Origin of the sequence: Burkholderia sp. Bp9143, assembly GCF_003853645.1 — a bacterium.
Classification (GTDB): domain Bacteria; phylum Pseudomonadota; class Gammaproteobacteria; order Burkholderiales; family Burkholderiaceae; genus Burkholderia.
The window spans coordinates 1-57,671 of sequence record NZ_QTPO01000005.1; the positions used below are offsets into that span (position 1 = coordinate 1).

48 protein-coding genes, 3 pseudogenes and 1 riboswitch (1 of these 52 running past the window's edge) are annotated in these 57,671 nt (G+C 66.2%); of the genes and pseudogenes, 10 read left to right on the forward strand and 41 right to left on the reverse strand.

What is annotated here, in order from left to right:
* Positions 1 to 288 (reverse strand): annotated as a pseudogene (locus DIE23_RS04740) (RNA-guided endonuclease TnpB family protein); the annotation flags it as partial.
* Between the two features lie 122 nt (positions 289 to 410).
* Between DIE23_RS04740 and DIE23_RS04745 the strand changes: the two are divergent.
* Positions 411 to 608: pseudogene (locus DIE23_RS04745) on the forward strand (MFS transporter); the annotation flags it as partial.
* Between the two features lie 160 nt (positions 609 to 768).
* Here the strand turns inward: DIE23_RS04745 and DIE23_RS04750 are convergent.
* From DIE23_RS04750 to DIE23_RS04795, 10 genes are all read right to left on the reverse strand, one after another.
* Positions 769 to 1,935 carry a glycosyltransferase family 4 protein gene (locus DIE23_RS04750; RefSeq protein ID WP_124611050.1) on the reverse strand — a complete coding sequence of 389 codons (1,167 nt, stop codon included), beginning with the start codon at positions 1,933 to 1,935 and terminating at the stop codon, positions 769 to 771.
* Positions 1,935 to 3,119 carry a glycosyltransferase family 4 protein gene (locus DIE23_RS04755; RefSeq protein WP_124611051.1) on the reverse strand — a complete coding sequence of 395 codons (1,185 nt, stop codon included), beginning with the start codon at positions 3,117 to 3,119 and terminating at the stop codon, positions 1,935 to 1,937. Before DIE23_RS04755 ends, DIE23_RS04750 begins: the two co-directional genes overlap by 1 nt.
* On the reverse strand, positions 3,116 to 4,582 hold the full coding sequence (locus DIE23_RS04760) for an O-antigen ligase (protein WP_124611052.1): 1,467 nt from the start codon (positions 4,580 to 4,582) through the stop codon (positions 3,116 to 3,118). The genes DIE23_RS04755 and DIE23_RS04760 overlap by 4 nt, the downstream gene beginning before the upstream one ends.
* Before the next feature lie 10 nt (positions 4,583 to 4,592).
* The gene (locus DIE23_RS04765) at positions 4,593 to 5,729 is read right to left on the reverse strand and encodes a glycosyltransferase family 4 protein (protein WP_124611053.1); all 1,137 of its coding nucleotides are present in this window, start codon (positions 5,727 to 5,729) and stop codon (positions 4,593 to 4,595) included.
* Between the two features lie 43 nt (positions 5,730 to 5,772).
* Positions 5,773 to 6,732, reverse strand: coding sequence for a glycosyltransferase family 2 protein (locus tag DIE23_RS04770; protein WP_124611054.1), 960 nt, complete (start codon positions 6,730 to 6,732; stop codon positions 5,773 to 5,775).
* A gap of 64 nt (positions 6,733 to 6,796) precedes the next feature.
* A complete protein-coding gene (locus DIE23_RS04775; RefSeq protein WP_124611055.1) occupies positions 6,797 to 9,022 on the reverse strand; it encodes a polysaccharide biosynthesis tyrosine autokinase in 2,226 nt (741 codons plus the stop codon).
* A gap of 50 nt (positions 9,023 to 9,072) precedes the next feature.
* Positions 9,073 to 10,251, reverse strand: a complete 1,179-nt coding sequence (locus tag DIE23_RS04780) for a polysaccharide biosynthesis/export family protein (RefSeq protein ID WP_124611056.1) — start codon at positions 10,249 to 10,251, stop codon at positions 9,073 to 9,075.
* Entirely contained in the window at positions 10,245 to 10,688 is a 444-nt protein-coding gene (locus DIE23_RS04785) for a low molecular weight protein-tyrosine-phosphatase (RefSeq protein ID WP_124611057.1), read from the reverse strand. Before DIE23_RS04785 ends, DIE23_RS04780 begins: the two co-directional genes overlap by 7 nt.
* 40 nt (positions 10,689 to 10,728) lie before the next feature.
* The gene (locus DIE23_RS04790; protein WP_124611058.1) at positions 10,729 to 12,141 is read right to left on the reverse strand and encodes a UDP-glucose/GDP-mannose dehydrogenase family protein; all 1,413 of its coding nucleotides are present in this window, start codon (positions 12,139 to 12,141) and stop codon (positions 10,729 to 10,731) included.
* Between the two features lie 69 nt (positions 12,142 to 12,210).
* Positions 12,211 to 13,584, reverse strand: coding sequence for an undecaprenyl-phosphate glucose phosphotransferase (locus DIE23_RS04795; RefSeq protein WP_124611059.1), 1,374 nt, complete (start codon positions 13,582 to 13,584; stop codon positions 12,211 to 12,213).
* Positions 13,585 to 14,011: 427 nt separating this feature from the next.
* Here DIE23_RS04795 and DIE23_RS04800 point away from each other — a divergent pair, with 427 nt between their 5' ends.
* The gene (locus DIE23_RS04800) at positions 14,012 to 15,538 is read left to right on the forward strand and encodes a mannose-1-phosphate guanylyltransferase/mannose-6-phosphate isomerase (protein ID WP_124611060.1); all 1,527 of its coding nucleotides are present in this window, start codon (positions 14,012 to 14,014) and stop codon (positions 15,536 to 15,538) included.
* A 123-nt stretch (positions 15,539 to 15,661) separates the two neighbouring features.
* Here DIE23_RS04800 and DIE23_RS04805 read toward each other — a convergent pair whose 3' ends face one another.
* From DIE23_RS04805 to DIE23_RS04840, 8 genes are all read right to left on the reverse strand, one after another.
* Positions 15,662 to 16,603 (reverse strand): transposase, encoded by a 942-nt coding sequence (locus DIE23_RS04805; RefSeq protein ID WP_124611061.1) that lies wholly within the window; start codon positions 16,601 to 16,603, stop codon positions 15,662 to 15,664.
* Between the two features lie 720 nt (positions 16,604 to 17,323).
* A complete protein-coding gene (locus tag DIE23_RS04810; protein WP_124611062.1) occupies positions 17,324 to 17,905 on the reverse strand; it encodes a DUF3501 family protein in 582 nt (193 codons plus the stop codon).
* A 44-nt stretch (positions 17,906 to 17,949) separates the two neighbouring features.
* A complete protein-coding gene (locus DIE23_RS04815) occupies positions 17,950 to 19,287 on the reverse strand; it encodes a heterodisulfide reductase-related iron-sulfur binding cluster (RefSeq protein WP_124611063.1) in 1,338 nt (445 codons plus the stop codon).
* A gap of 123 nt (positions 19,288 to 19,410) precedes the next feature.
* Positions 19,411 to 19,833 (reverse strand): rubrerythrin family protein, encoded by a 423-nt coding sequence (locus DIE23_RS04820; RefSeq protein ID WP_014900079.1) that lies wholly within the window; start codon positions 19,831 to 19,833, stop codon positions 19,411 to 19,413.
* A gap of 296 nt (positions 19,834 to 20,129) precedes the next feature.
* Positions 20,130 to 21,398, reverse strand: coding sequence for an RNA polymerase sigma factor (locus tag DIE23_RS04825; protein WP_124611064.1), 1,269 nt, complete (start codon positions 21,396 to 21,398; stop codon positions 20,130 to 20,132).
* A complete protein-coding gene (locus DIE23_RS04830; protein ID WP_124495675.1) occupies positions 21,395 to 21,811 on the reverse strand; it encodes a VOC family protein in 417 nt (138 codons plus the stop codon). The genes DIE23_RS04825 and DIE23_RS04830 overlap by 4 nt, the downstream gene beginning before the upstream one ends.
* Positions 21,812 to 21,849: 38 nt before the next feature.
* Complete coding sequence (locus DIE23_RS04835; RefSeq protein WP_124611065.1) at positions 21,850 to 22,272, reverse strand: YciI family protein; 423 nt, start codon at positions 22,270 to 22,272, stop codon at positions 21,850 to 21,852.
* A 123-nt stretch (positions 22,273 to 22,395) separates the two neighbouring features.
* Positions 22,396 to 22,749, reverse strand: a complete 354-nt coding sequence (locus tag DIE23_RS04840; RefSeq protein WP_124611066.1) for a YciI family protein — start codon at positions 22,747 to 22,749, stop codon at positions 22,396 to 22,398.
* 208 nt (positions 22,750 to 22,957) lie between these two features.
* Here DIE23_RS04840 and DIE23_RS04845 point away from each other — a divergent pair, with 208 nt between their 5' ends.
* The 4 genes from DIE23_RS04845 to DIE23_RS04860 all read left to right on the forward strand — a co-directional run bounded on the left by DIE23_RS04845 (position 22,958) and on the right by DIE23_RS04860 (position 27,414).
* Entirely contained in the window at positions 22,958 to 24,760 is a 1,803-nt protein-coding gene (locus tag DIE23_RS04845; RefSeq protein WP_124611067.1) for an ExeM/NucH family extracellular endonuclease, read from the forward strand.
* A gap of 336 nt (positions 24,761 to 25,096) precedes the next feature.
* Positions 25,097 to 25,483, forward strand: coding sequence for a YqjD family protein (locus DIE23_RS04850; RefSeq protein WP_124611068.1), 387 nt, complete (start codon positions 25,097 to 25,099; stop codon positions 25,481 to 25,483).
* A gap of 63 nt (positions 25,484 to 25,546) precedes the next feature.
* Positions 25,547 to 26,131 carry a YSC84-related protein gene (locus tag DIE23_RS04855; protein WP_124611069.1) on the forward strand — a complete coding sequence of 195 codons (585 nt, stop codon included), beginning with the start codon at positions 25,547 to 25,549 and terminating at the stop codon, positions 26,129 to 26,131.
* Positions 26,132 to 26,361: 230 nt separating this feature from the next.
* Positions 26,362 to 27,414 (forward strand): AI-2E family transporter, encoded by a 1,053-nt coding sequence (locus DIE23_RS04860; protein WP_124611070.1) that lies wholly within the window; start codon positions 26,362 to 26,364, stop codon positions 27,412 to 27,414.
* Positions 27,415 to 27,423: 9 nt separating this feature from the next.
* On the opposite strand, the pseudogene DIE23_RS40685 reads toward DIE23_RS04860, so the two are convergent.
* The 19 genes and pseudogenes from DIE23_RS40685 to DIE23_RS04960 all read right to left on the reverse strand — a co-directional run.
* Positions 27,424 to 27,621 (reverse strand): annotated as a pseudogene (locus tag DIE23_RS40685) (thioesterase); the annotation flags it as partial.
* A gap of 52 nt (positions 27,622 to 27,673) precedes the next feature.
* Positions 27,674 to 28,690: an NADP-dependent oxidoreductase gene (locus DIE23_RS04870; RefSeq protein ID WP_124611071.1), complete on the reverse strand. Its 1,017-nt coding sequence runs from the start codon at positions 28,688 to 28,690 to the stop codon at positions 27,674 to 27,676.
* Positions 28,691 to 28,727: 37 nt separating this feature from the next.
* Positions 28,728 to 29,516, reverse strand: coding sequence for an SDR family oxidoreductase (locus DIE23_RS04875; RefSeq protein WP_124611072.1), 789 nt, complete (start codon positions 29,514 to 29,516; stop codon positions 28,728 to 28,730).
* A 422-nt stretch (positions 29,517 to 29,938) separates the two neighbouring features.
* Complete coding sequence (locus DIE23_RS04885; protein WP_124611074.1) at positions 29,939 to 30,526, reverse strand: phosphatase PAP2 family protein; 588 nt, start codon at positions 30,524 to 30,526, stop codon at positions 29,939 to 29,941.
* 80 nt (positions 30,527 to 30,606) lie between these two features.
* Positions 30,607 to 31,923, reverse strand: a complete 1,317-nt coding sequence (locus DIE23_RS04890) for an Nramp family divalent metal transporter (RefSeq protein WP_124611075.1) — start codon at positions 31,921 to 31,923, stop codon at positions 30,607 to 30,609.
* 84 nt (positions 31,924 to 32,007) lie between these two features.
* Entirely contained in the window at positions 32,008 to 32,775 is a 768-nt protein-coding gene (locus tag DIE23_RS04895) for a WecB/TagA/CpsF family glycosyltransferase (protein WP_124611076.1), read from the reverse strand.
* The gene (locus tag DIE23_RS04900; protein WP_124611077.1) at positions 32,772 to 33,983 is read right to left on the reverse strand and encodes an aspartate-semialdehyde dehydrogenase; all 1,212 of its coding nucleotides are present in this window, start codon (positions 33,981 to 33,983) and stop codon (positions 32,772 to 32,774) included. Before DIE23_RS04900 ends, DIE23_RS04895 begins: the two co-directional genes overlap by 4 nt.
* A complete protein-coding gene (locus DIE23_RS04905; protein ID WP_124611078.1) occupies positions 33,980 to 34,786 on the reverse strand; it encodes a heparin lyase I family protein in 807 nt (268 codons plus the stop codon). Before DIE23_RS04905 ends, DIE23_RS04900 begins: the two co-directional genes overlap by 4 nt.
* Position 34,787: 1 nt before the next feature.
* Positions 34,788 to 35,915 (reverse strand): glycosyltransferase family 4 protein, encoded by a 1,128-nt coding sequence (locus DIE23_RS04910; protein WP_124611079.1) that lies wholly within the window; start codon positions 35,913 to 35,915, stop codon positions 34,788 to 34,790.
* Complete coding sequence (locus tag DIE23_RS04915; protein ID WP_124611080.1) at positions 35,912 to 37,222, reverse strand: O-antigen ligase family protein; 1,311 nt, start codon at positions 37,220 to 37,222, stop codon at positions 35,912 to 35,914. The genes DIE23_RS04910 and DIE23_RS04915 overlap by 4 nt, the downstream gene beginning before the upstream one ends.
* Positions 37,215 to 38,033, reverse strand: coding sequence for a glycosyltransferase family 25 protein (locus tag DIE23_RS04920; protein WP_124611081.1), 819 nt, complete (start codon positions 38,031 to 38,033; stop codon positions 37,215 to 37,217). Before DIE23_RS04920 ends, DIE23_RS04915 begins: the two co-directional genes overlap by 8 nt.
* Positions 38,030 to 39,370, reverse strand: coding sequence for an oligosaccharide flippase family protein (locus DIE23_RS04925; RefSeq protein WP_124611082.1), 1,341 nt, complete (start codon positions 39,368 to 39,370; stop codon positions 38,030 to 38,032). Before DIE23_RS04925 ends, DIE23_RS04920 begins: the two co-directional genes overlap by 4 nt.
* Before the next feature lie 4 nt (positions 39,371 to 39,374).
* Positions 39,375 to 40,631 carry a UDP-N-acetyl-D-mannosamine dehydrogenase gene (gene wecC, locus DIE23_RS04930; RefSeq protein ID WP_124611083.1) on the reverse strand — a complete coding sequence of 419 codons (1,257 nt, stop codon included), beginning with the start codon at positions 40,629 to 40,631 and terminating at the stop codon, positions 39,375 to 39,377.
* Between the two features lie 30 nt (positions 40,632 to 40,661).
* The gene (wecB, locus tag DIE23_RS04935; RefSeq protein WP_124611084.1) at positions 40,662 to 41,840 is read right to left on the reverse strand and encodes a non-hydrolyzing UDP-N-acetylglucosamine 2-epimerase; all 1,179 of its coding nucleotides are present in this window, start codon (positions 41,838 to 41,840) and stop codon (positions 40,662 to 40,664) included.
* Between the two features lie 19 nt (positions 41,841 to 41,859).
* Positions 41,860 to 44,112 carry a polysaccharide biosynthesis tyrosine autokinase gene (locus DIE23_RS04940; RefSeq protein WP_124611085.1) on the reverse strand — a complete coding sequence of 751 codons (2,253 nt, stop codon included), beginning with the start codon at positions 44,110 to 44,112 and terminating at the stop codon, positions 41,860 to 41,862.
* A 40-nt stretch (positions 44,113 to 44,152) separates the two neighbouring features.
* Entirely contained in the window at positions 44,153 to 44,602 is a 450-nt protein-coding gene (locus tag DIE23_RS04945; protein WP_124611086.1) for a low molecular weight protein-tyrosine-phosphatase, read from the reverse strand.
* Positions 44,599 to 45,645, reverse strand: coding sequence for a polysaccharide biosynthesis/export family protein (locus DIE23_RS04950; protein ID WP_124611217.1), 1,047 nt, complete (start codon positions 45,643 to 45,645; stop codon positions 44,599 to 44,601). The genes DIE23_RS04945 and DIE23_RS04950 overlap by 4 nt, the downstream gene beginning before the upstream one ends.
* Before the next feature lie 222 nt (positions 45,646 to 45,867).
* Positions 45,868 to 47,283, reverse strand: coding sequence for an undecaprenyl-phosphate glucose phosphotransferase (locus tag DIE23_RS04955; RefSeq protein ID WP_124611087.1), 1,416 nt, complete (start codon positions 47,281 to 47,283; stop codon positions 45,868 to 45,870).
* A gap of 604 nt (positions 47,284 to 47,887) precedes the next feature.
* Entirely contained in the window at positions 47,888 to 48,997 is a 1,110-nt protein-coding gene (locus DIE23_RS04960; RefSeq protein ID WP_260435973.1) for a helix-turn-helix domain-containing protein, read from the reverse strand.
* Between the two features lie 521 nt (positions 48,998 to 49,518).
* On the opposite strand from DIE23_RS04960, the gene DIE23_RS04965 reads away from it, so the two are divergent.
* Both DIE23_RS04965 and DIE23_RS04970 read left to right on the forward strand, forming a co-directional pair.
* Positions 49,519 to 50,439: a LysR family transcriptional regulator gene (locus tag DIE23_RS04965; RefSeq protein WP_124611219.1), complete on the forward strand. Its 921-nt coding sequence runs from the start codon at positions 49,519 to 49,521 to the stop codon at positions 50,437 to 50,439.
* Between the two features lie 118 nt (positions 50,440 to 50,557).
* On the forward strand, positions 50,558 to 50,959 hold the full coding sequence (locus DIE23_RS04970; RefSeq protein WP_059466564.1) for an OsmC family protein: 402 nt from the start codon (positions 50,558 to 50,560) through the stop codon (positions 50,957 to 50,959).
* Between the two features lie 100 nt (positions 50,960 to 51,059).
* Here DIE23_RS04970 and DIE23_RS04975 read toward each other — a convergent pair whose 3' ends face one another.
* Complete coding sequence (locus DIE23_RS04975) at positions 51,060 to 51,941, reverse strand: Dyp-type peroxidase (protein WP_124611088.1); 882 nt, start codon at positions 51,939 to 51,941, stop codon at positions 51,060 to 51,062.
* A 485-nt stretch (positions 51,942 to 52,426) separates the two neighbouring features.
* Between DIE23_RS04975 and DIE23_RS04985 the strand changes: the two genes are divergently transcribed.
* On the forward strand, positions 52,427 to 54,289 hold the full coding sequence (locus DIE23_RS04985) for an ABC transporter ATP-binding protein (RefSeq protein WP_124611089.1): 1,863 nt from the start codon (positions 52,427 to 52,429) through the stop codon (positions 54,287 to 54,289).
* A 211-nt stretch (positions 54,290 to 54,500) separates the two neighbouring features.
* Complete coding sequence (locus DIE23_RS04990; protein WP_124611090.1) at positions 54,501 to 55,214, forward strand: riboflavin synthase subunit alpha; 714 nt, start codon at positions 54,501 to 54,503, stop codon at positions 55,212 to 55,214.
* A gap of 94 nt (positions 55,215 to 55,308) precedes the next feature.
* Here DIE23_RS04990 and DIE23_RS04995 read toward each other — a convergent pair whose 3' ends face one another.
* Positions 55,309 to 56,550, reverse strand: a complete 1,242-nt coding sequence (locus DIE23_RS04995; RefSeq protein WP_124611091.1) for a voltage-gated chloride channel family protein — start codon at positions 56,548 to 56,550, stop codon at positions 55,309 to 55,311.
* Positions 56,551 to 56,629: 79 nt separating this feature from the next.
* Positions 56,630 to 56,733, reverse strand: a riboswitch (Fluoride riboswitch).
* 60 nt (positions 56,734 to 56,793) lie between these two features.
* Positions 56,794 to 57,671 carry the 3' portion of a chemotaxis response regulator protein-glutamate methylesterase gene (locus DIE23_RS05000; RefSeq protein ID WP_124611092.1) on the reverse strand. It continues 142 nt past the right edge of the window, so 878 of the gene's 1,020 nt are visible here — the last part of the coding sequence; its start codon lies off the right edge, out of view; the stop codon is at positions 56,794 to 56,796.

A 57,671-nucleotide genomic window follows, 5' to 3' on the forward strand; every position in this document is an offset into this window, starting at 1 on the left:
GCCCAGCGATTTCCTGCCGCGATAGCGCAGGTAGGGCAGACGGTTCCGACTGCGCGACTTCGCGTATTGCTCGCACGTCGCGTTGATCGTGCCGGAGTGGATACCGAGCGCCTTGCTGCTCCCCGTCGTCAGCACGTTCAGATCGAATCCCGTCGGCCATTTCTTCCTCCACTTGAGCGCGTGCTTCTGCGTGTCATTGCAGAAGTTCCAGACGTAGTTCACCGCGCGGCTCTGCTTGTTGAGCAGTCCGTTGAGCGACTTCACGCGGTAGCGGTAGACAAGGTTCATGCCGGTGATCCTAACCCGTGGAAGAAGCTACCTGTCAACAGCATTATTTTCCTTCCCGCCATGCGCTCCGCAGGAAGTCCCCTTGAGGGAAATGACGTGGTTCCTCGGGGCAATTCGTGCGGATCCTCGGTGCGCGGCCCGATGCGCATGCCCGCCTCGTCGGCTGCTACATGCTGTTCTATTCGGTCGGCAGCGGGCTCGGCGCGATCGCGTCGACGATGATGTATGCGCACGCCGGATGGATCGGCGTCTGCGGGCTCGGCGCGGCGGTCAGCGTGGCCGCGTTCGTCGTGTGGGTCGTGACGCTCGGGCGTGCATGACTCGGATTGAAAACGACGCGCGAATCACGGCGATCATCCGGGCAGCAAACGGCAAAAAGCCGGCTCGCCCGAATCGGGCGACCGGCATGGGCGGCCGGCCTGCGAACCGGACGCGCATGCGCGCGCCGGCTCGAGTGTCGCGGCGACGTGCCGCGCTCGCTTACCCCGCCGCCTGGATCGCCTCTTCGTACACGCCGGCGACGCGTCGCGCGATCACCGCGTTGTCGAAATGGTCGCGCGCGTAGCGCTTGCACGCGGCCTCGTCCGGCAGGGCGATCGCGCCCGACAGCGCGCCGCCGAGCCCTTCCGCGATCGCATTCGCGCCGGTCGACGGCAGCACGAGATCGTTGGACAGCCCGGCGACCGCCTCCGGCAGCCCGCCGACCGGCGTGACCAGCACCGGCGTGCCGGACGCAAGCGATTCGACCGTGATCAGCCCGAAGCCCTCGAGCGCGACCGTCGGCACGACACTGACCGTCGCCGCGCAGTACAGCGCCGCGAGATGGTTGTCGGGCACGAAACCGAGCAGCTTCACGTTGTCCTGCAGCCCGGCCTCGTCGATGCGCTGCTGCAGCTCCTCGCCGATCTTGCCCTTGCCGGCGATCAGCAGCAGCACGTCCGGGTGACGGTGCTTGACGAGCCCGATCGCGTCGATCAGGTCCTCCAGCCCCATGCGCCGCACGAGCCGGCGCACGGCCAGCACGATCGGCCGGTCCTGCGGCAATTGCAGCTTGTGCCGCGCCTCGCCCGGCGTGAGCGGCGTGTCGAACTGCGCGGTATCGACGCAGCCCGGAATCACGCGCACGCGCGACGGGTCGATGCCGTAGCGGTTCGTCAGGATCTGGCCGAACGCCTGCGACAGCACGATCAGGCGCGACGAGCGCGTATACACCGCCTGTTCGAGATAGCGCTTCGCGCGCTGCCCGAGCGACGCGGCGCCCTCGACCTGGCTTTCGTCGGCCCACGGCCCCTGGAAGTGCGACACCTGCGGAATCCCGCGCGTCACGTCGAGGCCCGGGAACGTGTACAGCGCGAAGTGCGACGAAATCACGTCCGGCCGCTCGCTGCGGATCTCGTCGCGCAGCGCACGGCGCGCGGCGAGCATCCGGCGCGCGAGCGGCTGCGACGCGGGCCCGAAGCCCTGGATCGCACCGCCCGTGTCGTCGGCGACCTTCGGAGAGCCGGCGACGAGCCCGCGCACCTCGACGCCCGCACCGGGCAGCGCGCCGACGAGCGAGTAGTACATCCGGTCGAGGCCGCCCGCGCGTTCGGGGAACCAGTGCATGCCGATTTGCAACGATTTGATCGGCCGGGAAGATTGGGACATCAGGACTGCTCCTGCGTGACTGCATGCTCGACCCGCTCGAATGCGGACGGCTGCGTGGGTTGGCCGATGCGCCGGTAAAGCGCGACGTACTGGGCGCCCATATGGGCCCAGCCGAAACGGGTCATCAGTTCGCGGGCCGCGTCGCCCATCGCGCGACAGGTGTCGCGCGACGCCGCGAGCGAGCCGATCGCCTGCGCGAGCGCAGCGGGATCGTCCGGGTCTTCCAGCACGATCCCGCAGTCGCGCGTGATGATTTCCGCGCCGCCGGCGGTGCGCGCGGTGACGACCGGCAGCCCGGCCGCCATCGCTTCCAGCAGCGACAGGCTCATCGCTTCGTAGCGCGACGGAAACACGTACGCGTCGACCGAGCGCATCAGCGTCGGCATGTTCTTCACGAGCCCGAGGAAATGCACGCGCGACGCGATGCCGAGCGCGCGCGCCTCGTCCGGATACGGGCTGCCGGGCAGATAGCCGGCCACCGCGAGATGGACGTTCGCCGGCAGTTTCGTCAGCGCCTTCAGCACGGTGCCGAGGTTCTTGCGCGGCGTGCGCAGGTCGCCGACGAACAGCAGCAGGAACGCGTCGTCCGGCAGCTTGAACGCCGCGCGATCGGCCTGCGCACCCGCGAACGCGCTGCCGTCGACGCCGTTGTAGATCACGCTGATCTTGCGGCTGTCGATGCCGAGCCCGGCGATCTCGTCGGCCACCTTCTGCGACACGGCCGTGATCGCGCGCGAACGCCGGTACGCCCAGCGCTCGAGCGAGGTGTTCACGCGCGTATAGACGTACTGGTAGGCCGACCACAGCCCCTTCGTCGGCCCGAACGGGTAGTACGGGCTCTTGAACCAGCCGCCGTGCACGAAGTGCGCGGTATTCACGTCGGCCTTGATCCACGAGATGAAGCCGTTCACGTGCAGCACGTCGTATTCGCCGCGATGCGCGCGCAGCCAGGCCGCGCTCTTGAGTGCGAACACCTGCTGCTTGACGAGATTCGACGGCCAGAAACCGCCGACCTTGATCGGCACCCAGCGCACGCGCGGGTCGGCCAGCAGCTCGGGCGCGACATGCGACGCGACCAGCGTGACCTCGTAGTTTTCGGCCAGCGCCGCGCGCGCGATTTCGTAATTGACGCGGCCCTGCCCGTCGTTATGTCGCACGACGTGCGTGACGATCGCGATTCTCAATGGTCGCCTCCCCGTGAACGCGCGGCGGCCAGTTGGCGCTGCGCCTTCTGCCAGTGCGCCGCGGATAGAATTGAAAAAATGGCCGTGAACAGCAGCAGGCCGCCCGTGCCGATCAGCGAGTTCGTGAATACGAGCATCGCGAATACCGACAGGCACAGGCTCAGGCATGCGCCGACGAACTTGTCCTTGCGCAATTTGAACGCCGCGCGCAACGTGCGGGCGAGCAGCATCACGACACCCGACAGGTACAGCAGCGTGCCGGGCCAGCCGAGCACGAACGGCACGTTCATCACGCCGCTGTCGAAGCTGCCGTACTTGCCGAGCTCGCCGCTGTCGCTCGACAGCTTGGTGGACGCGCCGGTCGCGCCCATCCCTTCGCCGGCGACGTCGGTGAACGCCGTTTGCGCGAAGGTCGCGTAGAACTTGTTGCGGTCGTCGTAGCTGCGGTCGTCCTTCAGGTTCGTGATCGACTGCAGACGCTGTCCGAGCCGGTCGGCCACCGGCCCGACGGTCAGGAGCGGCACGCAGAGCCCGACCAGCACGACACCGCTGATCAGGATCCGCATCCGCACGCGGTTGCTCGACTGCACGAGCTGGATCGCGAGCGCGATCACCCAGCCGCCCCAGGTCGAGCGCACGAGACACAGCGCGAACGACACGAAACCGGCGGCGCCCGCGAACCAGCGGACCTTCTGCGGTGCCGCGAACACGAACACCAGCGCGCCCATGATCGCGAACGCGAACGGCCCCGACGAGTTCATCGTGCTGAATACCCGCACGCCGTACGGCACCGGCTCGCCCTGCGAACCCATGTCCGAGCCGATCATCCACAGCACGTCCCACTGTGGCATCACGAAGTACTGCACGACCCCGTACACGCCCATCACGAGCATGCCCCACATGAACGTGGACAGCAGCACGTCGCGGTACTCGGGATAGTCGCGCGAGTTGACCATGATGTGAAAGCCGATCAGCACCGGGTACACCCAGTTCGCGAGGTCGTACGTCGCGGCCATCACGCCGCTCGACACGATCCCGACCAGATACGCATACGTCAGCCCGAACAGCATCAGCAGCACGGGAATCCCGCGCCGCTGGGCGAGCACGCGGTAATGCCTGAGCAGCCCGAACCCGGCGATCATCGTCACCGCGAGCGGCGCGACCTGGATCAGGCTCGTCGGCGTGAACGCGCCCTTCGACCAGTCGGCGAGACGCCGCACTTCGGGGCTCAGGAACCACACCCACCACATGAAGCCGACGTAGCGCGCCGGGCTCTTGAAATACAGCCAGATGCCGACCGCGATGGCCAGCACCGGAAACGCGAGCGTCAGCACCTTGCCCTGGTGAATGGCGATCAGCGCGGCGGTGAACGTCCACAGCCCGGCCTGCCCGACCCAGTGCTTCGGTTCGGGTAACCGGCGGCGGTTGCGCGACGGTGCGCGTTCGGCGGCAATCGTACTCATCGATCCGCTCTCACCGCGACGACGGGCGCGAATCCGCGAGCGGCATCGCGAGACCGGCGGCCGCCGGCGTGCGACGCCGGCGCAGCATGTCGCCCGTGATCCGCACGTGCTGTTCGGCGAACGCCTGCGTGGTCAGGTCGCGCTCGCGCAGGCATGCGGCCGCGGCGCGCGCGCACTCGAGCGCGGCGACCGGATCGGCCACGAAGCGATCGGCGGCCTGGCGCATCGCCTGTGCGTCGAACGCCGGCACGTAGGCGGCCGTGTCATGCGGGAAGTAGTCGCTGAGCCCGCCGACGTCGGACACGATCATCGGCTTGCCGACCGCCGCCGCCTCGAGCATCACGGTGATGCCCGACGCGTGGAAGTTCGGTCGCAGCGGCACGACGATCACGTCGGCCCATGCGTACAACTCGTGCTGCTTCGCGAGGCCCGATGCCGAGCCGATCTTCACGTTCGGCGCATGCCACTCGCGCGGCACGCGGCGGCGCGTCGCGAGCCGCACGTCGTAGCGCTCGTCGCCGCCAAACGCGGCGAGGAACGTGCGCCAGTCACGGTCGCGGTCGTTGCCGATCGCGGCGATCCGCAGCGGCCGGTTCGGCTGCCATTGCCGCGGTTCGGTCGGCGGGAAATCCTGCGTGTTCAGCCCGTAGTAGACGAACTCGGCTTCGCGCCCGAGATAGCGGCGGCACAGCTCGGCGTTGTCGCGGGCGAGCGTCGTCAGCGCGTCGGCGCGCGCGAGCAGCTTGCGGTACAGCCAGCGGCGCGGGCCGCCGAACGTGGTCCACTTGTCGAACAGCCAGACGCTCTGCGCGAGCAGCAGCGGGCGCTTGCCCCGTGCGCCGGCGAGCTTCAGGATCAGTGCGGCGGCAAGATGCTCCTGCTCCGTGTGCGTCCAGATCACGTCGGTGGCCAGCAGCGCGGCGCGATTGCGCCACGCGTGCATGACGTCGAAGCCGAGCGTCGCCTTCAGCGCACGGCGTGCGAGGCTCGCGACACGGTTCTCGCGCCGGTCCTGCGAATAGGTCAGCCGGAACTCGTCGGATTCCGCGTGGTGATAGCCGTACAGGCAGCCGATGTTCTCGCCTTTCCGGTAGGTACGCGGATCGGCGCCGTAAAACAGGTGGACGTGAACTTTCGTGGCAGTCATGCAAGCCCTCCGGGGGTAGCTGTGCGCGATGCGCGCAGCCCGTTCAAGACGTCACCGGCGGCATCGCCGCACGATGGGGGGCAAGGTTCGCGCGGCGCGCATCGCGTGCGCCGCGGCGCACCGCGCGCCAGTGCTCGCGCACGCGGTCGCGCCGCGCGGTATGCAGCGAGAGCAGCACGTGCGCGAAGCCCGGATAGACGCGCGTGCCGACCAGCGTCCACCACCACCACGCGATCTCGCGCCGCATCAGCGGCAGATGCTCGCGCAGGATCAGGTGCAGGTTGTACGCGCCGTTGCTGATCGCATTCAGCGACGCGGCATCGCGCCGGTCGTCGTCGAAACGTTCGGCCGGAAAATGATCGACCGCGATCGCCGGGTCGTAGACGAGCTTCCAGCCTTCGCGCTGCACGTGCATGCTGAAACCCATGTCGTTGTGCACCTGCGCGCCGGCGCCGCGCAGTCGCGTATCGAAGCGCAGTCGCTCGATCGCGGCGCGGCGGTAGCTCATGTTCGCGCCTTTCAGCATGTCGACTTCGCGCGCGCCGCCGACGCCAAGGTGATGGTTGCCGATGATCTTGCCGGACAGCGTGAGCTGGCCGACGAGCTCGCGCGATTCGTCGAGCACGCGGCCCTTCTCGTGCACCCAGTCGCGGCCGCCGACCGCACCGACGCGCGGATCGGCCAGGAACACGGCTTCGACGCGCGCGAGCCAGTCGGCGTGCGGCGCCGCGTCGTCGTCGGTGATCGCGACGATGTCACCGGTCGCCGAGTCGAGCCCCTTGTTCAGCGCGGCGACCTGCCCCGGCACGTCGACGGGCACGATCCGCAGTGGCAGCATGCCGCCGACCGACGGATCGGCAAGGCGCTCGTGCGTGGCATCGTCCTCCGGGCGCGCGACGACGATCACCTCGTCGGGCAGCCGCTGCTGCCGCTGCAGCGCCAGCAGGCAGCGCGCGAGGTCGGCGGGACGCCGGTAGGTCGGAACGAGCACGGAAATTTTCATCGGGGGGGGTCTCCAGTCGGCCGGGGCGGTGCCGCTCGCACCGGCCCGGTGTCGTGAAATGCGATCAAGCGCTCAGGTATTCGTGGACGGCCGCATAGCCGCGGCCGTAGCCGCGCGCCTTCGGCGGCACGCCGTTGAAGATCCCGCCTTCCAGATCGACGCCCGCGGTACGCAGGCGCTTGATCGCGTCGGTGATCTCGCCTTCCGTATGCATGCCCGAGCGCAGCACCAGGAAGGTCGCGCCGGCCATGCGGCCGATGATGGTCGCGTCGGTCACCGCCAGTACCGGCGGCGAGTCGATCAGCACGACGTCGTAGCGCTTGCCGAGCCCTTCGAGGTATTGCGGCAGGCGCGTCGACATCAGCAGTTCCGACGGGTTCGGCGGGCGCGTACCGGCCGAGATGAACGACAGGCCCTGGACCGGCGTCTCGCGGATCGCCTCCTCGAGCGGCGACTGATCGCTCAGCAGCTCGGACAGGCCCGGCTGCGCGGTGAGGCCGAAGTAGCGGTCGAGCATCCCGCGGCGCATGTCGGCGTCGATCAGCAGCACGCGCTTGCCCGAATGCGCGAGCAGCACCGCGAGGTTGACCGTCAGGAAGCTCTTGCCGATGCCCGGCGTCGGGCCGGTCAGCACGACCACGCGGTTCTTCGCGTCCATCATCGCGAACTGCATCGCGGTGCGCAGGCTGCGCATGCTTTCGACGCTCAAGTCCTTCGGACGCAGGCTCGCGAGGATCGGCCGCGCGCGGCCGCCGCCCTTCTCGGCCATGGCGTCGAGCTTCACCTGCTCGGCGCTTTGCGGCACCAGCCCGTACAGCGGCAGGTTGAACGTGCGCTCGACGCGGTCCGGATCCTCGATGCCCTGGAACAGGTTGCGGCGCAGGAACACGATGCCGGTGCCGAGGATCAGCCCGAGGAACACCGCCGCCGACAGGATCAGCACCTTCTTCGGCTTGACCGGATCGCCCGGGCGCAGCGCCGAATCGAGGAGGTGGATGTTGCCGCCCGTGCCGGCCTTCTGCACCGACAGTTCCTGCACGCGGTTCAGCAGCAGCACGTAGATGTCCTCGGCGACCTTCGCGTCACGCTGGAGCTGGACGGCCTTCACTTCGGTCGCCGGCAGGCTGCGGAAGCGGTTGCTGAACTTGTCCTTCTCGCCCTGCAGCTCCGCGAGCTGCTGCTTCGCGGCGATCACCATCGGGTGCGAATCGGTGAAGCGCTGCGCGAGCGACGCGAGCTGCAGGCGCTGGGCGGCGATCTGCTGCTCGTACTGCACGCTGCCCTCGAGGTAGACCTTCGCCTCGTCGCTCGCGTTGATCGAGCCGGACGTGCGCTGATACTGCGTCAGCGCGGCTTCCGCGCGCTCGAGGTCGGACTTCAGGCGCGGTTCCTCGCCCTTCAGGAAGTCGAGCATCTTGGTCGCCTCGGCCTGCTTCGCGATCACGTGCTGGTTCAGGTACGACTGCGCGAGCGCGTTCGCGATCGCGGCGGTCTGGTCCGGGTCCTTGCCTTCGAGCGAGATCTGCACGACGCCCGTCTGCTTGCCCTGCTCGGTCACCTGGATGCCGGACTGGAAGCCGGCGATCGCGTCGAGATCGTTGTAGCGGACCACCGTGAATTGCGTGCCCGGACGCGCGACGAGCTTCTGCACGAGCAGCGTCACGCCGCCTGCCTGCTCCGATTCGCCGACACGGCCCGACAGAAGACGGTTGCCGTTCTGGTCGACCAGCGTGTAGGTGCCGTTCGGGCCAGCCGTCAGCGTCAGCTTCTTGCCTTCGAGCGCGGGCACGACGTTGATCGTGTCGATGTCGGCGATTTCGCCGCCCCACGCGTACGACCGCAGGCCGAACCAGGCGCGCGACGGCTCGCCCGGCGTCGCGACGCGCGCGGCCAGGCTGCCAAGCACCGGCAGCGCCTTCGGCACGACCGAGAAGTTCAGCTTGAACTGCTCGACGACCGGTGCGACGACGCCGCGGCTCTTGATGATCTCGATTTCCGCATCGGTCGGCGCCTGCTGCGGACCGCTGTTGATCATCGCGCCCGTCTGCGTCTGCGTGAGCGCCTGCGACGTGTTGTCGTTGCCCTCGACCCGCACGTGCACGTCGGCCTGATAGACCGGCTTCGCGACGTAGCAATAGAGGCCGGCGAACGCGATGACGGTCACCGCGATGCCGAACAGCAGCCAGATGTCGTCCATGAGCACCTGGAGCAGCTGGCCGAGGACGACGTCCTCTTCCTCGGTTTTCGCGGTCAGATCCGCGTATGAGTGTTTCGCTTGCGTGTTCACCATTCGTTCCCGCTTGAGTGGTGCCGGGGCGGAGGCGCCGCCCCGGCGGGCTATCAGCGCGTGATTTGCCGCATGAAGAAGATCGTCTGGATCGTCGGCAACACCTGCTGCAGCACGCGGTTGAACTGCACCGAGCCGGCCGTGCTGACGTAGACGACGTCGAGCGGCTGGAGCGGGAAGCGGCTCGACAGCATCAGCGCATCCGGCTGCGTCATGTCGAGACGGAACACTTCCGGCTTCGTCGGGTTGTCATGCATCCCGCGCATCACGTAGATCTTGCGCGGGTTCGCATCGGTGTCGAGGATGCCGCCGCCGGACGTCAGCGCATCGGCGAGGGTCAACCTGCCCTTGAGCATCGGCACGGTGACCGGCGTCTTGACCTCGCCCATGATGAACACGCGGCTGTCGCTGCGGTCCGGCACGTTGATGATGTCGCCCGGTTGCAGCATCACGTTCTGCTTCACTTCGCCGCGATCGAGCACGCCGTTCGCGTCGAGCGTGTAGAGCTTGCCGTCGCGCGTCAGGCGCACGCGCTGCAGGTCGGCCTCGTTGGTCGAGCCGCCCGAGCGCGAGATCGCGTCGACGAGCGTCAGCGGCACGTCGCTCACCGCGAGCGGGCCCGGCTGCTTCACCTCGCCCGTCACCTGAACCTTCTGGCTGCGGAACGACAGCACGCGCACGTCGAGCTGCGGATTCTTCACGTAGCGCGCGAGGGTGGTCGCCATCTCCTGGCGGATCTGCGCGATCGTCTTGCCGGCCACGTGGATACGGCCGACGAACGGGAAGAAGATCGTGCCGTCGGCGGCCACGGTCTGGCCGTACGGATCGGCCTGGCCCGGCAGCGCGGTCGTATACGGCTGCTGCAGCGCGCCCGCGACCGTCTGCGTCGTGTTGCCGCCGCTCGAGAACGACTGGCCCTGCGGCGTCGTCAGCTCGGGGTGATCCCACACCGTGACGCCGAGGATGTCCTGCGGGCCGACGCGGTACACGTATTGCGACGGATCGGTGTAACGGCCCGGCGGCAGCGGGTGCTCGACCTGCTGCTTCTGCAGCTGATCCATCACCAGCTTCGCGTCGATGTAATGAACCGGATAGGTTTCGGCCTGGCCTTGGCGGCCTTCGTCCTTCAGGTTCGACGAGTCGAGATAGTTGCCGGGCGCGGTCGCGCAGGCCGACAGGAATGTCGTCAGTGCGACGGCAAGCGCCAGCGGGCGCATGGGACGTTTCAGCATAGTTTTTGCAGCCATCCTTGAACCAGACGTTCGATCAATGAGTAGCTCTCGCGATAGTCGGCCTCCGGGCCGCCATGCGGATCCGCGATCTCGGCGTCCTCCCACTTGCCCAGCAGGTGGACCTTGCCGCGCGCGAACGGATCGACCGATTCGACGGCCTTGATCTGTTCGCGCTCGCTGACGAGAATCAGGTCGGCGTCGCGCACGATCCGGCGCGACAGCCGCCGCGACCGGTGCGTCGTCGCATCGACGCCGCGCTCGGCGAGCAGTTGCCGCATCACCGGATCGATGCCGTCGCCATCGTTCGCCCGTACGCCGGCGGAGTGGAACGTCACGCGCGGGCCGCCACGCGACGCCGCGTGCGACCTGAACAGCATTTCCGCCGCCGGGCTGCGGCAGACGTTCGCGTGACAGACGATCAGGATGTTCCGGAACATGGCGTCTCGAATCGGGTTACGGGTAACGGTGACGCGCGGATCAAGCGTTCGCGCGCGCGGCGCCCGGCACGCGGGCGGTGACGGCCTGGCGCGAGCCGGGGCGGCCGATCGGGTGGTATTCGATGCCCTGCTCGCTCATCGTCTCCGGCTCGTACAGGTTGCGGCCGTCGAAGATCACCGGCGACTTCCACAGGCGGCCGAGCGCGACGAAGTCGGGGCTCTTGAAGATCTTCCATTCGGTGACGATCACGAGCGCATCGGCATCGCGCGCGGCCTGCGCCTCGTCGTCGACGAAGGTGAGGCGCTCGAGCCAGCTCGGGTGATTCGCGAGATCGAGTGCGAGCACGCGGCGCGCTTCCTGCTGCGCGACCGGGTCGTACGCCGCGATGCGCGCGCCGCGCGACAGCAGCTCGGCGATCAGCTCGCGGCTCGGCGCTTCGCGCATGTCGTCGGTGTTCGGCTTGAATGCCAGGCCCCAGATCGCGAACGTGCGGCCCGTCAGGTCCTCGCCGAAGCGCGCGACGATCTTGTCGGCGAGCACGCGCTTTTGCGTCGCGTTGACCGACGACACGGCCTTCAGGATCTGCAGCGACTGGCCGTGCTCGTCGGCGGTGCGGATCAGCGCCTCGACGTCCTTCGGGAAGCACGAGCCGCCGTAGCCGCAGCCCGCATAGAGGAAGTGATAGCCGATGCGCGGATCGGAGCCGATCCCGCGGCGCACGGCCTCGATGTCCGCGCCGAAGCGGTCGGCCAGGTTCGCGAGCTCGTTCATGAACGAAATGCGCGTCGCGAGCATCGCGTTCGCCGCGTATTTGGTGAATTCCGCCGAGCGCACGTCCATGTACAGCGTGCGTTCGTGGTTGCGGTTGAACGGTGCGTAGAGCTTCTTCATCAGCTCGCGTGCGCGCTCGCCCGGCACGTCGTCGTCGCAGCCGATCACGATGCGGTCCGGCCGCGTGAAATCGTCGACCGCCGCGCCTTCCTTCAGGAATTCCGGATTCGACACGACCGAGAACATCGGGTCGTCGCCGCGCTTCGCGAGTTCATCGGCCACCGCCGCGCGCACGCGCTCGGCCGTGCCGACCGGGACCGTCGACTTGTCGACGATCACCTTGAAGCCCTTCATGTAGCGGCCGATGTTGCGCGCCGCCGCGAGCACGTACTGCAGGTCGGCCGAGCCGTCCTCGTCGGGCGGCGTGCCGACCGCGATGAACTGCACGTCGCCGTGCGCGACCGCTGCCTCGATGTCGGTCGAGAAGCGCAAGCGGCCCGCCGCGCGGTTGCGCGCGATGACTTCCTTGAGGCCCGGCTCGTGGATCGGCACGCCGCCGTTGTTCAGGACGTCGATCTTCGCCTGATCGACGTCGAGACAGAACACGTCGTGCCCGATGTCGGCGAGACAGGCGCCGGTGACAAGACCTACGTAACCGCTGCCGATGATAGTCAGATTCATGATGTGTCGGACCTCGTGACCAATGATTCGAAATTCGTAAAACCGGAGTGTCTGTGCGGCGACGCCGCGTCAGTAAGCGTTGCTGCCGGCGAAGCCTTTCCAGAGCGTCAGCACGACGATCTTGATGTCGAGCCAGAACGACCAGTTCTGCATGTAGTACAGATCGAGCTTCACGCGTCCCATCATCTTCTCGATCTGGTCGGTCTCGCCGCGAAAGCCGTTGATCTGCGCCCAGCCGGTGATGCCCGGCTTGATCCGGTAGCGGAACATGTAGCCCTTCACCAGATCCTTGTAGATGTCGTCGTGCGCGAGCGCATGAGGCCGCGGGCCGACGACCGACATCTCGCCCTTCAGCACGTTGATGAACTGCGGCAGTTCGTCGAGGCTCGTGCGGCGCAGGAAGCGGCCGACCGACGTCACGCGCGTATCGTTCTTCGTCGCCTGCGTGACCTGCCCCGCGACTTCCTGATGCACCTTCATCGAGCGGAACTTGTAGATCTCGAACTCGTGCCCGTCGATCCCCTTGCGCTTCTGGCGGAAGAACACCGGCCCGCGCGACGTGAACTTGATCAGGCAGGCAATCAGCACCATCACCGGCGCGAGTGCCGTGAGCGCCGCCAGCGCGAACAGCCGGTCGAACACGAACTTCGGCAGGATCCGCACGTCGGTGATCGGCGACGCCGCGAGGTTGATCGCCGGCACGCCGAGCACCTCGACCACTTCCTGGTTGAAGAACGACAGCGTGCGCACGTCCGGAATGAAACGGATATTCACGAAGTCGTGGCGGAACACCGTCACGATCTGGTGAATCCGGCGCTCCTCCGTGATCGGCAGCGTGAGCCACAGCTCGCTGATCGCGCGGCTGCGCACCAGCCACACCAGCGATTCGAACTGCCGCTCGATGCGCACGTCGTCGAGCGCGACTTCGCCCGGCGCTTCACTTTCATCGAATACGCACACCGGGTTGAAGCCTGCTTCCGGCCGCGCCCGCATCTGCGCGATCAGCCGCCGCGCCGCCGGCGTACCGCCGACGATCGCGACCGCCTTCAGGTTGTAGCCACCGCGGCGCAGTTGTCGCAGCACGACGTGCACGCAAGCCTTCGAGCCGGCGAGCAGCACCATCGTCACGACCGCCCAGTAACCCAGCCACAGCCGCGACAGGTCGCCCGACTGGTGAAAGCTGAAGCTCATCAGGATGCCCGCGAGCTCGACCACCAGCCACGCGAACGCAACGCGCCCCACCAGCCCGACGAGACGCTTGCCGCGCCACGACTGGTAAATGCCGATCGCCGGAAAGAACACGACGACCAGCAGGCAGTCGAACAGCACCGTCGTGCGCTGCAGGTCGTTGAGCCAGATGCTGCCGCCGTGCAGCGCGGCGGCGATCAACGCCCCCAACACGACCATCGCAATATCGATGACTCTCGCCAGCACGCTCAACATGTCTGCTTCCTCTTTGAACAGGCGTTTGCCGAACAGCTCCTTGCGCAGCCCGTGCCGCACATTCGATTCAAACGTTGCATGACGCTATTGAAGCGGTAAGAAAATCCCTCCTCAAGCGCACAAGTATTTCGAAAAATAATCGGAAATTCTTGCCGCGGCATTCTTGAATTAAATCGGCACGTTTTCCCGAATCGATCGCGAATCGGGATTTTTTCGATAACTTTACGGCTCCCGCCAGCTCCTTGCGGGAAGGCGCTCCAGCGCGATTCGCCGAATTATTTTTTTATTTTTTTATTTGCATCGGATGCTATCGCGGAAAATTCTCCCGGATACGTGCGCGACGAATATCGTGCAAAACGCCCGGTTTTATTGTCGATTTACTTCATGCTACAAACAGGCACTGACTTCAATCGAGGAGAGTGTCATCATGAATGCTCCGGCCGTGGCAGCCGATACGCGCCCTTCTTCTTCCGCCGCAACCGACGCCGGGTTGCGCGTCGCGGTGCAGCCGGTGATCCTTGCCGGCGGTTCGGGCACGCGTCTGTGGCCGATGTCGCGCGAACACTATCCGAAGCAGCTGATCGGCCTGCTCGGCGATCATTCGCTGCTGCAATCCACCGCGCTGCGGCTCGACGGCCTCGCGACCAGTCATCCGCTGAACGACGACGTGCTAATCGTGTGCGGCGAGGATCACCGCTTCACGACCGCCGAACAACTGCGCCTGACCGGCAAGCGTGCGGCGATCATGCTCGAGCCGCTCGGTCGCGACACCGCGCCCGCGCTGACGCTCGCCGCGCTGCGGATCGTCGCCGGCGGCGGCGATGCCGTGATGACGGTGATGCCGGCCGACCACGCGGTGGCCGACCAGGCGCGCTTTCATGCGGCCGTCGCGGCCGGCGTGCACTGCGCGGCCCAGGGCAAGATCGCGACGATGGGCATCGTGCCGGGCCGCGCCGAAACGGGCTACGGCTACATCCGCGTCGGCGCGCCGCTCGGCGACGCCGCCACCGGCAACCTCGACGTGCGCCGTCTCGACCGCTTCGTCGAGAAGCCGCATCTCGAACTTGCGCAGCAGTACGTCGCATCCGGCGAATACTGGTGGAACAGCGGGATCTTCATCGTGCGCGCGTCGGTGTGGCTGAACGCGATCCGCCAGCTCGAACCCGAGATCCACGCAGCCTGCGAGCAGGCCGTCGCACGCGGCAAGGACGACGGCGACTTCTTCCGCGTCGACCGTGACGCGTTCGCCGCGTCGCCGTCGAACTCGATCGACTACGCGGTGATGGAGCGGCTCGTGAACCTGCCGCAGCTGTGCGAAAGCGTCGTCGTGCCGCTCGACGCGGGCTGGTCGGACGTCGGCTCGTGGGACGCGATCTGGCAGATCCTGCCGAAGGACGATGCCGAGAACGTCGGCCGCGGCCACGTGCTGTTCGAGAACGCCGAATCGACCTTCGCGCATTCGGAAAGCCGGCTCGTCGCGTGCGTCGGCACGCAGAATCTCGTCGTCGTCGAAACGCCCGACGCCGTGCTCGTCGCCGACAAGTCCTGCGTGCAGGACGTGAAGAAGATCGTCGGGCGCATCAAGGCCGAACGCGGCGCGGAAGCGACCGATCACCGCAAGGTCCATCGCCCGTGGGGCCACTACGACTCGGTCGACATGGGCGAGCGCTTCCAGGTGAAACGCATCGTCGTGAAGCCGGGCGCGCGACTGTCGCTGCAGATGCACCACCACCGCGCCGAGCACTGGATCGTCGTGCGCGGCACCGCGCGCATCACGCGCGGCGACGAAACCTTCCTGCTGTCCGAAAACGAATCGACGTACATCCCGCTCGGCGTGTCGCACCGTCTCGAGAACCCGGGCAAGATGCCGCTCGAGCTGATCGAAGTGCAGTCGGGCGCGTACCTCGGCGAGGACGACATCGTCCGCTTCGACGATACCTACGGACGCCAGTGACGCAACGCCTGCCGGACGCACCGTCGCGACGGTGCGTCCGGCATCACGGGCATGGAGGAGACAAAAAACAACGCGCGGGTGCCGTGACGTACGGCAACCCGCGCGTTTTCGTTCGGACGACGCTCAACCTACGCGGTATGCGTATTCGCGGCGGTCCGACTGCACCGGGTCATTGCGGCCCTCGGATAGCGTACCCGCGCGACGCTCGGCGATGAAGCGCTTGATGTCCGACTCGGCACGCGCCAGCGCGGACAGGCCGGCCAGCACTTCGCCTTGCGGCGCACGCACCGGTTCGTCGCTCGCACCATGGCGATCGATCCACTGACGCGCCCAGTCGAGCGCGTACTGCTCCGCTTCCTCCGCATCGGTGAAGCGCGGGCCGATCAGGCCCGAGCGCTCGACGCGCCGGTCGTCCTGCGTGATCTCGGCCCATGCGCGGTACATCAGGTTCTGCACCGGCTGCGCAATGCCGCAGATCGTATAGCCGCGGTATTCGTCGACTTGCGGCTCGGCCGCGGCGAAGCTCGCGGCGGACGGACGCCCGTGACGCAGCCCGGCGGGCTGCGCGCCCGGCACCGCGAACGACGAACCGGACGACGCGTCGGCGTCGGCCTTCGACATCGCGGCCAGCGTCGCGCCCTCGCCATCCCAAACGTTTGCCTGCGCGACCGGCAGTTGCCACGACTCGGGGTTCTGCCAGAACACGCCGCGCAGACGGTCGTTGTCGGGCACGGGCTCGGCACGGCATGCCGGCGCGACCGGCACCGGCGGCGGCGGCACATACGCGAACGTGCGCCCGCTGAACTGGGTCAGCACGTCGATCATCTGCAGCAGCGTGCCGTTCGCGAGCCACTCCTCGTAGCGGCGGCGGCACGTCGGCCCGGACGGATAGCGTCCGGGCAGTTTGGACCACGCCTCGCCGGTCGTGAGGATCCAGAGGACCGCATTGGCGACGACGCGCGGTTCGGCACGTGGACGGCCGCGACGGTTCAGCCGGATGGGTTCATCGGCGATCAGCGTTGAAAGACGAAACCACTCTTCATCGTTAAGCTCATCGAAGAACATAGTTGATTTCTCCACACAGCCAGGCCGGGGCTGCGATTGTCGGCGCCGTCGTCACGCATCGCGTCACGGGGCGGCCCGGTTGCACATTATGGTTATCCGATTCTTGTGCATGCCGGCGCGACACCGCACTTTCACGGTGCCGCCATTCCCGGCAATGGCGCACAAATCTCGGTCTCACTCCAATGTGGGAATTTTTGTGCACGAAGCATACCATCCTCAGGGTTTATCTCAATATGACAATGACTTAATGTTACGCACTGAAACAACCTGCCATGGATGCGCAATCCATTTACGCTTGAATTTTTTTACACGATCGTTATGCGAGACGCTGGGAAGCCCCGTCTGACGGGGCTCCGCGGGGTGCATGCGAACACTGGCCAGCGGGCCTCCCAAGGTGTTCAGACCCTTACCGGTAACAATCCCGGGAATTGCCGCTCAAAATCGGTAAATCAGGGAAAAATTCGTAACAAGATATTCACGGATCGGTAAATCGTTCAAATTCCACTGAACTGAATTTTCTCCGCGCACAATCTTTTTATTGTTTATCGGCGAGTAATGAAAGCGATCGGACGCGCGATGCACATTGTTTCCCGGCATGCAAGCGTTGACGGGTTTGTTACATCCTCCACGTAACGGGCGGCCGACAGCGGCGGCGCGCCGCGTTTCGGGTCGGAACAGCGGCCAATCTGTGCGACAAGGAGAGCGGGATCCGGGCGCGCGTCAGCGCAGATCGCCTGCCAGCGACGCAGCCACGTCCGCCGCGATGCGTTGCGGCGGCATCGTATAGGCCGGGTGATCGCAGCCGATCGACAGCGTCGCGCCATCCTTGAGCGCCACGCGCATCGGCCCGCTCAATTCGAAGCGCACGAAATGCACGGCCGAGGTCTTCTCCGCGTTGTCGCGGTCGAGGTCCTCGTCGGCGATCGCATAGACGTCAGGATGCCCGTCGACCCGCAAGTACACGCGATCCTCGACGCCGATCAGCCGCGCGAGTGCCGCCCGCCGCTCGGCCTCGTGCTCGTATTCGATCTGCAGCGTCGCCTTCAGGTTGGTACCGTCAGGCACGAGCGGCAGATAGGCTTCCAGTTCGCCTTCGATGCCGGCCTCGTCGAAGATCTTCTCGATGTGCAGCATTTCCTGGATCTGATAGCGGATCGTGGTCTCGTCCTCGAACAGGAAGCGCAGATGGTTGCCGAGCGCCACCGCGCGGCGGCGCTTGTGCGCGACGAGCCGCGCGTGTTCGGTCTTGCGGATCTTCGCGTACGCTTCGAGCGTCAGCAGCGAGTCGCGGGTCAGCGTCATGGGATGTCCTCGGATAGCGTGGATATCTTCGTGGAGCGGCCGGTTCAGATGCCGTACGCGCGACGCAGCAGCGTCAGCGGATGCGCGAGCGGCGCGGCGGGCAACCCTTTCTCGTCGATGCCCTGCACGATGTGATGGCCGGCGAGCGCGCAATCCGACGACACGACATCCGGCTTCGGCTCGGCCATCGCCTTGAATACCGGCGTGCCGATCCGCATCGCGTCCGCATGGAAGGCCTTCTTCACGCCGAACGTGCCCGCGTGCCCCGAACAGCGCTCGACGACGTTGACGCGCGTATCGGGCACGAGCGACAGCGTGTCGGCCGTCTTGCGGCCGATGTTCTGCACGCGCGCGTGGCACGGCACGTGATACGACACGGTGCCGAGTCCCTGCTTGAAATCGGTCTTCAGCAAACCGTCGCGATGCCGCGCGATCACGTATTCGAACGGATCCCAGAATGCATCGGCCACCGCGCGCACGGCTTCGTCGCCGGGGAACATCAGCGGCAGTTCGCTCTTGTACATCAGCACGCAGCTCGGGATCGCGCCGATCAGCGCATAGCCTTCGCGCGCATAGCGCTCCAGCACCGGCACGTTCACGGCCTTCTTCGCGGCGACGCCCGCGAGGTTGCCCTGCTCGAGGAGCGGCATCCCGCAGCACGCTTCGCGCGTGACGAGTTCGTACGGGATCTCGTTGTGCGCGAGAATCGCGAGCAGGTCGTGGCCGATACCCGGTTCGTTGAAGTTCACGTAGCACGTCGCGTAGATCGCGACCTTGCCGGGCGTGCGTTCGCCGTCACGGACCGGCGGGCCGTCCGAGCGCTTAGCGGCGCGCCGGAACTTGCGCGGCGCGAACTCCGGCAGCCATGCGTTGCGATCGACGCCGAGCGCCGCTTCGAGCGCGTGGCGCGCGGGCGGCGTGCGATTCACCGCGTTCACCGTCTGCGTGACGATCGGAATGCCCGCGAAATAGCCGAGCGCGTCGGTGTTCGACAGCACCTTGTCGCGCAACGGCGCTTCGCCGCGCTGGTAGCGCGCGGCCTTCGCGCGCAGCATCAGGTGCGGGAAGTCGACGTTCCAGGCGTGCGGCGGCACGTACGGGCATTTCGTCATGTAGCAGAGGTCGCACAGGTAGCACTGGTCGACGACCTTGCCGAACGCGTCCTTCGGCACTTCCTCGATGTCGCCCATCGGCGTGTGGTCGACGAGATCGAACAGCGTGGGAAACGCGCCGCACAACGACACGCAGCGCCGACACCCCGCGCAGATGTCGAACACGCGCGTCATTTCCGCATCGATCGCGGCCTGGTCGTAGAACGCTTCAGACTGCCAGTCGAGCGGATGCCGGGTCGGGGCTTCGAGACTGCCTTCCTTGTGGGGCATGAGGCGCTCCAGCGTGGCGCGCATGCGCGCGGACGCGCCGCCCGCGCGGCGCGGGCAGCGATCAACGCACGGCCGGCCGCGGGACATGCCCGGCCGGGCCGTGCAGCCTTGGCGGAGCCCGCGTCAGTCGACGAGCGCGTCCAGCGCCTTCGTATAGCGGTTCGCGTGGCTGCGTTCGGCCTTCGCGAGCGTCTCGAACCAGTTCGCGATTTCGTCGAAGCCTTCGTCGCGCGCCGTCTTCGCCATGCCCGGATACATGTCGGTGTATTCGTGCGTCTCGCCGGCGATCGCCGATTCGAGGTTCAGCCGCGACGAGCCGAACGGCAGACCCGTCGCCGGATCGCCGACTGCTTCGAGGTATTCGAGGTGACCGTGCGCATGGCCCGTTTCGCCTTCGGCAGTCGAGCGGAACAGCGCGGCGACGTCGTTCTGGCCTTCGACGTCGGCCTTCGAAGCGAAATACAGATAGCGCCGGTTCGCTTGCGATTCGCCCGCGAATGCGAACTTCAGATTCTCTTCGGTCTTGCTGCCCTTGAGTTGAGCCATTTGCGCCTCCGTTCGAGTCGGCGCGGTCGCGTGCGAAGCCGGACCGACGATGTATGTGGGGAACGATGCGTACGCCGGACGCGCACGCTTCGTGCCTTTTAATCTAGGCGCTGGCGTTCGCATCCCCCAATAGGCTTTTTCAATCCGCGTGATAGCGGAAGGCGGGAATGAGGGACGGTTGACGGGGGGAGACGGGCCGAGGCCGGGGCCGCGTTGCGCTCGATGTTCGATGTGCGGCGCTCGGCGCTCGATGCGACGCCCGGTGATGCATTCACACCGGCGTCGCTCGTCATGCGTCATGCGTCCGTCGCGCGCTTCAGCAGCAATTCCCTTTCGCGTTCGTTGCGGGTCAATTCCGCCGCCCGGCGGAACTCGACCTTCGCCTCGTCGGCGCGGCCGAGCTTTGCGAGCAGGTCGCCGCGCACGCTCGGCAACCAGTGATAGCGCGCGAGCGCCGGATCGTCGCGCAGCACGTCGACGATTTCCAGCGCCGCGGCAGGCCCGAACGCCATCCCCACCGCCACCGCGCGGTTCAGTTCGACGACCGGCGACGGCGCGACTTCGGCGAGCGCGTCGTACAGCGCGACGATCTGCGCCCAGTCCGTATCCGACGCGTGCCGCGCGCGTGCATGGCACGCCGCCAGCGCGGCCTGCAGCGCATACGGGCCACGCACGCCGCCGAGCTTCGTCGCCCGCTCGAGCGCCGCGAGGCCGCGCCGGATCAACAGCGGATCCCAGCGGCCGCGGTCCTGGTCGAGCAGCAGCACGGGCCGCCCCTGCGCATCGGTCCGCGCATGCATGCGCGACGCCTGCAGTTCCATCAGCGCGACGAGCCCGAGCACCTCGCTTTCGTCCGGCACGAGCCCGGCCAGCACGCGGCCGAGACGCAGCGCCTCGTCGCACAGCGCCGGGCGCGTCCAGTCGTCGCCCGCGGTCGCCGCATGGCCTTCGTTGAACACCAGGTAGATCACCTCGAGCACCGACGCGAGCCGCGCGGGCCGTGCGTCGGCGGGCGGCACCTCGAACGGCACGCGCGCCGCCGCGAGGGTGCGCTTCGCGCGTACGATGCGCTGCGCGATCGTCGGCTCGGGCGACAGGAACGCACGCGCGATCTCGCTCGTGGTCAGCCCGCCGAGCAGCCGCAACGTCAGCGCGACACGCGCATCGGTCGACAGCACCGGATGGCAGGACGTGAAGATCAGCCGCAGCAGGTCGTCGCCGATGTCGTCGTCGCGCGCATCGGCGAGCGCGTCCGCGATGTCGGGGACGACGTGCGCTTCGAGCGCGTCCATTTCATGCCCGAGCTGGTCGCGCTTCGCCGCATGCAGCGACTCCTGCCGGACCCGATCGAGCGCGCGTCGCTTCACGGCCGTCATCAGCCACGCGGCCGGGTTGTCGGGCACGCCGTCGACCGGCCAGTGCTCGAGCGCCGCGACGAGCGTGTCCTGCGCGAGTTCCTCGGCCACGCCGACATCGCGTACCACGCGCGCGGCGCGCGCGATGATCTTCGGCGCCTCGATTCGCCAGACCGCTTCGATCGCACGGTGAGTCGCCTCACGCGTCACGACGCGTGCCCCTGCGCGGACGCGTCCTGCGCCACGTACATCAGCTCCCATGCGTGGCCGTCCGGATCGGCGAAGCTGTGGCCGTACATGCCCGGGTATTCCATCGGCGGACGCGGCGTGGTGCCGCCGGCCGCACGCGCCTTCGCGACGACTTCGTCGACTTCGGCGGGGCTTTCGCACGACAGGCACGACAACACCTGCACGTGCGTCGCCGGATCGACGATCGTCTTGTCGGTGAAGGTCTGGAAGAACGGCCGCACGAGCAGCATCGCGAAGATCGTGTCGCTGATCTTCAGGCAGGCGGCCTGATCGTTGGTATAGGCCGGCACGACCTCGAAGCCGAGCGCCTGGTAGAACGTCTTCGCACGCGGCAGGTCGGCTACGGGCAGGTTGATGAAAACCATCTTGTGCATGACGGGTGCTCCCGGTGGGATTGGATTCAGGTGGGCATTCAAGCGGCGTTGTTGCGGCCGACGTGGAGTTCGCGGAACCGCTCGACCGCGTCGCTCGGCGTGAGGTCGTCGAGCTCGAACAACGGCCGCACCTCGATCTCGCAGTCCATCTCCGCGCCGAACGGCGCCGGAAACCGGCGCGTCCATTCGAGCGCCTCGTCGCGCGAGCGCACCTGGATCAGCGTGTAGCCGGCAATCAGCTCCTTCGTCTCCGCGAACGGGCCGTCGACCACCGTGCCCTTGCCGCCGATGTACCGCACACGCCAGCCGCGCGCGCTCGGCCGCAGGCCGTTCGCATCGAGCAGCACGCCGGCCCTGGCCAGTTCCTCGTGATAGACCGTCATCGCCTCGACCAGCCGGTCGTCCGGCAATGCATCGGATTCACTGATGGCGTTCGCCCGGATCATGATCATGAATCGCATCGCTCACTCCTTCATCGGTGGAAAGGGGCGTCCGTTCATCGGCGCCTTATCCGGACGACGGGCGGCAGGCTGCCGAATCGACGTGCCGCGCGACGAATCAGGGTAAACACCGAGGCTCGACCATCACAGGAAGCATGGGCCGACCGCGCGCACTTCGACCGTGCACCATTGCGCGGCCGGGCACTGGCGCGCGATCTCGATCGCTTCGTCGCGCGTGCCGACATCGACGATGAAGAACCCGCCGACCATTTCCTTCACCTCGGCGAACGGGCCGTCGACGAGGCGCGTCTCGCCGTCGCGCACCTGCACGCGCGTCGCGCGTTCCGTGCGCTCCAGCGACTCGACGCCGCGCAGCACGCCACGCGCCTTCAGCGTCTCGGCGAAATCGACCATCCGCGCGTACAGCGCCTGCCCGTCTTCGAGCGTGCGTTCGGCGCGCTGGCCGGTCGGTTCGACAATCAACAGCATGTAGGACATGGAAATCTCCTGTGGAGGCCGTGCGCGCGAGCGTTCGGATCGCAGGCCGGGATGAACACGTCAGATGCGAAGCGTAGCAGCCCCGGCCGGCCCTGCCGTCATCGTTGGCCATTCGGCACTGGCCTGATGGCCAATTCGATCGCGGCACGCGATTTTGCCGTCAAGATGCTTGCCCGAACCTTCGAATTTTCTTCCTGTGGATCGCTCCATGTCACGCCTGCTGCCGCTGCTCGTGCTCTCCGCCGCACCCGCCCTTTGCGCTGCGCCCGCCACCACCGCGCTGCCGGCCGGCGCGGACTGCGGCGGCCCCACCACGGCGATCGCCGACATCCGGCGTCCCGGCGGCCGGTCGCCGCTGGCCGGGCGCACCGCGTCGATCGAAGCGATCGTCACCGCGGCATTCGGCGGCACCGACGGCTTCGGCGGATTCTTCGTCCAGCAGGCGGACGCGCAGCGGCGCCACCGGCCGGGCGTCCCGGAAGGCCTGTTCGTCTACGCGCCGAATGCGCACGCCCGTCCGGGCGAGCGCGTGCACATCACCGGCAGGATCGAGCAGAAGTACGGCCGGACGCAGCTCGCGCTGTCGGGCCACGTGGCCGTCTGCGCGCGCGGGCAGACCGTCACGCCGGCAGCGCTCGTGCTGCCGGTCGACAGCGAGGCCGTATTCGCCGCGCATGAAGGCATGCGGGTGCGCTTTCCGCAAACGCTGACGGTCAGCGATACCTACGAGCTCGGCCGCTACGGCAGCATCGTGCTCAGCCACGGCCGTCTGTACATGCCGACTCACGTGGCCCCGCCGGCCCGCGCCGCCGCGCAGGCGGCGGCCAATGCCCGCAACCGCATCGTGCTCGACGACGGTTCGAACCGCGTGAACCCCGCGACCGCACGCTACCCGCCGCCCGCGCTGAACGCCGCCAACACGCTGCGCGCGGGCTACACGGTGCGCGGCATCGAAGGCGTGCTCGAGAAGCGCTACGGCACGTGGCGACTGCAGCCCGTACCGTCCGCGGCGCCGGTCTTCGACGCCGCGTCGAATCCGCGGACCGAGGCGCCGGCGCGGCATCCGCAGGCCGACGTGCGGGTCGCGTCGTTCAATGTATTCAACTACTTCAACGGCGATGGCGCGGGCGGCGGCTTCGACGATCCGGCCAATCGCGGCGCGAAGACGCCCGCCGCCTTCGCCCGGCAGGAAGCGAAGATCGTCACCGCGCTGCATGCGCTGCGCGCCGACGTGATCGGCCTGATGGAAATCGCGAACAACGGCCACGGCCCCGCAAGCGCCGTACAGCGTCTCGCGGCCCGGCTCGGCAGCGGCTGGCGCGCGGTCGATCCCGGCACGGCACGACTCGGACGCGATGCGATCGCGGTTGCACTGCTGTATGACAGCCGGACGATCGAACCCGTCGGTCGCGCCGCGACCGTCGCACTCGACGGCCGGAATCGCCCGCCGCTCGCGCAGACGTTCCGTCGCATCGGCGGCACCCATGCGTTCACGGTCGCGGTCAATCACCTGAAGTCGAAGAACTGCCCACGGGCGACCGGCCCCGATCTCGACCAGTCGGACGGCCAGGGCTGCTGGAACGCGACGCGCACGCGCGCGGCCGAACGCATCGCCACGTGGCTCGCCACGGTGCCGACCGGCGCCCCGGCCGACGGCGTGCTGCTGATCGGCGACCTGAACAGCTACGCGCAGGAAGACCCGCTGCGCGCGCTCGAATCGCGCGGCTACACGAACCTCGTCGCCCGCTTCGCCGGCAAGGCCGGGTACAGCTATGTGTTCCGCGGCGAAGCGGGCAACCTCGACCACGCACTCGCCACGTCGCCGCTCGCCGCGCGCGTGAAGGCCGTGCATGCCTGGCACATCAACGCCGACGAACCGGTCGCGCTGCAATCCGTGCCCGATTACAAAACCCCGGCGCAACGGGCCGCCTATTACGCACCCGATGCCTATCGCTCGTCGGATCACGATCCCGTCGTCATCGATCTCGCGCTGGACGAAAGCGCCACCTGAACCGCCGCGGGCACAAACCCTGCTCATCGAAACGAATGGCGATTAGTGCAATTGCATCAGCACGACGCGTGCAACGGCACTATTTACCTGACACACCGGGCGACGCCATATTTACCGGACTTTGACGTCGCGCAATGGCTCGCCGCGTCGCTTCGCCCCGCAGCACGAAATTTTTTCAACCGCCGCCGGGCCCCATCGCGCGGGGCTTCCCGGGAAACTTGCCGACGCATTGAAAATTTGTCTCGAAACTCAATTGGCTGATGTGAATCACAGTGGTTGCTGGGATTCGCCTTATCTTCAAATGGGTTCAAACCAAATCGAAGGAGGATAAACATCATGGCACTCACCGACTCGATCGAACACAAGCTGGACCGCGGCCTGTCCGACATCCGACGCACCGGCCGGCGCGTCGGCCGCACGGCGCGCTCGGCCGCCCGCGATCTGCACGCGGACGTGACCGACGATCTGCGCGGGCTGGTCGATGAACTGGAAGACCTGCTGAAGAACGACGGCGACGGCGATATCGCCGCGCTGCGCAAGCGCGTGCAGTCACGGCTCGATGAAGCGCGCAGCGCACTCGACCACGCGTCGGGCAGCGCGGCCGCCCGGCTGCGCGATTCGGCCGAACGCGTGTCGCAAGCCGTGCACGACAACCCTTGGCAGACCGCAGGCGTCGTCGCGGGTCTCGCGTTCGTCGCCGGCCTGCTGCTTGCCCGCCGTTGAACGGGGCCGCCCGCACCGCCGGCCGCCCCTCCGTCCTCAACCCGACAACGAAGGAGAAACGCCATGCAGAAGTCCCTCGCCCTGAAAGCCGCCGCCGCCGTCATGCTCGGCAGTCTCGCCCTTGCCGGTTGCACCACCACGCCCGACAAACCTGAAAACGCAGCGACCAGCGCGTCCAAGCGCGAGTCGATCGATGCGAGCGTGAACGCAACACTGTCACGCCTCTATTCGACGGTGCCGGGCTCGCGTGAACTCGTCGGGAAGTCGCGCGGCGTGCTCGTGTTCCCGAACGTGCTGCAGGCCGGCTTCATCGTCGGCGGCCAGTCCGGCAATGGCGCCCTGCGCGTCGGCGGCAGCACCGTCGGCTACTACAACACGTCGTCGCTGTCGGTCGGCCTGCAGGCCGGCGCGCAATCGAAGGCGATCGTGTTCCTGTTCATGACGCAGGATGTGCTCGACTCGTTCCGCAAGTCCGAAGGCTGGTCGGCCGGCGCCGACGCCTCCGTCGCGGTCGTGAAGGTCGGCGCGAACGGTGCGGTCGACTCCAACACGGCCACCGCGCCGGTCGAGGTGCTGGTGCTGACCAACGCGGGCCTGATGGGCGACCTGTCGGTGAACGGCACCAAGGTCACCAGACTCCACATCTGACGATTCGGCGCGGCGCCGCCGCGGCCGCACTCCCGGCAACGCCGCAGCCCCGGCCGCGGCGTTTTCGCATGCGCCGAGCGCTGCGGCTATGATGGCGGCACCTTTGCGGGCATACTGCCGATCGGGCCGCCTGCCGCGCGCTTCACCGCGAACCCTTGACGTTCGCGAGCCGATCGCGCCCGAGGCAACGAGATTCAATCAAACCAGGCATCAATCTGCGCGAACCATCCATGGATAGCGGACACGATCACCAAAAATTCTTCTATTTCCTGCTGTTCGCGGTCACCGTCGGACTGTGCTGGATCCTCGCGCCGTTCTCCGGCGCCGTCTTCTGGGGCACCATTCTCGCGATCCTGTTCCAGCCGGTGCAGCGCTGGCTCGCCGCGCGCTTCGGCAAGCGGCGCAATCTGGCCGCGCTCGTGACGATGTCGCTGATCATCCTGATCGTGATCCTGCCGCTCGTGTTCGTCGCGGCAACGCTCGTGCAGGAAATCGCGTACGTGTACCAGGAACTGAAGAGCGCGCAGCCGAATTATTCGCAGTACTTCCATGACATCATTCATGCGCTGCCGACGTCGATCCAGAACCTGCTGCAGAAATACGGGCTGACCAACATCCCCGGCATCCAGAAGAAGCTGACCGACGGCGCCGCGCAGATCAGCCAGTTCGCGGCGGCCCAGGCGCTCAGCATCGGCCAGAACACGTTCCAGTTCGTCGTCAGCTTCGGCGTGATGCTGTACATGGTGTTCTTCCTGCTGCGCGACGGCGGCGAGATCGGCCGCCGCGTGCGCCGCGCGATGCCGCTCGACGAAGAGCACAAGAACCTGCTGCTCGCGAAGTTCACGACGGTGGTGCGCGCGACCGTGAAGGGCAACATCGCGGTCGCGCTCGTGCAGGGTGCGCTCGGCGGCCTGATCTTCTGGATCCTCGGGATCGAGGGCGTCGTGCTGTGGGGCGCGCTGATGGCGTTCCTGTCGCTGCTGCCGGCGATCGGCGCAAGCCTCGTGTGGGTGCCCGCCGCGCTCTACTTCCTCGCGATCGGCGCGATCTGGAAATGCGTGATCCTCGTCGCGTTCTGCGTCGGCGTGATCGGCCTCGTCGACAATCTGCTGCGCCCGATCCTCGTCGGCAAGGACACGAAGATGCCCGACTGGGTCGTGCTGATCTCGACGCTCGGCGGGATGGCGCTGTTCGGCATCAACGGCTTCGTGATCGGGCCGCTCGTCGCCGCGCTGTTCATGGCGAGCTGGGACATCTACGCACGCGCCGAACAGGGGGAATGACGCACCGCGTCACGGATGACGAATCCTGATCACGACGGGCGCCACGGCGCCCGTTTCAATTTCCGGCCCCGCCACCGTCATCACGCCGCCATACGGGCCGACACGATGCGCGCGCCCCGATTCCAGCGGCACGATCCGATCGTCGCGCGCATCGCGCCATGTCGCGCGAACCTCCGCTCCCGCCGACCGCGAAAGCGGTTGGCCGTCAAATCCTAAATTGATACCGGACTATTCAGACTCAGCGCGCGAGCGATGCGGTTCATGCGTCCGGATCGACGCGCAGCACGAGCTTGCCGCGATGGTCGCCATCGAACAGCCGATTCAGCACGTCGGGGGCGTTTTCGAGCCCGTCGGCGACGGTTTCCTCGGCCTTGAGCCGGCCGTCGCGCAGCCATCCGGCGAGCGTCTGCACCGCTTCGCGGCTCTTGCGGTAGTCGAGGATCAGGAAGCCGCGCATCGTGATCCGCTTCGAGATCAGCACGCCGACGTCGTCCGCCGCGCGGCCGCTGTTGTAGTTCGAGATCACGCCGCACAGCGCGACGCGCCCGCCGATCACCATCCGCGACAGCACCGCGCGCATCACCTCGCCGCCGACGTTCTCGAAATTCACGTGCACGCCGTCCGGCGTCGCTGCCTTCAGCTGCTCACGGAAATCGTCGGCCTTGTAGTCGACGGCCGCGTCGAAGCCGAGCGTCTCGGTCAGGTAGCGGCACTTGTCCGCGCCACCCGCGATACCCACCACGCGCGCGCCATGGATCTTGCCGATCTGGCCGGCGATCGAGCCGACCGACCCGGCCGCCGCCGACACGACGAGCGTCTCGCCGGGCTGCACCGGCGCGATGTCGGTCAGCCCGTAGTACGCGGTCAGGCCGCTCATCCCGCACGCGCCGAGCAGCGTCGGCAGCGGCAGGCCCGACTGCGCGGGCAGCTTCACGAGCTGCGCGGCCTGTTCGGCCGGCACGACCGCATAGTCCTGCCAGCCGACCAGCCCCTGCACGAGATCGCCTTCCGCGAACCCCGCATGGCGCGACGCGACCACGCGCCCGATGCCGAGCGCGCGCATCACTTCGCCGATCGCGACGGGCGGCAGGTACTGCGGCACGTCGCTCATCCACACGCGATTGGTCGGGTCCATCGACAGATACAGCACGCGCACGAGCACTTCGCCGTCGGCAAGCGCCGGCACCGGCGTTTCGAAGAGCGAAAAGTGTTCACGGCCGACCCGCCCTTCCGGGCGCGTCTTCAGCAGCAGCTGGCGGTTTACGGGTGTCGACACGATGTTCTCCTCCGGTTGTTGTTGTCGTCGATGCGCGTCAGACCGCGCACATGCCGCCGTCGATCACGAGTTCGGCGGCCGTCACGAAGCGGCTCTCGTCGGATGCCAGATAGACGGCCGCATGCGCGACGTCGTCCGGCTCGCCGAGCCGGCGCAGCGGAATGCCGCGCGCGAGCTTGCGCGTCGCATCGCGTTCGCCGAGCGACTGGAACAGCGGCTCGACGATCCCCGTGCGAATGAACGCCGGGTGAATCGAGTTGCAGCGCACGTCGAGCTCGCGGCGCGCGCAGTCGATCGCGACCGACTTCGTCAGCGACGCAACCGCGGCCTTCGACGCGTTGTATGCGGTGAAATCCGGCTCGACCTTGAACGCGGCCACCGACGAGATGTTGATGATCGACGCCGGGCGGCTCGCGCCGAGGTAAGGCAGCGCATGCTTGCAGCCGAGCACGATGCTCTCGACGTTGATCGCCATCACGCGCCGCCACTCGTCGAGCTCGATCTGCACGGGCGCGCCGATCGAGCCGACGCCCGCATTGTTGACGAGCACCGACAACCCGCCCATCGCTTCGTTCGCCTGCGCGAGCAGCGCCTGCCAGCGCGCCTCGTCGCGCACGTCCTGCGTGGCCGCGAACGCGACCGGCGCCGCGTGCCCCGCATTGAGCTCGTGCGCGAAATCGTCGAGCACCGCCGCGTCGGCGATGTCGGTCAGGAACACGCGCGCGCCCTGCTCGACCATCCGGCGCGCGATCGCGCGGCCGAGGCCGCCGGCAGCGCCCGTGATGTACGCGCACTTGCCTGCGAGGCGCGAGGAAACGACTGTCATGGGACCTGCTCCTATCGTGAATCGTCGTGGCGAACCGGCGCCGCGACGGCGGTTGTCGCGCGCCGGCCGACGGCCGTGCGGTTTGCGCGAGTATAGCGAGCCGGCCGCACCGCGCCGGACAAATCCGGCAGGCCAACGCTGCCGGCCCCGATCGAACGAACGCCAGCGTACGCGATTGCCGCCAATCGATGAAATGAATATTCGTCATGCCCGGTCATAGACATGGCTCATGACTTTCGTAGCCACGAGCGTCGGGGACGAACCTGCGCGGCGCGGCCTATCACCGCGGATATCGGCCCAATGAAGGCCGGACATCGGCTTTTGACAACGACGGGGAACGAATGGAATGAGACGCGGGGGCGGCGGCCGTGGCGACGACCGCATCTGACACCGGGGCACCGATGCCCCGGAACGAACAGCCGTCAGACCCCGTCGCCGGACGTGCGCATGAACGCGCAGAACTGCGGGGAATGCGTGTCGATCATCTGCTGGAACGGTGCGCGATGCCCGTACGCGATGCCGGACACGAGGAGCAGGCAGGCGGCCGCGATACGCGGCGAGAACGCGCGCTTGTGCGCCCGCTCGTAGGCACGCAGGAACACCAGCGCGACCAGCGCGCCGAGCAGCCAGCCCACGACGACTTCGGGAATCGTATGTGAATGGTCGAACACGCGCGCGACGGCCGTCACCGCGCCGACGAGGAAACCGGCCGCCATGCCCGGCACCTTGCCCGGACGGAAGGCCTGCCACAGCATCGACAGCGCGACGGTCCACACGGACGTCGACAGCATCGTATGGCCGCTGATCACGCGGAAATCGAACTGCGGGATCTCGACACCGCAGCCCGCATAGAGGATCTTGGTCGCCCCGACCAGGCTCATGCCGGCCGCGAGCAGTGCGATCCAGCGCACCGCGAGCCGCCGGTTGGACAGCGCGAGCCAGACCGCGCAGGTCAGCGCAACCGGCAGAGTCAGCGCGGCATCGCCGATGTTGCTGATTTCACTCCACATAACGGACATCGAACGGCTAGCAAAAGGCGCAGTTTAACGCACGCGCGCCGCGCGCCTGTTTCAGCCTGTGACAGGCTGTATCAGCCCGCGACACCCGTGATCAGCAGCAGGTTCGTGCCGGTGATGACGACGAACAGCGCCCAGGCGGCGGCCTGCATCCTGCGGCCGATCGCATGCTCGCCCATCATGCCGCGATCGCTGACCGACCGGATCAGCGGCCACATCGCGAACGGCAGCTGCAGGCTCAGCAGCACCTGGCTCCAGACGAGCAACTGCCCGACCGAATTCTCGCCCAGCAACAGCACGCCGATCAGCGCGGGCACCAGCGCGAGTCCGCGCGTGATCAGCCGGCGCTGGTAGCACGGGATCTTGGTATGCAGGAAGCCGTCCATGATCACCTGGCCGGCGATCGTGCCGGTCAGCGTCGAGCTTTGCCCCGACGCGAGCAGCGCGATGCCGAACAGCAGCGCGGCCGCGCCGCCCGCGATCGGCGTGATCAGCCGGTACGCCTGTTCGATGTCGGTCACGTCGTGCTGGCCGGTCGCATGGAACGCCGCGCCGGCAACGACCAGGATCGCCGCATTGACGAGCATCGCGACGAACAGTGACACGCAGGTATCGATGCGCACCAGCGCGAGCGTGTCGCGGATCAGGCCGCGCGCGCCGCCGACGACATGGCGCGTCTGCACGACCGACGAATGCAGATACAGGTTGTGCGGCATGATCGTCGCGCCGACGATGCCGAGCGCAAGCACGATCGCGTCCTTGCGGTCATGGCCTGGATTGCCCGGCACGAGCCCCTTCGCGACCGCATGCCAGTCGGGCGGCGTGATCGCGACCTGCGCGACGAAGCAGAACGCCATCGTCGCGATCAACCCGAGCACGATCGCCTCGATCTGCCGGACGCCCTTGCCCTGCAGCCCGAGGACGATCACCGTGTCGAGCGCGGTCAGCACGATCCCCCACGCGAGCGGCACGCCGAGCAGCAGCTTGAACGCGAGCGCGCAGCCGAGCACTTCGGCGATGTCGCACGCGATGATCGACACCTCGGCGGTCACCCACTGCACGATGCGGCCGAAGCGGCCATAGCGGTCGTAGCTGGCCTGCGCGAGATCCTTGCCCGCGACGAGGCCAAGCCGCGCGGCGAGCATCTGCAGGAAGATCGCGGCGAGGCTCGAGAACGCGACGACCCACAGCAGCGAATAGCCGAATTGCGACCCGGCCTGGATGTCGGTGGCCCAGTTACCGGGATCCATATAGCCGATCGCGACCAGCAGGCCCGGGCCGAAGAAGCGCTTGAGCTTCATCCAACGCGACGCGCCGGCGTCGATCGTGATGCTGCCCTTTACTTCCGACGGGCAGAAGGGGGCGGTGGCGGTAGTGGGGAGCAAGGGCATGGGTCGGACGCCGTCGATAATGCCCTGATTGTACGGAAAGGCGGCGGCTCCGTGGCAACGGGCCGTGCCCCCCACCCGAACAGGTCACTGCCCGGTTCGCCCTGCCGGCATACGGCGCGGCCGTGCCGCGAAACGCGCGCGCAACAACATCCATGCGAATCGGCTGTTCGTCGTCCAGTAACGCCGCCACATGCGTCTCGGCTCCTGAAGCACGCGAAACAACCATTCGAGACCGGTCTTCTGCATCCAGCCAGGCGCACGTCGAACCTTGCCTGCAACGACATCGAACGTGCCGCCCACACCCATCACAAAATCGACGCCCAGTTCTGCCTTCCATCGATTGATGAAATTTTCCTTTCGCGGTGACGTGATCGCCACGAAAAGCAACCGTGCACCGGACGCGCGAATCATGGATACCACGGCTTCCTCGTCGTCCCAGAAATATCCATGATGAATCCCGGCGATCTTCAAGTGCGGGTATTTTCTTTCGACCGCACTGGCCGCCGCCGTTACAACGGCATCTGTGCCGCCGAGCATGAAGACAGGCAGCGCCTCGTCCTGCGCCATTCGCAATAACCGGTCGAACAGGTCGATGCCGGCGACGCGCTCGGCGACCGCGTAGCCGAGCGTACGCGCGCCCCACACCACCCCCATCCCGTCGATGTTGATAATGTCGCAGGCTCGCACCGACCCTGCCAGTTCCTCGTCGGCCTGCATATTGACCAGCTTGGCAACGTTGACGACCACGTGCTGGGTAAATTGCCGACGGGTAACGCGATTACGGATCAGTTCGACGGTCTCCGACATCGTCGCGACGTCCATCGGACAACCAAACAGTTCGATGCGATTCATATGATTTCCGGTTCGGAAAGGCAAGCGTTGGCAGTGTCGGCCGCGTGGACCCGGTTCGCGAGCAACCCGATGGCATAGAACGCCCATGCCTGGGTCCACCGCAAATAGTCGACCCGGTTCGTGAAGCCTGCGTTGCGCTGGTAGACGAAGCGCCCCTTCTCGGGCATGTAGAGCGTCTCTACCGCCCGCTCGAATACGCGCACGGCCAGCGCGTGATCCGCTTTGGACTTGGAAACGGTCAACAACGTAATCAGCGCCTGTGCAACGGAGTGCATATCGAGCGGCCAAATCCTGTCGTCGTAGTATTTGACGGTTCCGTCGGGCAGGAAGAATGTGTCTCGATAGTAAGCGAGCCCCTGATCAATCGACTCGGCGAACACCCTCGTTCGACCTACGTGCTGCAGCCGATGCAACGCCTCGAGGTTGTATCCGGTATGAAATCCATCGACGAAATCGTGATGATCGCGTAATCCGTACGCCCATGCGCCATCTTTCCGTTGCATGGAAGCCGTCAACCGTGCGGCAGCGATCGCGCGCTCGCACATCGATGTGTCTTCGATCCGCACCGCCGTTTCGGCAACGAACGCCGCACTCCACAGATTTGCGTTGTGAACAAAGGCGCGCTCGCCGGGGATGTAGGCGAAATAGCCGGATCCTTGATATGGCAGGTACAGCGAGTCGAGAAAATGGCCCGCGTCGACCGCTACATCGCTGAATCGGGCTTCACCGGTAACGCCGCCCAGCGCGTACAACGCGCGCGCCACATAGCAGGTGCTGATCGCATTCGGTGTGCCGACCGGCACGAAGAACGCCCTCGCAGCCCAGTCGAAGTGATAGCCCCATGCGCTGTGGCGCCAGCGCTTGCGGTCCACGCGCTGCTCCAGCAACCACTCACCGAGCGCGCGCGCCTCGTCGAGACTCGCCCCGTCACCGATGCGCTGTTCGCGCTCCAGCAGGCCGAGCACGACGAGCGCGACGCCCTTCGGATTGCGCATTCGCGGAACACCGAGGATCTGCCTGAAATTGAACGGGCTGCGCTTGTGCAGTTGCAACCATGCGATGCGGGCAAACGGCAGTTTCGACAAACCCGTGTATCTGAACAAGCGACTGTTCAAACCGTCGAACGGATCGTGGCCGGCATACGCGTGTCGACGGCAATGCGCCAGCACGGCATCCGACACCTGCGCGGGATCAGGCCGTGCGGTCATCGCTTGGCCTTCCTGTCGCCGATCACGACCTTGCCGAAGTACAGCGTGATGGCATCGATGTCCGACGGTTCCTTTTGCCAACCCGGCTTATATACCCCGAATTTCAGATAGGCGCTGACGTCGCCGGGATACGCATTCGGCTTCCCGCTGCCCTCGAAAACGCTCATGCCGTTTTTCCACAGGCGCGTGATCGCGCGCTCGCCACTTGCGTCGGGTGTGTACTGAAGGGCCCAGTCGACCCATTTCCCGCGGTCATCGGACGCGCAGCAAAGACGCCCGCCGAATCCATGCGCGGTATTGGTCCCGCCGCGCACGGAGAACGTGTACTCGTTGCCGAGCAACGTGAGCATGAACGGCGGCGAGCCCGACAAGCCGCTCTGGTGAATCTGCGTGATGATCTCCATCTGCTGACTATCGAACGCGAAATCGCGCGGCAGGTAAGTTCGCCACCAGATCAGATAATCGTGCCCCGGAGAGAAGACGATGTCGCGTGGCAACGAAAATTCCGCGCGCGGCGATCCATTGATCAGATACGTGAAATTCTCGCTCTTCTCAATCTGCACGCGAATCGACCGGCGTGCGGAATCCAGCGGATCCGCCGTCAACATGACGTCCGAGCGCCGGGCCGCCTGGATTTCGAGATCGCCGATTCCGCCTTGCCAGTCGTTCGAGTAGATTGGCCGATAGGATTCGACGTGCACCGATTTCGTGAAATCGGACGCAGACGCCGTCGCATCGGCCGCAGCCGTCATGCCGATACACGCCGCTACCAGTGCACGTCGCAAATCTCGCTTCGCATTCATGTCAGCTCCCTCCGGCTAGTTGTCGATAACAATCCACGTACCCAGCAACGATCTTCTCGGTCGTGTACAAACGATGTGCGCGCTCGCGGGCGGCCTGCCCCATTCGTTCGCGAAGCGCGCGATCGCGGGCAATGTCATGCACGCATCGCGCGAGCGCCGTCGCATCGTCCGCCTCGACGAGATATCCGGTGACGCCATCATCGACGAGCTCGCTCAGCCCACCCACGCGAGTCGCCACCACGGGCACCCCGTGAAACATCGCTTCCAGTGCGGCGATGCCGAACGATTCGAATCGGCTCGGCAGACAGAACAGTGTCGCTTCCCGGTAGAACCGGGATTTGCCTGAGCCTGTGAGCCACCCGGCGAACTGGACGCGATCAGCCACGCCCTGGCTCTGCGCGTAGTCGCGCCATCGTCGCGTATCGCCGTCGCCGGCGAGGACGAGGTCGATCGCGCACTGGTTCCGATTCAGCAGCGCCAGTGCATCAATCAGTGTCGCGAGCCCTTTCTGTTCAGACAGTCGGCCGGCGAACGCGATGTACGGCCGTGCGGCCACCGCAGCTACCCCTCCCGGTGTCGCTGCGTTCTGCGCGTTGACCGCGGTGTTGGCGATCACGCGTGCATCGGCTCCGCCGCGCCTGAACCGGTTCAGCACACGCGTACATGCCGCTGAAACGCCGACTGCGGCGTCCGCGCCGCCGACAAACCAGGCGACCGCCCGACGCGTCAACGGTCCGGCTCGGTCGGCAAAACGATCGAAATTTCCCGAGTGAAGATGGAAGACGACGCGCCGCCGCAAGAGTTTCGCGATCCGCCACAACAGCAGCTTGCGATAGAACGATCCTCGCTCCGATACGTGAAAATGCACGACGTCCACACGCCAGACCGCCCGCAGAAATCGCGCGACGTCAAGCCATATGAAACCGGCCACGTCGCGTGCGTTCTGAAAGCCGTGTGTACCGCAAAACGTGATCTGGATCGACGCGTTCGCGAATGCATCGCGCTGTGCATACAGTTCGTCCAGCACCGACGCGATTCCACCTCGCTGGCCGTACCCGGGTCCGACATGCAATACGCGTATCAGACGCATGCCGACCGGCTGTTGCGCGCTCATTGCTGCATCTTTCATATGCGCGCCGCCTCCCGAGCCACCCTTTGCATGTCGCGCCGGATCATGACCGCGATCAATCCGAGAAACGGGCTGATCACGGCGGAGCCCAGCACGTGCCCCGCCGTCGATGCCATCGCGAGCAGTACGACAAAGAACAGCCGACCGAATTTGCGCGACATGGCCCGCGGACCGCGGCGCACGAATGCGCGCGAAAGCGCGATGATGTACACGCTGAAGAGCGGCAATCCCAGCATCAGGATCAAATCCGGAATGTCGATCTCGACCATGTAGCGCACGACCGGATATCCGCCGGTCAGCATTGCGATGAAATTGCTTTGCTGAAGATCGTCCCAAACGTTCGCGAACTTCAGATTGCGCCCCGAAAGCAGCAGCGTGACGACCTTGTCGCTGCCGATACGGCCACCCTGATGCGAGAAATAGCGCAGGCTGAGTTCGACCGCGTCGTTGACCGCGGGAATGAACAGGTACGCGAGGATCGCGGACGACATCAGCACCGCGATAGCCATGCCGACATAGCGGGTTGCCGTGATGGCATCGAATCGCGCGTAACAATAGGCGCAGGTCATTCCCAGAGCGCCGATCACCGCGCCTTTCGTCCCGGACAACATTGCCGCGACCAGCATGCATGCCGTCAACGCCATGCTGCGTGCGCTCCAGCCGCGTACCAGCGCATGCAGATAGCTGAATCCGAGCGCAACGACGATCAATGCCGCGGCTTCGTTCTGCGCATAGACGATGCCCTTGTATCCCGACCGTATGTGCGTCTCCGCCTGATAGCTGCGGAACATCTCGATCGACATCGCCGCGCCCATCACGATCGATGCGCCGTAGATGAGCAGTACGACGAATACCGCGGATTCGATCTGCGCGAGACGCCGGTCGCTGAGCAGCGCCATGGCTGCCGGATAGACGAAGAACGAGAACACCTTCATCACGAACACGCTCTGCTCGACTACCTCGCGATCGTTCAGCACGCCCAGCACATAGGCGCCGAGCGTCACGCAGATCGCCAGCATCGCCGCCATCGTCACGCGTACGCCGGACATCCGCGCGCGAAGCCCCGACAGCGTGACCGCCAGAAGGCCGGCGATCATCACGCCGCGAACGAGCAACGAGATGCGCGCGTCGTCGCCGTGCGATGCCGCGCTCTTCGTCAAGTACACGGACAGAAAATCGCCAAACGGCGACAGGACGAGCCCGATCCCGAGGATGACCCATACCAGCGTCGCTGCGATTCGCGTGGCCGGATCGGCAACGAATCGCGGCGAGCGCGTGCTGTACGGGAAGCGAACGCTGTCATCCATGGCGAGCGAAGAGTTTGCCGCGCGACGCGGTGACCGTCAGCGCCGCCACGATCAGCCAGCGAAAGACGGCACGCATGACACGCAGCGGTTTGAACAGCAGTTCGAGCGCGCCGTGACGCTGCGACGACAGCGCGGCACGACCGGATTCAATGACGCTCGGCATCGTCTCGAACGCCTCCCATACGGCGTACGGGCGCAACTCGGCGATGCGCAGCCCGCCGTTATCCCGATGCCACGGCCAGTCGTCCAGCAGCGCGCCGACCGGGCCGCGCGCATGTTCGAGCGCCTTGCGCGCGCCGTCGATGCTGATCCAGTAACCCACCGATCCGCTCGTCCATTGCTTGAACGGCACGCCGATCCGCAGCCCGCCGATTCGCCGGACCCGCTTCAGCGGCTCGTACAGATAGGTGCGCGTCGCGCGATCGCGGGGCAGCTTCGAGCGGCCGAGCAGCACGAGATCCGCATGGGCCGACAGCATCTCGGCAGGCGTCGACAGGAAACGTTCGAACAGCATGCCATCGAGCATCGCGTCATCTTCAAGCACGATCGCCGCACGTCCGGATCGCACGATTTTTCCCCACACGGCGACGTGACTCATGAAGCAACCGATTTCGCCGCGGCTCAGCGGTCGTCCGTAGCGCCCGATGACCTTCGCGGTATCGGTCATGGCCGCGCACGCGGCCGGGTCGAGTCCCCTTGCGTCGAATGCGTCCTCGAAACTGAAATCGACGCCGTGACAGCTCAGGATCTGCCGGATCGACGCGCGTCTCGGCGAATCGGCCAGCGATATCACGTGAATATCGATTGTCATGACACGCCCTCACGCCTGCGCGGCGCAAAGTGCTGGCGCAGCGTTGCCGAACAGACGATCCAGAATGCGAAGGCCGCCAGCAAAGCAATCTCGGCAATCAGGTAAGCGGTAGCCGCGCCGGCCGCGCCCCACCGCGGAACCAGCAGCAGCGCGAGCAGGATGTTGAGCACTCCCGCCGCGAGCATCACACGGGCGCGCCGTCGTGCGCCCCCGAATGGAACCAGCACCTGCAGACCGAGGAAATAGGCGAGGTTGCCGAACAACGTCGACACGCAAAGGACGTTCACGACCGACGAAGCGCCGGCGAATTGCCGTCCCAGTACGATCCGGGTCAGCATGTCCGACATGGACAGGCAGACCGCAATGCCCAGACCCGTCACGAGCACGATCGCGATGCCCCCGGATACCGTCAGACGCGCTGCCGCCCGCGCACTCTCCGGCTGCCGGTCCGCGAAGAGCGCGGAAATTCGGGAGTAGAGAACCGTGTTGATCTGGGCAGGCACCATGTTGCCTGCGGTCTTCAGCTTGTCCGCCGCCGCGTACAGCCCGACCTGATACGGTCCCGCGATCGCACCGACGATCACCGCGTTGGCAGCACTGAACAGGCTGACCGACGCGGTCGACACGAACATGTCGGCGCCCGCGATCAGTTGCGCACGAATCGCGCGCCACGACAGCTGCCGATTGCCCAGCAATCCCAGACGATGCGCCATCAGCATCGACCCGCCGGCCGCGAGCATCGCCGTCAACGACTGGATTGCGATCGCCATGTCGACGTGCGCAGGCGAGCGGACGAGCCAGAATGTCAGCGGCAGCGCCGCGAACCGGCTTGCCAGCGCGACGGCCGTGAACGCCGGAAACCGCTCGAGGCCCTGCAATAGCCAGTTGAGCGTCCCGACGTTCGCGACGACACCCAGCCAGCCGATGCAGATCGTCGTGGACATGGCGGCCAGCGACCGGTCGGTCATCAGCACGACCGTGAGAATCGCACACGACACCAGACACAGGCACGCCTTTGCGCCGACGATCGACCAGACTAGCTCGCTCAACCGTCGCGAATCGCCGCCGCATTGCGCAACCGCGCGCGGACCGCTGAGGTTGAACCCCCATTCGGTCAGTATCGTTCCATACATCGTCAGCGCCGTCACATAGCCGACCACACCGAATTGCACCGGGCCGAGCACACGGGTGAGATACGGGAACGTGGCGAGCGGAACGACGTACATACCGACCTGCCACAACAGCATCGCGGCGAGATTGCGCCCGAGCCTCGCCCCGCCCGATCGCGGGCCGGGCGAAGTCATCGCACGCGTTGCGTTCGACATGTGCGCAGTCATCGAATCAGGCCGCCTGCCGCTGGCGAGCCAGCAAGCCGCGCGTATCGATCACGATCTTCGTGTGCAGCTTCATCGGATCGATCTGCTTGAATTGCCGATGATCGACGAGAATGACCACGATATCCGCACGTGCGAGCGCATCCGCCACTTCGCCAAGCGCCACGCGCCCTTCAAGCGAATCGGGAAGCCGGCGAATGTTCGGCTCGACGGCAATGACCTGCCCGATCTCGCGATTCGCCAGCTCCCTGACGATGCCGATGGCGGGGCTTTCACGCAGGTCGTCGATGTCGGCCTTGAACGCCAGCCCGAAGCATGCGATCACCGGCTCGCGAAAGCGTTTCGCGACCTGCTCGATCCGGTCCAGCACGTAGTTCGGCTTGTCGTCGTTGACGGTGCGCGCGGTGCGGATCAGGCGTGCGTGCTCCGGCGCCGAATCGACGATGAACCACGGATCCACGGCGATGCAGTGGCCGCCGACGCCGGGTCCTGGTTGCAGGATGTCGACGCGCGGATGCCGGTTCGACAACCGGATCAGCTCCCATACGTTGATATCCAGCGACTCGCAGATGACCGACAGTTCATTGGCGAATGCGATATTGACGTCGCGGAACGAATTCTCGGTCAGCTTGCACATCTCGGCCGTCCGCGCATCGGTCAGTACGCACTCGCCACGCACGAAGACCCGATACAGTTCGGCGGCCAGCTCGCTGCACCGTCGAGTCATGCCGCCGATCACGCGATCGTTTTCGACGAGTTCTCGAATCACATGCCCCGGCAGCACGCGCTCGGGGCAGTGCGCAATCCGGATATCCGACTGTTCGCCGGCCTGCTGCGGGAACGTGAGATCGGGCCGCATCGCGGCCAGCCACGCCGCGATCTTCTCCGTCGTGCCGACCGGCGACGTCGATTCCAGCACGACCAGATCGCCCTTCTTCAGGACGGACCCTATCGCGCGGCTCGCCGCCTCGACATAGGTCAGGTCAGGCTTGTGCCCTGCGCCGAACGGCGTCGGAACCGCGATCAGGAAGGCATCGGCCGGCTCGATGGTATCGGTGGCGCGCAGGTGTCCTTGCGTCACTGCGGCGCGCACGAGCATGTCGAGCTCCGGCTCGACGATATGCACCTCGCCGCGATTGATCGTGTCGACGGTCGCGCGGTTGACGTCGACGCCGACGACCGATTTACGTCGCGCCGCGAATGCCGCGGCAGTCGGCAAGCCGATATAGCCGAGGCCGATGACGGAAATGACATCGAAGGACATGAGTTGATCTCGCTGTATTGTGATTGGGCTTCACGCAAGCCGGCCAGCCACGGCTAGCGCCGCGCGGGAATCGGACGGCGCCGCCGTCAGCAGGTCGACGATGCGCTCGCTTGCGCGGCCGTCGCCATAGGGGTTGTGGGCCCTGGCCATCGAGTCGTACACGCCCGAGCATTCCCACAGTTGCGTGACCTCGCTGACCAGGCGATGCGTGTCGGTGCCGACGAGGCGGACGGTGCCGGCCGCAACGGCTTCCGGCCGCTCCGTCGTGTCGCGCATCACGAGGACCGGCTTGCCGAGCGACGGCGCCTCCTCCTGAATGCCGCCCGAATCGGTCAGGATCAGCCATGCGCGACTCATCAGATAGACGAACTGCAGATATTCCTGAGGCTCGATCAGGACGATGTTTTCGATGTCGCCGAGCCAGCGCGTCACCGGTTCGCGGACGTTCGGATTCAGATGCATCGGATAGACGATCCGGCACTCGGGAAAGCGCGTCGCGATCGTGGCCAGCGCGTCGCAGATCTGTTCGAAACCCGGGCCGAAATTCTCGCGCCGGTGCCCCGTGACAAGTATCATTCGACGCTCGTCCGTCAGGAACGGAAATGCGGCGCGCATCCGGGCGGCCAGTTCCGGCTCACGTGCCAGGCGTTCGGTGACCGTCAGCAACGCGTCGATGACCGTGTTGCCTGTCACGTGGATCCGGTCGGCACACACACCCTCGGAAAGCAGGTTCGCCTTCGACGTCTCGGTCGGTGCGAAATGATGCAGGGCAAGCGTGCCCGTCATTTTCCGGTTGGCTTCTTCAGGCCACGGCGCGTACAGATTCCCTGTCCTCAGCCCGGCCTCCACGTGTCCCACCGGAATACGGCGGTAATAGGCCGCGAGCGAAGCGCCCAGCGTCGTCGTGGTGTCGCCATGCACCAGCACCAGGTCCGGCCTGAATGACTCGAGTACCGGATCGAGCGTCGTGAGAATCCGCCCGGTCAGGTTGCCGAGCGTCTGTCCGTTGCGCATCAGGTCGAGATCGAAATCGGGCACGATACCGAACAGGTCGAGCACCTGATCGAGCATCTGTCGATGCTGCGCCGTCACGCAAACCGCGCACCGCACACCGGCGCGGGACTTCAGGCGGCGCACGACAGGCGCCATCTTGATCGCTTCCGGCCGCGTGCCGAAAGTGACGAGAATGTTTTCATGACGAACAGTCATCGGCTTCTCCCAGAACGGCTCACATCCGCTCGACGCGTGCGTCGGCATCGGCGCCTTCGTACGCATACGCGCCGTAATTCCCGTATTGCGCGGAACGCAGTCCCGGGCGGAATCCGTTGAACACCACGCCCGTCACCGTCGCGCCCACGCGTTCGATCCGCTTCACCGATTCCAGGATCTCGCCCTGGGTCGTCATGCCGGAACGCGCGGCGAGCAGGATCGTGCCCGCGTGCAGCGCAAACACCGTCGCGTCGGTGACCGGCAGCAGCGGCGGCGCATCGAGCAGCACGATGTCGTAGCGATGCGAGACGTCGGCGAGTACCGTGGCGAGGCCATTGGACGCGAAGAGCTCGACCGGTTGCCCCACGCGCGGGCCAGTCGGCAGGAAATCGACGTGCGGCGACACGTCGCGAACGATCGCGTCGTCGATGGCGGCTTCGGCACGCAGGACGCTCGACAATCCTGGCGCGGACTGAATCCCGAAGTCCTTGGCGAGGCGCCCGCGGCGCAGATCGCCGTCAATCAGCAGCACGCGCTTGTTCGACTGACCGAGCAGCGCCGCCACGTTCGCCGAGATGAACGATTTTCCGATGCCGGCAGCCGGCCCCGTGATCAGCACCACGTTGTTGTTGGGCCGGTCGAGCAGCAGAAACTGCAGCGCCGTGCACAGACTTCGCAGCGCCTCGACCGCCGGCTCGTGCGGCCGGGCCAATGCGAGGATCGTCGCTTCCTTGCTGGCGCCCGTCCCGGTCCGCGTCAACTGGCGCTGGACCGGACTCAGCGGAATCGTCGCGATTACGTTCAGGTCGGCGTCGCGCTCGATCTCCGACGGATCGGTCACGCCCCCGAACAGCACTGCGCGCGCGATTGCCACACACGCGCCGACCACCAGGCCGACCACGGCGGCCAGCGCAACGACGAGCACCGGTTTCGGCCACACCGGCTGGTCCGGCACGATCGCATGATCGATCACGCGCACGTTGCCGATCTTGCTGGCCGTCGCGAGCCGCAATTGCTGGATGCTGTTCAACAATCCGACGTAAATCTCGGTCTGAACGGTCACGTCGCGCCGCAGCCGGACGATGTTCTGCTGCGCGTCAGGCAGGCGCTGGATTGCATCGTTGAACGTGCCCACGTTGGCCTTGGCCGCCGCGATCTGCTGGTCGAGTGACGCGAGTTGCGGATGTGCCGGCGTGTAAACCGACGCAAGCGCCTTGCGCTTCTGCTCCAGTTCGAACAACGATGTCTGCGCGATGACCGACTGATTCAGCATGGCTTTCGCCTGCTCCGTCAGGTCGATCACTTCATGTTTGGTCTGGTAGGCGTTCAGACGATCCTCGACCGCGCGCAGCTGCTTTTCGACGTCCGGGACCTGCGCATTCAGAAACTGCAGCGATTTCTCGGCGGTCGCCGCCTTCCGGTCCGCATTCTGGCGGACGTAATTGTCGGCAATTTCGTTCAGCACGCCGGCGCCCAGGATCGGGTCGTCGCTTTCGTACGTGACGCCGATGACGCCGGATTGGTCCTTGCCCTTTTCGGTGATGGTCAGCGCCTTCTGAAGCTTCGTTAGCATCTTCTGCTTCGAGAATGCCCTGAGGACGAAGCGAGCGCCCGGCCGTCCTTCGATCGCCGCTACCGTCAGTGTCACGTCGCCGGCCTGCGTACGGACATGCAACGGCGTACCGACCCGGCCGACGATGTCACCGTCCAGATCACCGCCGGAGAAGCGATAGCGGCCATCACCCAGAAACGTCACGAAGAACCGGTCTTCCAGGAAATCCCGCGGTACGTCGAAGGTCGGAACCGAGATGCGTTCGCTTCCCCACACGAAGCCGCCCAGCCCCATCAACCCCGGCGTGGAGAGCTTCTTGTTGAAGCGCCCGATCACCGCACCGACTATCGGAAACCGGCTCGGTACGGCTTCGATGGCCAGGTGCTGGTCCGCGACGACCGGCTCGGTAACGAGTCTGGAGCGGAGGATTTCCATTTCGCCGTCGTCCGTCGACTTCACGTCGAACAGCGAGCTGAGTCCGCCGACAAGGCTGCCGGCCGCCCCGCCCATCATGTCGGCGCCGTTGCTTTCGACCTGCACGACGATGTCGACGCTGTACACCGGCTTGGCGACGAGTGCGTACAAGCCGCCGAACAGCACGAACGCGCCTGTCACGAGCGCGATGACCCTGGCGTTCTTGATCATCATGTCGGCGAGGCCCCGAATGTCGACCTCATCGGAGTCTCGCGAGAAATGCGGTGTTGCTTTCATGGAATTCATGGTGACTGCCGATATCCTTTGACTAACGAGCCGGACGGGCTCAACGGGCACGCTCGATCAGGTTGCCGATACGCTCCACCCAGTCGTTGACACCGTGCTCGATCAACGTGAGTGCATAGTCGTAACTTCGCTGCGAACGCCGGTACGGATCCGTCACGTCGGACGGAAATGCCTCGGCGATGCGGTAGATGCGCCCGCGCGACGCCGGATGGAAGCGTTCGATCGCCTTGCGTTGTTCAAGCTCCATCACCAGAATCAGATCGGCCGCGCTGCACATGTGCACGTCGAGGCGCCTCGCACGATGTCCTGACATGTCGATGTCCCGCGTCTTCAAAAGCGCCGCGGCAACGGGATCGATCGCCATCCCGTTCCTGGCCGACAGGCCTGCCGACGACACCGACACGCCAGGCAGCAGGCGCTGGAACAGCCCCTGCGCCATCGGGCTGCGGCACACGTTGCCATGGCAGACGACGAGCAGATGCTTGATCATTTCGAGACGATTGCCGCGGTAAGGCCTGCGTTGATCGCGGGCATCAGCAGGCTCAGAACCCGGCTGAACCGGACGAGGCCGTTGCCATCGACATAGACGACGTCCTTGGACCGCAACTCGAACTGGTTCGCCAGCACCATCGATACCGGCGATCGTGCGTCCAGGTGATAAACCTGCGGCGTCCCGCCCTGCATGCCCCGGATCACATACAGTTGCGCGGCGTCGGCGCTCGTGCTGTTGAGGCTGCCGGCCTGGGACAGCGCCTCGCTCAGGGTCAGCTTGCCCGTTCGCAGCGGCAATGCCGTCACCGGCCTCGTCACCTCGCCCATCACGTAGACACCGTTTTCCTCTCGTGGAACGACCCGCAGCAAATCGCCATCGCGCAGCAGAATCGACGCGGGATTCACGTTGCGTGCGAGCATGCCCGGGAGGTCGAGCGGATACGACACGCCGTCGCGCACGAGGACCAGATGGCTCTGATCCGCGGTGGCGGCGAACCCGCCCGCGCGATTGACCGCCTCGAACAACGTCATCGGAATATCGTTGATCGGCACATTGCCGGGCGTACGCACCTCCCCGTCGACGTAAACCTGCTTCGCCCTGAACGATGCGACCCGAACCATGATCTTCGGCGTGACGAAGTAGCGGGCCATTGCGTTCGTGATCGCCTTGCGCGCTTCCTCGATCGTGAATCCGGCCACATGCACGTTGCCTGCATACGGAACTTGCACGTTGCCGGTATTGTCGATGACGAAGCCTTGCGGCGGATCGAACGGGCGTCCGTTGGTCTGTTGCGGCGCGCCCTGAGCCTGCGTCAGTTCCGGATGATCCCAGACGGTGATCTGAAGCACGTCCCCAGCGCCCAGCGTATAGGGTTGCGCCTTCCCGACGAGCGATCCGATGCGCGCGCCGTCGTCGGCGCTGGTCGTCTCGCCGAGTTGCCGAATCAGTGTCGCGTTGATCTCTTCGATAGGAATCCGCATCGACTCCGCAGGTGCCTTTCCATCACCACCGGATACCGCGAGCGTGGCAGGTCCGGTCATACGCATCCCGGGCGCAACGGCGCACCCCGACAGCGCCAGACAGGCGCCGGCGATGAGCATTGTCGTCCAGCGGACGCGCAGGCCTGGCGAGCCGGAATGGACAGCTTGTTTCACTCGATTGTTCATGGTTCTGATTTCATCGACACTCTTTTACACACCCGCCTTCCCTCGTTGCTTCAGCGAGCCTCACACCCGGCGCGTCCGTCTCGCCGCCGTCCGCGATCAATACGCATTACTCCCCGCAAACCCTTTCAGAATCGTCGCACCGACGATCCGCATGTCCAGCCCGAACGACCAGTTCTGCAGGTAATAGAGATCGTGCTCGACGCGCCGCTGCATCTTCTCGATGCGATCCGTTTCGCCGCGATATCCGTTGACCTGCGCCCAGCCCGTGATGCCAGGCTTGATCCGGTAGCGCTGGATATAGCGATCGACGACCTTGCGATACAACTCGTCGTGCTCCAGCGCGTGCGGGCGCGGCCCGACGACGGACATGTCGCCCAGCAGCACGTTGATGAATTGCGGCAACTCGTCGAGACTCGTGCGGCGCAGGAACCGCCCCAGTGGCGTAATGCGCGCATCGTTGCGGGTTGCCTGCCTCACGACGCCCGGCTGCTCCGCATGCACGCGCATCGTGCGAAATTTGTAGATTCGGAACACACGCCCGTCCGCACCCTTGCGGCGCTGCCTGAAAAACACGGGCCCGCGCGACGTCGCCTTGATGGCCATCGCAATGACGAGCATCGCGGGCAGCAGTGCGACGAGCGCGAATGCCGCGAAACAGCGGTCGAAGATCTCCTTGCTCAGCAGCGCATGCGGCGGCAAGGGCGATGCGGCAAGATTGATCGCCGGCACACCGAGCACGTCCGTCAACGCACTGTCGAACAGCGACAACGCACTGACGTCCGGCATGAAGCGGATGTTGACCAGCTCATCGCGAAATTCGGATACGAAGCGCAGAATCGTTCGCTCTTCCGACAAAGGCAGCGCAAGCCACAGTTCGCGCATGCCTTGCTGGCGCACATAGGCGATGAACTCGCCACCACTCCGGAACGCCGGAATGCCCGACAACGGCACCCCCGACTCGGGATCGACATCGAATACGGCGGCCGCACGAAAGCCGCTTTCCGGCGACCGGGCAATCGTGCGCAATACGCGTCGGCAATACTCGCCGCGCCCGACGACCGCGACCGGTCGCAGATTCATTCCCGCATGCCGCAGCCGGCGCAGCATCGCATGGACGGCAAGCCTCGCCACGACGAGCGATGCCCCCGTCATGCCCGTCCAGTACGCAAACCAAAGCCGCGACACGGCCCCCGACTTGTGCAGGATGAACGTCACCACCAGCGCGCCGGCCTGCGCGATCAGCCATGCCAGCGCCAGTTGCCCGGCGAGCCTGAGCAACGAGCGCCCGCGCCAGGACTGGTACACGCCGAACATCGGGAACAGCATCATCGAAAACGCGCACGAAAATGCAACGACCGACGCGTCGAGCCGTGCATTCGCAGCCTCGTCGAACCGAAAATGTGACGCCAGCACAGCGCCGAACACGACCAGGATCAGGTCGAGCGAACGCGCGACCGCGCCTTGCGCGCTCGGCGCTACCGATCGGTACTCGAAACGGGTCGATTCGCTCATCTCGCCACCGTGCTCGAAATGCGACCGTCGGCTTCGGGATACGGATGCGCGCGCCATGCGACGAACGATGCCGACATGGCACGCCGCGGCATTGCCGACTTCCCTCGACAGATGGTCGCCATATTAGGATTCCTATTCGTCATTCTCCGTCCGACCGGGAACGGCGATTTCAGGCTATTGATTCAGATCTGCGTGTACTGCACCACGTACGCCAAGCAGCACGCGAACGTGCATGATCGGCGTGCCACTCAAAGCGGCATATGTCGCGATTCGATCGATGTTTGAATCAGGGGTGCGGGATCCGGCGCTGTCGCGCGTGCGAAAGAGCCCGCGTGCGATGTGAAGCGCAGATGATGGATATCGGCGGCATTTCCCCGGCGCCGATTCCTGATGTCGTAATTGAATGCATGATTGGTCTGATGTTATTGATGTTAAATACTGCGGCATGCAGGGAAATAAGCAGAAAGCATGCCAGACCGGCAAATCGGACTCGCGCCCGTTCCGCATCCGACGGAAACCCTCGTGGAATCCGTGAATTACGCGACATCCTTCACGAATCGGATTTCTGCGTGTGCCGTGCGCGTGATACGTCGCAGGGCTGTTGTTACGTTACGCGTCGCGTAACATGTGGCGTAACGCACGCGCTTCCCGGCACCGACACGTCATCGTTTTCCAACCGAGTCGCGGCTCCGCTCCAGTATCGGCTGCTCTTCTTCGATCGTGCGTTCGGCGGGTCGAACGATAGCGTGTCGCACCGGCGACCCACGGGCGGCGCGCACGTCAGCCCGATTCCGGCCTGTGCGATTCGCTCGCGCTCGATGATGCGAAACTCGGTCGGCGACAGCGCAAGGTGTTGCCTGAACAGCTTCGCCATGCGCTCGCCGTTACCGAGGCCCGTGCGACGCGCGATCTTGTCGGCGGGCAGGCTCGTGTGAATCAGCATGTGGCACGCGCGCTCGAGACGAATGCTCAATACGAATTCCGTCGGTGTCACCCCGACTTCCTTCTTGAAGCGCCTCAGAAGGTTGCGCTCGCTCATCGCGACAGCCTGCGCCACCTGCACGATCGAGATACGCCCGACACTGCGCGCACGCAGCTGCTGCATGGCCGCCCGAATCGGTTGAGTCGCGGCCAGTTCGCGCATGGACCACGCTGTCGACGGCACGACGCGTTCGCCGGAATCGCGCCGAAGGTGCCGTTCGATTTCATCGGCCGCCGTGGCGCCGATCTCATGTCTGAACAATTCCAGCAAAACGGCAAGCATGTCCGGCGCCCGGGTCGGCGCGTCGACGTGGCCGGAAGCGGAAACGAGGCTCAATATCGATGCCGCGGGCTGCCGCACACCGGCCCGTTTCGACACGGGCATCGCCGGCATCTTCACGTCGTCCCAGATCCATCGCGCTTGCGCATGCGCACTACGGAGCCGGGACAGCAGCGTCTCGGTCCACGCGATCAGCACATGGCCGCCGTGGAGATGGAAAAACGCATGCACGCACCGCACATCCGGATCGTCGAGCATGTCGGTCGTCACCTGCACACCGGACGAGGATGGCACCAATCCCCCGCCGGCGGACGCGAACTTCACCTGATATCCAGCGCCCACGGGCAGCAGGCGATTGGCGAGGTTGAACGCCTCGATCATGTACGCCGCCTGGGCCAGCGGGAAACCCGCACTCAAAAAGACGACAACTACCCGTTGTTCACCAGCATCCACAAGCCAAGCCCCCGTTTGTTCCTGCCTACTTCTCTCAAATGCGCTTTTTATTTAATCGATGCGCTTCTCTGTGCCCGAAAAAGCGTCCGCATCATATCTTTCAACCAGGATCCGCAGCTGAACTGTCCGACACTGACAGGGTTGTGGCGGATTGAAACAAGCTCGGCGGCTTTTTCATGCCGCATGCGTCGATAAATACGTTCTGCGGACGCCGAGAATAATCGATTTCGAAGGTCGCGGCGTACGCGTTCCATGCGCGATAAATACTCGCTCACCCCAACGGTCGGATTTAAAGATTATTGAATGTCTTTCATTGATGCCGCTTGCGCATGCCGAATTAATAGAAATCGTTCACCAATGGAAAGTCAGACCGTCGCAAACGTTACCGCACGCCGGATCAGCGGATATTCACGTAATCGGACAGCATTGCGCGCGCCGTGCTGTCGGCGTTCGGACACGATCACCGACTACCGCCCGGGCGTTTTAAAATCGCGCTTGTTCCCATTTTCATGCCGCGCTACGTGCCTGCCGATCATCGCCTCGACCTGAACCTGTTCCGCGTGCTCGATGCCGTCTACGTGCACGGCGGCATCGGCGCGGCCGCCCGCGCGCTGCACCTGACACAGCCGGCCGTCACGCATGCGCTCAACCGGCTGCGCGCGCATTTCGACGACCCGCTGTTCGTGCGCCAGGGCAATCGCGTCGTGCCGACCGAGCGCACGCGCGCGATCATCGCGGACGTGCAGCTTCACCTCGCCGGCCTGCAACGCGCCGCGCGCGACCCGTCGGCATTCGACCCGGCGACACTCGACCTGAGCATCGCGGTCGGCATTCGCGACGTGCTCGAATCGATCGCGCTGCCGCAGATCGTCGCCACGTTCGCCGGCGAAGCGCCGGGCCTGCGGTTCGTGAGCCGCCGCGTCGCGGTGCACGACATCGAACGCGAACTCGCGTCGGGCAATCTCGATCTGGCCGTCGATCGACGTGTGCAGACCGGGCCGCGCATCGCGACCGAGCACCTGCTCGACGATTCGCTCGTCGTCGCGATGCGGCACGACCATCCGTTGACGAGCGGTCCGCTGCGGCGCGGCGACTATTTCGCCGCGCGGCATATCGCGGTGTCGTCGCTCGGCGAACCGCAATCGCTCGACGTGCTGCTCGGCAACGACGGGCGCTTCCGTCACATCCAGCTCGTTTGCCAGCATTACTTCGCCGCCTGCCAGATCGCCGCGGCGGGCGACCTGCTGCTGACGCTGCCGCGCACGTATGCGCTGCGCATGGCGGCGATGCTGCCGATCGCCGTGCAGCCGCTGCCGCTGCGGCTCAAGCCGTTTCCGCTGCTCGCGTACTGGCACGAGTCGCGCGAGACCGACCGCGCGCACCAGTGGGTGCGCGAGCGCGTCGCGGCGCTCGTGCGCCGGAGTGCCGGCGTCGCCGGCTGATCCCGACCAGCCCCATCGACGCACGCGGCGCCCGCGATTTCCATCGAGACGGTATGCTGGCGGCTCGCACGCCGCGCCCCGTCGCGGCCCCCTCTTTCCCGCCTACCGGAGACTTGCCATGCCGCTCATCCACGCTGCCGCCACCCTCGCCGCCGACGCGCCCGACTACGTCGTCCAGCTGCAGGCCGGCACGCACGCGCTGACCGGCGACGAAGCACCGCGCGAAGGCGGACAGGGCCTCGGGCCGGCGCCGTTCGAGTTCGTGCTGGCCGGCCTCGCGCAATGCACGGCCGCGACGCTGCGCATGTATATGCAGCGCAAGACGTGGCCCGCCGTGCGCATCGACGTGCGCACCGAACTGCATGCCGATCGCGAAGGACAGCAATACGTGCGCCGCGTCGTGACGCTCGACGGCCCGCTCGACGACGCGCAGCGCCAGCGGCTCGCGGAAATCTGCGAAAAGACGCCGGTGACGCTGTTCATCAAGCGCGGCACGCGCATCGAAACGACACTGAACTGACGGGCGGCGTCCCGTGCCGCACACGATCGATACGTAACAAGCAAAACGGGCGGGCCGCGCACGATGCGCGGCCCGCCCGTTTGCGGATGTCGTCCGGCGCTTACAGCCCGAGCGCGGACAGGTCCAGCTTGCCGTCCTTCACCGGCGGGCACCAGAAATACGCGCCCGTCAGCGGCCGCGTGAAGCGGAACAGGCCGTCGACGATGCCATCGTCCGCGCCGCTCATCCGGCGCATCTGCACGTCGAACGCGCGGAACGAACAGCCGAACGCGACGAAGTAGAGCCCCGCGCGGCGCGCATCCGACCACGGCGACGAACGGCGCAGCATGAATGCCTCCGGCTCGAAGCTCTCCTGCGCGGTGCGCTTCACGTGCGCGAACTCGGGCGCGTCGTCGAGCTCCTCGTTGTCCGAGCGGCGGCGGCCGATGATGTGATCCATGTCGCCCGACGCAATGCGCTCCATCCGGTCGAAGTCGTGCAGCCATTGCTGAACCGCGACGAAGCTCGAACCGTCGAGCCCCGCACCCTGCCCCGTGACGATCGCCGCGGCCAGCGCGTCGTCGCCGGTCGGGTTCTCGGTGCCGTCCTCGTAACCCGACAGGTCGCGATCGGTCGCATAGCGGAACCCGTCGACCGCGTCCTGCAGCGCGAACGCCGGCGCAAGCGCCCGCTCGATCGCCCGCGCGCGCAGCACGAGTTCGCCGCGATCGTCGCCGCGCAGCCAGACCCAGACGTCGGCCGGCGTGATCGGCAGCGTGCGGTCGTTCACCGCGAACGCCGGGTATTCGGTGAGGCCCGGAACCGGGCGCCCGAGGTGCGCGGCCAGCGCCTGTCCGAAGCCGGCGACCGTGTCGCGCCCGTCGACGAGTTCGCGCAATGCCCTCAGCGCCGCTGCCACATTGGCGTGGTTCGAGATCGTGAAAGTGAGGTATCGGGCCGCCGTGTCGATCGGAGCCAGGATGCCTTGCTGAACGTCGCTCATCGTTTCCTCAGGAATGTATCGGGGTGAATCCGCGCGGCCGCAGCGGCCGGGGCGCAACGGCAAAGTGTAATCGATGCGGCCCGCCGACCCGTGCGGCACCGCACCGCGCAACGCGCGCGAAAAAGGGCCGAAACCCCAGATACTAACCGTATCGATGCTGCCACGCCGCATTCGTCAGACGTTGCGGCGAATCCGGCATGCCTGATAAAATCCCTTCACGTCTTTTCGGCGTCCTTTCAACCGTTCACTTCAGGGAGGTGCAGATGTTACGAATGCCAGCAACCTTCCCGAACGTGGTCCCACGACGCGGCTGATCCTGCCCGTCGTCCGCGCCGGCTCCCGAGTGGTCCGCTAACCCGCCAGCCCGCGCATTTTCCCGACAGCCCGTTTCGTTTCGCCCGCGTCGTCCGCGCGGCCCGGCTGTTGCGTTTTCGACGTTCTCCGAACCGGAAAGTCCCGTCGCGCGATGCGCCGGGCAACGATACATGACCAGAAAAACCACCCATCTGGGCGGCCAGGCATTCCAGGCCGTCTTCGGCTTCACATTCCGCTACTGGCGCAAGCAGCCGGCGCGCATCGCGACGATCGCGACCCTGGCGCTGCTCGGCGCGCTTGCCGACGTGCTCACGCCGCTGTTCGCCGGCCGCCTCGTCGATGCGCTGTCGACCGGCCTGACTGAGCGCGCCGCCGCGTGGCATTCGGCCGTCACCGCATTCGGCACGCTGGCCGCACTCGGCATCGGCGCGACGCTGCTGCGGCAAGGCGTCTACCTGAACATCATCACGCTCACGCTGAAGATGATGAGCGAGATCGCCGCCGCGTCGTTCCATCGCGTGCAGCGCTTCTCGACCGACTGGCACGCGAACAGCTTCGCGGGGTCGACCGTGCGCAAGATCACGCGCGGGATCTGGGCGCTCGACCTGCTGAACGACACGGTGCTGATCGCGCTGCTGCCGTCGGTCACGATGCTCGTCGGCGCGACCGTGCTGCTCGGCACGCACTGGCCGGTCATGGGGCTCGTCGTCGGCGCGGGTTCGCTGCTGTACATCTCGGTGACGGTCGCCGTGTCGCTCGGCATCGTCGCGCCGGCCGCGCGGCTCGGCAACATGTGGGACACGCGCATGGGCGGCGCACTCGCGGACGCGGTGAGCTGCAACGCGGTCGTCAAGGCTTTCGGCGCCGAAACGCGCGAGGAAGCGCGGCTCGCGCGCGTGATCGGCAAGTGGCGTCAGCGCACGCGCCGCACGTGGGTGCGCGGCACGTTCAACGGCGGGCTGCAGGGCGCGATGCTCGTCGCGATGCAGGCGGCGATGATCGGCGTCGCGCTGCGGCTGTGGGCGAACGACGAAGCGAGCGTCGGCGACATCGCGTTCTCGCTGACGATGTTCTTCATGCTGCAGGGCTACCTGCGCGACGTCGGCATGCACATCCGCAACCTGCAGCGCTCGGTCAACGACATGGAAGAGCTCGTCGCGCTCGAGCGCCAGCCGCTCGGCATCGACGATCGGCCCGGTGCGCCGGCGATCCGGATCGGGCAAGGCGAGATCCGCTTCGAGCACGTGACGTTCCGCTACGGCAACCATCCGGTGCCGCTGTACGACGACTTCTCGATGCGCATCGCGCCCGGCGAACGCGTCGGCCTCGTCGGTCATTCCGGGTCGGGCAAGACGACGTTCATCAAGCTGATCCAGCGCCTGTACGACGTGTCGGGCGGCCGCATCACGATCGACGGCCAGGATATCGCGCAGGTGCGGCAGGATTCGCTGCGCAGCCAGATCGCGATCGTCCAGCAGGAACCCGTGCTGTTCCACCGCACGCTCGCCGAGAACATCGCGTATGCGCGTCCCGACGCGAGCCGCGCGGAGATCGAGCGCGCCGCGCGTCTCGCCAGCGCGCACGACTTCATCGTCGCGCTGCCGGACGGCTATGACACGCTCGTTGGCGAGCGCGGGATCAAGCTGTCGGGCGGCGAACGCCAGCGCGTCGCGATCGCGCGTGCGTTCCTCGCGGATGCGCCGATCCTGATCCTCGACGAAGCGACGTCGAGCCTCGACAGTGAAAGCGAGGGTCTGATCCAGCAGGCCATGGAGCGGCTGATGGTCGGCCGCACGACGCTCGTCGTCGCACACCGGCTGTCGACGGTACGCTCGCTCGACCGCCTGCTCGTGCTCGATCGCGGCAAGGTGATCGAGGAAGGCGACCACGACGCGCTGATCCGCATCAACGGCGGGGTGTATCGCCGGTTGTTCGAGCGGCAGGCGCTGGAACTGGCGAAGGGCTTGATCGATACGCCGCGGCGCATGGTGAACGGTGATGCCGGCCCGCTGGGGGAACCGGCGGAGGCCTGATCCAGGCAGGTCGTGATATGGCCCGACTGTATGGTTGCTGCCGCCGGGTCATGTCGGTATTCAGATGTGGAACGAGGCCGTGCCGATGCACGGCATTTTGTTTCCGCAGGCATCCGCGAGCGCCGCATTCCGCTGCACAACCACGTTCGTGATGGGGGTTCCCCGGATCACTTATCATACCGGCCAGGCAATTTGCGACGAAAGGCAGATCATGTTTACAGGCATTGTTCAGGGTGTTGGCGTCATCAAGGCCATCAAGGATCACGGCGAGCTGAGAACGTTCAGCATCGAATTTCCCGAGCGGTTCACCACCGACATCGAGATCGGCGCGAGCGTCTCGGTCGACGGCGTCTGCCTGACGGTGACGACCATCCACTCCCCGCTGCTGATCGACTTCGACGTGATGTTGCCGAGCCTGCGAATCACCACGCTGGCCGACCTGACGACCGGCGCCCGGGTCAACGTGGAGCGGGCCGCGAAGGACGGCGCGGAAATCGGCGGACATCCGCTGTCCGGTCACGTCGACTTCATGGGGACCATCCTGCACATCGCGTCGTCCGAACACAACCGGATGATCCGCATCGGCGTGCCGGCCGATTTCAAACATTATGTGTTCGCGAAGGGCTATATCGCGATCAACGGCTGCAGCCTCACCGTGTCGGACGTCAATCGCGACGAAGGCTGGTTCGAAGTCTGGCTGATTCCCGAAACGCGACGCGCGACCACCTTCGATGCGAAGGGTGTCAACGACAAGGTCAATATCGAGATCGAGCGCAGCACGCAGGTCGTCGTGGACACGATCCGCGAATCGGTCAAGGAGACGCTCGGGGAATTGACCGGCGTCGTCACCACGTTGCTCGCGGAGAAGGGTATCGACATCGAGGAACTGCTCGCCCGGAACGTCGCGCGGCTGCCGAAGGCGTAACGGCAACGGACGCCGCTTTTCCCGGTGATTCTCGGGATCACCGGGCGTCGGCTTCCGTCGCGATGCGCCCGGTCGGCCGCCCTGCACGCCGACTTCACTCCACTTCCACCCGCGCCCCCTTCCCCACCGCCACCCGCTGCGATCGGTAAATCCCCGCGTGCCCGGAAAACAGATAGGCGACCACGCAAGCGACGATCGCATACACGCCGACATCCGCGCCGAACAATTCGATCGCCATGATCGTCGACGCGATCGGCGTGTTGGCCGCGCCCGCGAACACCGCGACGAAGCCGAGCCCCGCGAGCACGGGCACCGGCAGCGCGAGCACCTGCCCGAGCGCGTTGCCGAGCGTCGCGCCGATGTAGAACAGCGGCGTCACTTCGCCGCCCTTGAATCCCGACGCGAGCGTGACGACGGTAAACGCGAACTTGCCCGCGAAATCGTAAGCCGGCAGCGGCCCGTGAAACGCGGCCTCGATCGTCGGAATCCCGAGGCCGAGATACTGCGGCACGTTCAGCACGGTGGCGGCCACGGCCACCAGCGCGCCGCCGAGCACCGGCTGCAGCGGCGCATAACGGACGACGCGGCGGAACCATGCGGTCAGCGCATGCGTCGCGAACGCGAACAGCCGGCCGACGACGCCGAACGCGACACCCGCGACGACCGTCGCGGCCAGCCCCGTCGCCGACACGGCCGGCACGAACGGAATCGCATAAGCGGTGTGATGCACACCCCACGCGCGGCACACGACATCCGCGACGATCGCCGACGCGACGCAGGTCAGCAGCGCGTCGTACCGAACGCGGCCGATCGCGAGCACCTCGAGCCCGAACACGGCGCCCGCGAGCGGCGTACCGAACACCGACGAGAACCCGGCCGCGATGCCGCCCATCAGCAGCACGCGCCGATGCTCGCGATCGAGCCGGAACAGGTGCGTGACGCGATCGGCGAGCGCGCCGCCCATCTGCACGGCCGTGCCCTCGCGGCCGGCCGACCCGCCGAACAGGTGCGTGACGACGGTCGCGACGAGCACGAGCGGCGCCATCCGCTTCGGCACGAGCGCCTTCGGGTCGTGAATCTCGTCGATCAGCAGGTTGTTGCCGCGCGCGACCGACTGGCCGAACCGGTGGTAGATCCAGCCGGTCGCGAAACCGGCGGCCGGCAGCCCCCACAGCAGCCAGGGATGCGCGACGCGCGTGCCGGTCGCCCAGTCGAGCGCGATCAGGAACAACGCGGAAGCCGTGCCGGCCAGCGCGCCGAGCAAGGCAGAGAGTGCGAGCCAGCGGCAGACGTAGCGCACGGTCGCGAAAAAATCGGCAGAAGTCGAGAAAAACATGATTTCCAGATTCGACAGGACATCAAAACCTGGGCGGCAGAATACCGCATGGACGGCCTGCGACCTCCTGACAACCCAGGAACACGCAGGCATCATCAGCCGGGCAAACCGGCGGTTGAGGGCCGAACCGCGCGCGACGCGCCGGGATCGACCGCAGGGAGGCATGCCATCTCCGCAGGCGGCAATTGTACGCGACGCCGCGCGTCGCACGCAATGCGGCCCCGCCGGGGCCGCCGCGCACCGTCAGTCGGGCGGCATGCGCGTCACGCGCGAGATCAGTTGCGGCGCGATTCGCTCGAGCGGCAGGATCGCCGACGCCGCGCCAATCGCCGCAGCCGCCTTCGGCATCCCGTAAACAGCGCTCGTCGCCTCGTCCTGCGCGATCGTGTAGCACCCCTTCGCGCGCATCGCCTTCAGCCCGAGCGCGCCGTCGCGCCCCATCCCGGTCAGCAGCACGCCGAGCGCGTCGCCCTGCCAGCCGTCGGCGACGCTGTTGAAGAACACGTCGATCGACGGCCGGTACGGCGTCTCGGCCGGATGCCGCGTATAGCCGAGCACGCCGCGCGGCGACAGATACAGGTGATCGTTGGTCGCCGCGAGCAGCACCTCGCCCGCCTGCGGCACGCTGCCCTGCCGCGCGACGCGCACGGGTAGCCGCGTATAGCCGTCGAGCCACTCCGCCATGCCGACCGCGAACGCCTGGTCGACGTGCTGCACGATCACGAGCGCAGCCGGAAGATCGGCCGGCAGCGCGCGCAGCAGCGCGGTGAGCGCGGTCGGCCCGCCCGCCGACGCGCCGATCGCGATCAGCGTCGGCTGGCCGCGCGCGGGCGCCGGCCCGGGCGGCACGAGCGTCGCGGTCCGGCTTTCGAGCAGCCGGCCGATCTGGTCGATCTTCGCGAGCAGCGGCTGCGGCGCCGCATCCGACGGCAGGCCGAGCGCGAGCGTCGGCGTGTCGACCGCGTCGAGCGCGCCGGCACCCATCGCCTCGTAGACGGACGACGTGTTCGCGCTGACGCTCGCGGTCACGATCAGGATCGCGCACGGCGCGCGCGCCATGATCTGCCGTGTCGCGGCCACGCCGTCGAGCTTCGGCATCACGAGATCCATCAGCACCAGGT

Excerpts from the sequence above, each read along its gene's own strand:
- DIE23_RS04900 (WP_124611077.1), bottom strand. The coding sequence starts at position 33,983 with ATGACCGCACGGCCTGATCCCGCGCAGGTGTCGGATGCCGTGCTGGCG.
- DIE23_RS04985 (WP_124611089.1), top strand. The coding sequence starts at position 52,427 with ATGACCAGAAAAACCACCCATCTGGGCGGCCAGGCATTCCAGGCCGTC.
- DIE23_RS04925 (WP_124611082.1), bottom strand. The coding sequence starts at position 39,370 with ATGACTGCGCACATGTCGAACGCAACGCGTGCGATGACTTCGCCCGGC.
- DIE23_RS04955 (WP_124611087.1), bottom strand. The coding sequence starts at position 47,283 with ATGAGCGAATCGACCCGTTTCGAGTACCGATCGGTAGCGCCGAGCGCG.
- DIE23_RS04800 (WP_124611060.1), top strand. The coding sequence starts at position 14,012 with ATGAATGCTCCGGCCGTGGCAGCCGATACGCGCCCTTCTTCTTCCGCC.
- DIE23_RS04770 (WP_124611054.1), bottom strand. The coding sequence starts at position 6,732 with ATGAAAATTTCCGTGCTCGTTCCGACCTACCGGCGTCCCGCCGACCTC.
- DIE23_RS04765 (WP_124611053.1), bottom strand. The coding sequence starts at position 5,729 with ATGACTGCCACGAAAGTTCACGTCCACCTGTTTTACGGCGCCGATCCG.
- DIE23_RS04875 (WP_124611072.1), bottom strand. The coding sequence starts at position 29,516 with ATGACAGTCGTTTCCTCGCGCCTCGCAGGCAAGTGCGCGTACATCACG.
- DIE23_RS04895 (WP_124611076.1), bottom strand. The coding sequence starts at position 32,775 with ATGAATCGCATCGAACTGTTTGGTTGTCCGATGGACGTCGCGACGATG.
- DIE23_RS04830 (WP_124495675.1), bottom strand. The coding sequence starts at position 21,811 with ATGCACAAGATGGTTTTCATCAACCTGCCCGTAGCCGACCTGCCGCGT.
- DIE23_RS04850 (WP_124611068.1), top strand. The coding sequence starts at position 25,097 with ATGGCACTCACCGACTCGATCGAACACAAGCTGGACCGCGGCCTGTCC.
- DIE23_RS04995 (WP_124611091.1), bottom strand. The coding sequence starts at position 56,550 with ATGTTTTTCTCGACTTCTGCCGATTTTTTCGCGACCGTGCGCTACGTC.
- DIE23_RS04815 (WP_124611063.1), bottom strand. The coding sequence starts at position 19,287 with ATGCCCCACAAGGAAGGCAGTCTCGAAGCCCCGACCCGGCATCCGCTC.
- DIE23_RS04910 (WP_124611079.1), bottom strand. The coding sequence starts at position 35,915 with ATGAAAGATGCAGCAATGAGCGCGCAACAGCCGGTCGGCATGCGTCTG.
- DIE23_RS04790 (WP_124611058.1), bottom strand. The coding sequence starts at position 12,141 with ATGAATCTGACTATCATCGGCAGCGGTTACGTAGGTCTTGTCACCGGC.
- DIE23_RS04950 (WP_124611217.1), bottom strand. The coding sequence starts at position 45,645 with ATGACCGGACCTGCCACGCTCGCGGTATCCGGTGGTGATGGAAAGGCA.
- DIE23_RS04975 (WP_124611088.1), bottom strand. The coding sequence starts at position 51,941 with ATGAGCGACGTTCAGCAAGGCATCCTGGCTCCGATCGACACGGCGGCC.
- DIE23_RS04810 (WP_124611062.1), bottom strand. The coding sequence starts at position 17,905 with ATGACGCTGACCCGCGACTCGCTGCTGACGCTCGAAGCGTACGCGAAG.
- DIE23_RS04920 (WP_124611081.1), bottom strand. The coding sequence starts at position 38,033 with ATGACAATCGATATTCACGTGATATCGCTGGCCGATTCGCCGAGACGC.
- DIE23_RS04905 (WP_124611078.1), bottom strand. The coding sequence starts at position 34,786 with ATGAATGCGAAGCGAGATTTGCGACGTGCACTGGTAGCGGCGTGTATC.
- DIE23_RS04835 (WP_124611065.1), bottom strand. The coding sequence starts at position 22,272 with ATGCGATTCATGATCATGATCCGGGCGAACGCCATCAGTGAATCCGAT.
- DIE23_RS04840 (WP_124611066.1), bottom strand. The coding sequence starts at position 22,749 with ATGTCCTACATGCTGTTGATTGTCGAACCGACCGGCCAGCGCGCCGAA.
- DIE23_RS04855 (WP_124611069.1), top strand. The coding sequence starts at position 25,547 with ATGCAGAAGTCCCTCGCCCTGAAAGCCGCCGCCGCCGTCATGCTCGGC.
- DIE23_RS04785 (WP_124611057.1), bottom strand. The coding sequence starts at position 10,688 with ATGTTCCGGAACATCCTGATCGTCTGTCACGCGAACGTCTGCCGCAGC.
- wecC (WP_124611083.1), bottom strand. The coding sequence starts at position 40,631 with ATGTCCTTCGATGTCATTTCCGTCATCGGCCTCGGCTATATCGGCTTG.
- DIE23_RS04820 (WP_014900079.1), bottom strand. The coding sequence starts at position 19,833 with ATGGCTCAACTCAAGGGCAGCAAGACCGAAGAGAATCTGAAGTTCGCA.
- DIE23_RS04795 (WP_124611059.1), bottom strand. The coding sequence starts at position 13,584 with ATGTTGAGCGTGCTGGCGAGAGTCATCGATATTGCGATGGTCGTGTTG.
- DIE23_RS04890 (WP_124611075.1), bottom strand. The coding sequence starts at position 31,923 with ATGCCCTTGCTCCCCACTACCGCCACCGCCCCCTTCTGCCCGTCGGAA.
- wecB (WP_124611084.1), bottom strand. The coding sequence starts at position 41,840 with ATGACTGTTCGTCATGAAAACATTCTCGTCACTTTCGGCACGCGGCCG.
- DIE23_RS04990 (WP_124611090.1), top strand. The coding sequence starts at position 54,501 with ATGTTTACAGGCATTGTTCAGGGTGTTGGCGTCATCAAGGCCATCAAG.
- DIE23_RS04945 (WP_124611086.1), bottom strand. The coding sequence starts at position 44,602 with ATGATCAAGCATCTGCTCGTCGTCTGCCATGGCAACGTGTGCCGCAGC.
- DIE23_RS04915 (WP_124611080.1), bottom strand. The coding sequence starts at position 37,222 with ATGGATGACAGCGTTCGCTTCCCGTACAGCACGCGCTCGCCGCGATTC.
- DIE23_RS04805 (WP_124611061.1), bottom strand. The coding sequence starts at position 16,603 with ATGTTCTTCGATGAGCTTAACGATGAAGAGTGGTTTCGTCTTTCAACG.
- DIE23_RS04750 (WP_124611050.1), bottom strand. The coding sequence starts at position 1,935 with ATGTCCCAATCTTCCCGGCCGATCAAATCGTTGCAAATCGGCATGCAC.
- DIE23_RS04775 (WP_124611055.1), bottom strand. The coding sequence starts at position 9,022 with ATGGTGAACACGCAAGCGAAACACTCATACGCGGATCTGACCGCGAAA.
- DIE23_RS04780 (WP_124611056.1), bottom strand. The coding sequence starts at position 10,251 with ATGCTGAAACGTCCCATGCGCCCGCTGGCGCTTGCCGTCGCACTGACG.
- DIE23_RS04885 (WP_124611074.1), bottom strand. The coding sequence starts at position 30,526 with ATGTGGAGTGAAATCAGCAACATCGGCGATGCCGCGCTGACTCTGCCG.
- DIE23_RS04760 (WP_124611052.1), bottom strand. The coding sequence starts at position 4,582 with ATGAGTACGATTGCCGCCGAACGCGCACCGTCGCGCAACCGCCGCCGG.
- DIE23_RS04845 (WP_124611067.1), top strand. The coding sequence starts at position 22,958 with ATGTCACGCCTGCTGCCGCTGCTCGTGCTCTCCGCCGCACCCGCCCTT.
- DIE23_RS04860 (WP_124611070.1), top strand. The coding sequence starts at position 26,362 with ATGGATAGCGGACACGATCACCAAAAATTCTTCTATTTCCTGCTGTTC.
- DIE23_RS04970 (WP_059466564.1), top strand. The coding sequence starts at position 50,558 with ATGCCGCTCATCCACGCTGCCGCCACCCTCGCCGCCGACGCGCCCGAC.
- DIE23_RS04940 (WP_124611085.1), bottom strand. The coding sequence starts at position 44,112 with ATGAATTCCATGAAAGCAACACCGCATTTCTCGCGAGACTCCGATGAG.